This window comes from Methanosarcina sp. 1.H.A.2.2 (assembly GCF_000979975.1).
Taxonomy (GTDB): domain Archaea; phylum Halobacteriota; class Methanosarcinia; order Methanosarcinales; family Methanosarcinaceae; genus Methanosarcina.
Genome location: NZ_JJQL01000055.1, coordinates 1 through 57,671 on the forward strand (window position 1 = coordinate 1; position 57,671 = coordinate 57,671).

At 44.0% G+C, this 57,671-nt stretch carries 50 protein-coding genes and 1 pseudogene (1 of these 51 running past the window's edge); 34 read left to right on the forward strand and 17 right to left on the reverse strand.

Features of this window, described 5'->3' with window-relative positions; all coding sequences use genetic code 11:
- Positions 1-83: 83 nt before the first annotated feature.
- The 7 genes from EO93_RS07990 to EO93_RS08015 all read right to left on the reverse strand — a co-directional run bounded on the left by EO93_RS07990 (position 84) and on the right by EO93_RS08015 (position 5,919).
- A complete protein-coding gene (locus EO93_RS07990) occupies positions 84-773 on the reverse strand; it encodes a PIN domain-containing protein (protein WP_048161933.1) in 690 nt (229 codons plus the stop codon).
- 185 nt (positions 774-958) lie between these two features.
- Entirely contained in the window at positions 959-2,518 is a 1,560-nt protein-coding gene (locus tag EO93_RS07995) for a class I SAM-dependent DNA methyltransferase (RefSeq protein ID WP_048161934.1), read from the reverse strand.
- 314 nt (positions 2,519-2,832) lie between these two features.
- The gene (locus tag EO93_RS08000; protein WP_048161936.1) at positions 2,833-3,819 is read right to left on the reverse strand and encodes a hypothetical protein; all 987 of its coding nucleotides are present in this window, start codon (positions 3,817-3,819) and stop codon (positions 2,833-2,835) included.
- Complete coding sequence (locus EO93_RS08005; RefSeq protein WP_156161263.1) at positions 3,809-4,012, reverse strand: hypothetical protein; 204 nt, start codon at positions 4,010-4,012, stop codon at positions 3,809-3,811. Before EO93_RS08005 ends, EO93_RS08000 begins: the two co-directional genes overlap by 11 nt.
- A gap of 25 nt (positions 4,013-4,037) precedes the next feature.
- On the reverse strand, positions 4,038-4,460 hold the full coding sequence (locus EO93_RS08010; RefSeq protein WP_048161939.1) for an N-acetyltransferase: 423 nt from the start codon (positions 4,458-4,460) through the stop codon (positions 4,038-4,040).
- A 404-nt stretch (positions 4,461-4,864) separates the two neighbouring features.
- Positions 4,865-5,032, reverse strand: coding sequence for a hypothetical protein (locus tag EO93_RS17365; protein ID WP_156161264.1), 168 nt, complete (start codon positions 5,030-5,032; stop codon positions 4,865-4,867).
- 464 nt (positions 5,033-5,496) lie between these two features.
- Positions 5,497-5,919, reverse strand: a complete 423-nt coding sequence (locus EO93_RS08015) for a nucleoside 2-deoxyribosyltransferase (protein ID WP_048132437.1) — start codon at positions 5,917-5,919, stop codon at positions 5,497-5,499.
- 236 nt (positions 5,920-6,155) lie between these two features.
- Here EO93_RS08015 and EO93_RS08020 point away from each other — a divergent pair, with 236 nt between their 5' ends.
- The 7 genes from EO93_RS08020 (at position 6,156) to EO93_RS08050 (ending at position 13,846) form a co-directional block, all read left to right on the forward strand.
- Complete coding sequence (locus tag EO93_RS08020; protein WP_048161941.1) at positions 6,156-6,653, forward strand: type IV pilin; 498 nt, start codon at positions 6,156-6,158, stop codon at positions 6,651-6,653.
- 104 nt (positions 6,654-6,757) lie between these two features.
- Positions 6,758-7,771 carry an N-acetyl-gamma-glutamyl-phosphate reductase gene (argC, locus tag EO93_RS08025; protein WP_048161943.1) on the forward strand — a complete coding sequence of 338 codons (1,014 nt, stop codon included), beginning with the start codon at positions 6,758-6,760 and terminating at the stop codon, positions 7,769-7,771.
- Between the two features lie 74 nt (positions 7,772-7,845).
- Positions 7,846-8,310 carry a CBS domain-containing protein gene (locus EO93_RS08030; protein WP_048132432.1) on the forward strand — a complete coding sequence of 155 codons (465 nt, stop codon included), beginning with the start codon at positions 7,846-7,848 and terminating at the stop codon, positions 8,308-8,310.
- Positions 8,311-8,325: 15 nt separating this feature from the next.
- Positions 8,326-9,513 carry a bifunctional ornithine acetyltransferase/N-acetylglutamate synthase gene (gene argJ / locus EO93_RS08035; protein WP_048161945.1) on the forward strand — a complete coding sequence of 396 codons (1,188 nt, stop codon included), beginning with the start codon at positions 8,326-8,328 and terminating at the stop codon, positions 9,511-9,513.
- 292 nt (positions 9,514-9,805) lie between these two features.
- Complete coding sequence (gene pfkC, locus EO93_RS08040) at positions 9,806-11,281, forward strand: ADP-specific phosphofructokinase (RefSeq protein ID WP_048161946.1); 1,476 nt, start codon at positions 9,806-9,808, stop codon at positions 11,279-11,281.
- Between the two features lie 242 nt (positions 11,282-11,523).
- Positions 11,524-13,011 carry an ADP-dependent glucokinase/phosphofructokinase gene (locus EO93_RS08045; protein ID WP_048161947.1) on the forward strand — a complete coding sequence of 496 codons (1,488 nt, stop codon included), beginning with the start codon at positions 11,524-11,526 and terminating at the stop codon, positions 13,009-13,011.
- Positions 12,998-13,846 (forward strand): DNA-3-methyladenine glycosylase, encoded by an 849-nt coding sequence (locus EO93_RS08050; RefSeq protein WP_048161948.1) that lies wholly within the window; start codon positions 12,998-13,000, stop codon positions 13,844-13,846. The genes EO93_RS08045 and EO93_RS08050 overlap by 14 nt, the downstream gene beginning before the upstream one ends.
- 75 nt (positions 13,847-13,921) lie before the next feature.
- On the opposite strand, the gene cca is transcribed toward EO93_RS08050, so the two are convergent.
- Positions 13,922-15,286, reverse strand: coding sequence for a CCA tRNA nucleotidyltransferase (cca, locus tag EO93_RS08055; RefSeq protein WP_048161949.1), 1,365 nt, complete (start codon positions 15,284-15,286; stop codon positions 13,922-13,924).
- Positions 15,287-15,768: 482 nt separating this feature from the next.
- On the opposite strand from cca, the gene EO93_RS08060 reads away from it, so the two are divergent.
- From EO93_RS08060 to EO93_RS08090, 7 genes are all read left to right on the forward strand, one after another.
- Entirely contained in the window at positions 15,769-16,488 is a 720-nt protein-coding gene (locus EO93_RS08060) for a queuosine precursor transporter (RefSeq protein WP_048161950.1), read from the forward strand.
- 495 nt (positions 16,489-16,983) lie between these two features.
- Positions 16,984-19,566, forward strand: a complete 2,583-nt coding sequence (locus EO93_RS08065; protein ID WP_235284154.1) for an S-layer protein domain-containing protein — start codon at positions 16,984-16,986, stop codon at positions 19,564-19,566.
- Positions 19,567-19,796: 230 nt separating this feature from the next.
- A complete protein-coding gene (locus EO93_RS08070; RefSeq protein ID WP_048138314.1) occupies positions 19,797-20,258 on the forward strand; it encodes a YqaA family protein in 462 nt (153 codons plus the stop codon).
- 885 nt (positions 20,259-21,143) lie between these two features.
- On the forward strand, positions 21,144-21,851 hold the full coding sequence (locus EO93_RS08075) for an energy-coupling factor ABC transporter permease (RefSeq protein ID WP_048161953.1): 708 nt from the start codon (positions 21,144-21,146) through the stop codon (positions 21,849-21,851).
- Positions 21,848-22,189, forward strand: coding sequence for an energy-coupling factor ABC transporter substrate-binding protein (locus tag EO93_RS08080; protein WP_048132893.1), 342 nt, complete (start codon positions 21,848-21,850; stop codon positions 22,187-22,189). Before EO93_RS08075 ends, EO93_RS08080 begins: the two co-directional genes overlap by 4 nt.
- Before the next feature lie 116 nt (positions 22,190-22,305).
- Positions 22,306-23,088 carry a cobalt ECF transporter T component CbiQ gene (cbiQ, locus tag EO93_RS08085; protein ID WP_048161955.1) on the forward strand — a complete coding sequence of 261 codons (783 nt, stop codon included), beginning with the start codon at positions 22,306-22,308 and terminating at the stop codon, positions 23,086-23,088.
- Between the two features lie 11 nt (positions 23,089-23,099).
- Positions 23,100-24,461 (forward strand): energy-coupling factor ABC transporter ATP-binding protein, encoded by a 1,362-nt coding sequence (locus EO93_RS08090; RefSeq protein ID WP_048161957.1) that lies wholly within the window; start codon positions 23,100-23,102, stop codon positions 24,459-24,461.
- 102 nt (positions 24,462-24,563) lie between these two features.
- Here EO93_RS08090 and EO93_RS08095 read toward each other — a convergent pair whose 3' ends face one another.
- The 3 genes from EO93_RS08095 to EO93_RS08105 all read right to left on the reverse strand — a co-directional run bounded on the left by EO93_RS08095 (position 24,564) and on the right by EO93_RS08105 (position 26,426).
- Positions 24,564-25,397: a TIM barrel protein gene (locus EO93_RS08095; protein ID WP_048161959.1), complete on the reverse strand. Its 834-nt coding sequence runs from the start codon at positions 25,395-25,397 to the stop codon at positions 24,564-24,566.
- A 156-nt stretch (positions 25,398-25,553) separates the two neighbouring features.
- Positions 25,554-25,886: a hypothetical protein gene (locus EO93_RS08100; RefSeq protein ID WP_048132909.1), complete on the reverse strand. Its 333-nt coding sequence runs from the start codon at positions 25,884-25,886 to the stop codon at positions 25,554-25,556.
- A gap of 75 nt (positions 25,887-25,961) precedes the next feature.
- Positions 25,962-26,426, reverse strand: a complete 465-nt coding sequence (locus EO93_RS08105) for a phosphopantetheine adenylyltransferase (RefSeq protein WP_048132970.1) — start codon at positions 26,424-26,426, stop codon at positions 25,962-25,964.
- A gap of 275 nt (positions 26,427-26,701) precedes the next feature.
- Between EO93_RS08105 and radA the strand changes: the two genes are divergently transcribed.
- Together radA and EO93_RS08115 are read left to right on the forward strand one after the other, a co-directional pair.
- On the forward strand, positions 26,702-27,679 hold the full coding sequence (radA, locus tag EO93_RS08110) for a DNA repair and recombination protein RadA (protein WP_048132914.1): 978 nt from the start codon (positions 26,702-26,704) through the stop codon (positions 27,677-27,679).
- Positions 27,680-27,745: 66 nt separating this feature from the next.
- Positions 27,746-28,426 carry a phosphoglycolate phosphatase gene (locus EO93_RS08115; RefSeq protein WP_048161960.1) on the forward strand — a complete coding sequence of 227 codons (681 nt, stop codon included), beginning with the start codon at positions 27,746-27,748 and terminating at the stop codon, positions 28,424-28,426.
- A 26-nt stretch (positions 28,427-28,452) separates the two neighbouring features.
- Here EO93_RS08115 and EO93_RS18445 read toward each other — a convergent pair.
- A pseudogene (locus EO93_RS18445) lies at positions 28,453-28,974 on the reverse strand (transglutaminase family protein); the annotation flags it as partial.
- Between the two features lie 134 nt (positions 28,975-29,108).
- Here EO93_RS18445 and EO93_RS08125 point away from each other — a divergent pair.
- Positions 29,109-29,798, forward strand: a complete 690-nt coding sequence (locus tag EO93_RS08125) for a hypothetical protein (RefSeq protein ID WP_048161963.1) — start codon at positions 29,109-29,111, stop codon at positions 29,796-29,798.
- A 1,236-nt stretch (positions 29,799-31,034) separates the two neighbouring features.
- Here EO93_RS08125 and EO93_RS08130 read toward each other — a convergent pair.
- From EO93_RS08130 to EO93_RS08140, 3 genes are all read right to left on the reverse strand, one after another.
- Positions 31,035-31,757, reverse strand: a complete 723-nt coding sequence (locus EO93_RS08130; RefSeq protein ID WP_048161965.1) for a cyclopropane-fatty-acyl-phospholipid synthase family protein — start codon at positions 31,755-31,757, stop codon at positions 31,035-31,037.
- Between the two features lie 358 nt (positions 31,758-32,115).
- Positions 32,116-32,370 (reverse strand): PRC-barrel domain-containing protein, encoded by a 255-nt coding sequence (locus tag EO93_RS08135; RefSeq protein ID WP_048132927.1) that lies wholly within the window; start codon positions 32,368-32,370, stop codon positions 32,116-32,118.
- A 262-nt stretch (positions 32,371-32,632) separates the two neighbouring features.
- Entirely contained in the window at positions 32,633-35,038 is a 2,406-nt protein-coding gene (locus tag EO93_RS08140) for a CDC48 family AAA ATPase (protein ID WP_048132932.1), read from the reverse strand.
- 649 nt (positions 35,039-35,687) lie between these two features.
- Between EO93_RS08140 and EO93_RS08145 the strand changes: the two genes are divergently transcribed.
- The gene (locus tag EO93_RS08145) at positions 35,688-36,458 is read left to right on the forward strand and encodes an NAD+ synthase (RefSeq protein WP_048161967.1); all 771 of its coding nucleotides are present in this window, start codon (positions 35,688-35,690) and stop codon (positions 36,456-36,458) included.
- Positions 36,459-36,574: 116 nt separating this feature from the next.
- Here EO93_RS08145 and EO93_RS08150 read toward each other — a convergent pair whose 3' ends face one another.
- A complete protein-coding gene (locus EO93_RS08150; protein ID WP_048161969.1) occupies positions 36,575-37,861 on the reverse strand; it encodes a tRNA(Ile)(2)-agmatinylcytidine synthase in 1,287 nt (428 codons plus the stop codon).
- Between the two features lie 156 nt (positions 37,862-38,017).
- Between EO93_RS08150 and EO93_RS08155 the strand changes: the two genes are divergently transcribed.
- From EO93_RS08155 to EO93_RS08205, 12 genes are all read left to right on the forward strand, one after another.
- A complete protein-coding gene (locus tag EO93_RS08155; protein WP_048161970.1) occupies positions 38,018-39,004 on the forward strand; it encodes a transcriptional regulator in 987 nt (328 codons plus the stop codon).
- A 208-nt stretch (positions 39,005-39,212) separates the two neighbouring features.
- Positions 39,213-39,821: a phosphoribosylglycinamide formyltransferase gene (gene purN / locus EO93_RS08160; RefSeq protein ID WP_048132942.1), complete on the forward strand. Its 609-nt coding sequence runs from the start codon at positions 39,213-39,215 to the stop codon at positions 39,819-39,821.
- A gap of 671 nt (positions 39,822-40,492) precedes the next feature.
- A complete protein-coding gene (gene glyA, locus EO93_RS08165) occupies positions 40,493-41,731 on the forward strand; it encodes a bifunctional serine hydroxymethyltransferase/L-allo-threonine aldolase (protein WP_048161972.1) in 1,239 nt (412 codons plus the stop codon).
- A 25-nt stretch (positions 41,732-41,756) separates the two neighbouring features.
- A complete protein-coding gene (locus tag EO93_RS08170; protein ID WP_048132944.1) occupies positions 41,757-42,620 on the forward strand; it encodes a bifunctional methylenetetrahydrofolate dehydrogenase/methenyltetrahydrofolate cyclohydrolase in 864 nt (287 codons plus the stop codon).
- Between the two features lie 1,095 nt (positions 42,621-43,715).
- Positions 43,716-43,925 (forward strand): hypothetical protein, encoded by a 210-nt coding sequence (locus EO93_RS17375; RefSeq protein WP_156161265.1) that lies wholly within the window; start codon positions 43,716-43,718, stop codon positions 43,923-43,925.
- A gap of 79 nt (positions 43,926-44,004) precedes the next feature.
- Complete coding sequence (gene folP / locus EO93_RS08175; protein ID WP_048132949.1) at positions 44,005-45,231, forward strand: dihydropteroate synthase; 1,227 nt, start codon at positions 44,005-44,007, stop codon at positions 45,229-45,231.
- 2 nt (positions 45,232-45,233) lie between these two features.
- A complete protein-coding gene (locus tag EO93_RS08180; RefSeq protein ID WP_048161973.1) occupies positions 45,234-45,848 on the forward strand; it encodes a methylenetetrahydrofolate reductase C-terminal domain-containing protein in 615 nt (204 codons plus the stop codon).
- 24 nt (positions 45,849-45,872) lie between these two features.
- Positions 45,873-46,751: a methylenetetrahydrofolate reductase gene (locus EO93_RS08185; RefSeq protein ID WP_048161975.1), complete on the forward strand. Its 879-nt coding sequence runs from the start codon at positions 45,873-45,875 to the stop codon at positions 46,749-46,751.
- Between the two features lie 337 nt (positions 46,752-47,088).
- The gene (locus EO93_RS08190; protein WP_052733513.1) at positions 47,089-47,901 is read left to right on the forward strand and encodes a DUF1638 domain-containing protein; all 813 of its coding nucleotides are present in this window, start codon (positions 47,089-47,091) and stop codon (positions 47,899-47,901) included.
- A gap of 249 nt (positions 47,902-48,150) precedes the next feature.
- Positions 48,151-48,957: a coenzyme F420-0:L-glutamate ligase gene (cofE, locus tag EO93_RS08195; RefSeq protein WP_200895004.1), complete on the forward strand. Its 807-nt coding sequence runs from the start codon at positions 48,151-48,153 to the stop codon at positions 48,955-48,957.
- A gap of 273 nt (positions 48,958-49,230) precedes the next feature.
- Positions 49,231-49,497 carry a thioredoxin gene (gene trxA, locus EO93_RS08200; RefSeq protein ID WP_048132958.1) on the forward strand — a complete coding sequence of 89 codons (267 nt, stop codon included), beginning with the start codon at positions 49,231-49,233 and terminating at the stop codon, positions 49,495-49,497.
- Positions 49,498-50,065: 568 nt separating this feature from the next.
- Positions 50,066-50,473 carry a DUF1699 family protein gene (locus EO93_RS08205; RefSeq protein WP_048132966.1) on the forward strand — a complete coding sequence of 136 codons (408 nt, stop codon included), beginning with the start codon at positions 50,066-50,068 and terminating at the stop codon, positions 50,471-50,473.
- A gap of 106 nt (positions 50,474-50,579) precedes the next feature.
- Here the strand turns inward: EO93_RS08205 and EO93_RS08210 are convergent, their stop codons facing one another.
- Positions 50,580-51,491, reverse strand: a complete 912-nt coding sequence (locus EO93_RS08210) for a DUF1638 domain-containing protein (protein WP_342764197.1) — start codon at positions 51,489-51,491, stop codon at positions 50,580-50,582.
- Positions 51,492-51,778: 287 nt separating this feature from the next.
- Between EO93_RS08210 and EO93_RS08215 the strand changes: the two genes are divergently transcribed.
- The 4 genes from EO93_RS08215 to EO93_RS08230 form a co-directional block, all read left to right on the forward strand.
- The gene (locus tag EO93_RS08215) at positions 51,779-52,798 is read left to right on the forward strand and encodes an MBL fold metallo-hydrolase (protein WP_048136323.1); all 1,020 of its coding nucleotides are present in this window, start codon (positions 51,779-51,781) and stop codon (positions 52,796-52,798) included.
- A 336-nt stretch (positions 52,799-53,134) separates the two neighbouring features.
- The gene (locus tag EO93_RS08220) at positions 53,135-53,548 is read left to right on the forward strand and encodes a hypothetical protein (protein ID WP_048136326.1); all 414 of its coding nucleotides are present in this window, start codon (positions 53,135-53,137) and stop codon (positions 53,546-53,548) included.
- A 547-nt stretch (positions 53,549-54,095) separates the two neighbouring features.
- On the forward strand, positions 54,096-55,862 hold the full coding sequence (locus EO93_RS08225; RefSeq protein ID WP_048161978.1) for a ribosome biogenesis/translation initiation ATPase RLI: 1,767 nt from the start codon (positions 54,096-54,098) through the stop codon (positions 55,860-55,862).
- Positions 55,863-56,058: 196 nt separating this feature from the next.
- Positions 56,059-57,671, forward strand: partial view of an ATP-dependent DNA helicase gene (locus EO93_RS08230; RefSeq protein ID WP_048161979.1) — the 5' portion only. It continues 580 nt past the right edge of the window; the window shows 1,613 of its 2,193 coding nt (coding positions 1-1,613); its start codon is at positions 56,059-56,061; its stop codon lies beyond the right edge, outside the window.

Here is a 57,671-nt window from a genome sequence, read left to right on the forward strand (position 1 = left end):
CATGAAAATAAGATCAACTGGAAGTTTACGAGAAAAGTTGCTGATGAGAAAATGTCTAAATATTATGCACCATAATTAAGTTTCTAAGACACTAGTTCATTGAATTCACTTATACAATTGATAAAAACATTATCACCTGTTACAAAGATAACTTCATCATATGTTTTTATCCCATTATAATTTAAGAGTGATTCCCAAATTAAAACATCTTTGAATCCGGCATCTGAGAAATTCTTTCCATTTGAATTATATTTTTGGAAAGGATACTGTTTTCGAATGGCCCTTTTAATCATGCTGTCAAAAATAGTTGCTTTGATAGGCGTTTCCTCAGGAACTTTTACAATTTCAATTTCCTTTTTTGAAATATACTCTTTTGCCATTTCTGAAATTGCAGATGGGCAATCGAAAGAATAATCTTTGACTTTTAATTCAAATCCTTCAATATATTTTGATTGAGTTAACATCGAAATTTTTTCGTCCATTTCTTTAAGCTTCTCATATTTTGTTTTGACCGTTTCTTTAAGTTTATAATAATTTTCTTTGTCGGAATTATATTGATTTATTTTTTGTTCAATAAGTTCCATGAGTACAATTTCAGAAATTGCAAGTGTCACATTGTTTGAGAGAGACGTCCTTTTCAAGTAATTTTCTATTCGATAAAACCCATTGCTTAATTCAAATTTGTTGTAAACTACTTCTTTGTCAGATATTGACCTTAGATTATTTGTATCAAAATAAATGAATAATTTACATAAGTCGATAATTTTTTTCACTTCCCATCTACTTTTAATTCCAGGGTTTTTGTTAGTTAATTCAGTTATTTTTTAATGTGATTTTGGATTAATCCTTTTTTGTTTTCTTTTTTGCAGTGAGAAAGTTGTTTATAGAAATCTATGCTTTTGGAAATATCGGTATTATTCATTTCAGCTTAAGAATTTTAGATTCATTAGGCTTGAAATCAAAATTTATATCCAAGACCTTCCAGACTTTTCTTGATTTTCCTCTCCAATTCTTCCGACTTCCTAAACTGCTCCGAAAGTCCAGCAGTCAGATCTTTCATTTTCATTTCAAAGTTGTCTTCATCGTCTTCTTCAGCTTCTTCTAAACCCACATAACGGCCGGGTGTCAGGATATAATCGTGCTTTTTGATCTCTTCGAGGGTTGCAGCTTTACAGAAGCCGGGGACATCTTCGTATTTTCCACATTCTACTTTTTCCCCGCGCCAGGCATGGTAGGTGTCGGCAATCTTCCGGACTTCTTCATCTGTAAGTTCGCGGTGGGTGCGGTCCCGCAAAACTCCCATGTTCCGGGCGTCAATAAAGAGGACTTCTCCGCGCCGGTCGCGGAAACCGCTGTTCTTCTTGTCGCGAGCCAGGAACCAGAGGCAGGCTGGAATTGCGGTGTTGTAAAAGAGCTGGCCGGGAAGGGCTATCATACAGTCAACAAGGTCGGCTTCGATGATATTTTTCCGGATCTCGCCTTCACCGGAGGTATTTGAAGACATTGAGCCGTTCGCCAGGACGAAGCCTGCAATTCCGGTCGGGGAGGAGAGATGGTGAATGTAGTGCTGGACCCAGGCGAAGTTTGCGTTGCCTCTGGGTGGTAATCCGAATTTCCAGCGGGCGTCTTCAGCCAGGAGTTCGCCTTTCCAGTCGGAATCGTTGAAAGGTGGGTTTGAGAGGATGAAATCGGCTTTCAGGTCTTTGTGCAGGTCGTTATGGAAAGTGTCGCCCCATTTGATTCCGTCGTTGTCTATGCCGCGGATAGCGAGGTTCATTTTGCAGAGGCGCCAGGTGGTCTGGTTTGATTCCTGGCCGGAAACGGAGATGTTTTCAAGGCGTCCGTCGTGGGCTTCAATGAATTTCTCGCTCTGGACAAACATCCCCCCCGAGCCGCAGCAGGGGTCATAAATTCGGCCGCGATAGGGTTCTATCATCTCTACAAGGACCCGGACTATGCTCCTTGGGGTGTAGAACTGGCCGCCGCGCTTGCCTTCTGCATCTGCAAACATGCCGAGGAAATATTCGTAGACCCTGCCGAGCACGTCTTTACTGCGGCTCTCCTTATCCCCGAGGCCGATTGTGCCCACAAGGTCGATCAGCTCGCCCAGGCGCTGCTTGTCAAGCCCTTCCCGCGCGTAGTTCTTCGGAAGCACGCCTTTCAGGGTGTTATTGTCCCGCTCGATTGCGGTCATGGCGTCGTCCACAATTTTTCCTATGGTGGGTTGCTTTGCGCTTCTTTTCAGGTGGCTCCAGCGGGCCTCGGGAGGCACCCAGAAGATGTTTTCTGCAAGGTATTCTTCCGGGTCTTCCGGGTCAGCACCTTCCTCGACTTCCGAGAGTAGTTTTTCGTGCATCTCTTCAAAAGCATCCGAGATGTATTTCAGAAATATCAGGCCGAGTACGACGTGTTTGTACTCCGCTGCGTCCATGTTGTTTCTGAGCTTATCCGCTGTCTGCCAGAGTTTTTCTTCAAAACCGAGGTTTGCGCCGTTTGAGCTTGCTGTGTTTTTTGCCATTGATGATCAACACTGTAATGATGGCTTATGATGGCTTAGGATAATCCGTGAACTGTTATAATATTGCTGATTATGAGCAGTGTTTGGTGTAGCAATATTCTACGCTTTACAGAGTGCAATTTACAGAGTGTAGTGACCTATCAGTTACTTCTGCATTTTAAGACAAAATACTTCTTCTCAGGCAGTAAATAAAATCTTCTTGACGAAAAAGGTTTATCTGGCAGGTTTCCCTCATGAAAAGACCTTCGGATAAAAAAGCTGTCCGGCTTTTCACCTGTTTATATCCGGATCCTTATACCCAGCCCCGTTTGTAATCAATTTATTTTCTCGATCAGGGCGAGGAAGTTTGCTCTTAATCTTTCTTTTGTGGAGTCCGAAAGGTCATTGAGTTTATCGAGGGCTCTTAGTGCCTGTTCAAAATAGGATTTTGCAAGGGCAGGGTCCATTTCAAGGTAGGTTGCTCCCATGAAAACGTACAGGTAAATGAAGTCGTCGTATTTCTCAGTGAGTTTGGTGTAAAGTTCCTGAATCTTCCCAAATTCACCATTTTCTGACAGTTCGGAGATGTAAAGTCCTGTAAGTTCGTAAAACTCCGGGCCGTTTTCCAGCAGGAAATCGAATTTTTCAGGGTCTTCCATTGAAAGGAACCTGCTTTCTACTTCTGCCATCATCTCTTCTTCGGTCAGCTCTTCTCTTTCATCCCTTTCCTCTACTTCATTTTCTTCTCCATATTCCTCTACAAATTCGAAATAATCTTCCTCGTCCCCTTTCATGAGAATGAGTTCCGCGTGTTTATCGGACAAACCCAGTTTAGCAGCAAGCTGTTTTATGCTCTTCTCATACTCTTCATTCTCTTCTTCTGTGAATAGGTTCATGACGTAAGCTACCCACTTTATGTATGCCTGTTCATCTTCCATCCATGATCTGTTCTCGATAATCTCTAAAACGTAGTCTATTACCAGCTTCAATTCATGGTGGGCAACTGGTTTTTCTTTAAGGAGTTCTATCAGGTTTTTGACAATTTCTTTTTCAAGGTCCTGTTTAAAAAAAGAAACATCTTTGTTGTCGTTTTTTCTGATATTCTTTAATGCCGATACTGCATCCCTATCCTTTATTTTTCTGTCAGCCTCGCAAAAATGCCTGGCAATTGAATATTCTGTTATTCCTATATGCTCGGCGTATTCATACTCTATACCCTGCAGGCTTTTTATCTTCTTTACTTCCGGCGTATCGGGTGCAAGATGCCGGAAAAGTGAATCTTCTCCCCCTTTAATGGATCTATCTCCAGTTTCATGGTCCATCGCTTTTCTCTCCTTTACTCCTTGCCTTCCTTCCTTCCTTCCTTCCTTCTTTACTTTCTTTTTCTTTCTTCTTCTCTTTCTTTTTTCTTCCTTCTTCTCTTTCTTTTTTCTTCCTTCTTCTCTTTCGTGACACTCCATTGTGTTCAGTAAGTGCCCTTAAAACTGAACATGCATCAAAGCCTTCATACATCAAAGTCTTGAAGCCCCGGATTGGAACTTTATTCCCACTCCATCAAAATCTGGTAGCAGCCCGTATGCTCATCAACCTCTTCCCCGGCTGCTCTAAGCCCGCTCTTTTCATAAAAGAGGATAGCTTTTTTGTTATCCCTGTAGACCTTAAGGGAAAGCCTACCTTTCAGGGCTTTTGCGTACTCGAGAAGAGCTTTCCCTGTTCCTCTCCCCTGCGCTTCGGGAGCTACGAAGAGGGCACATACCCTCTCTCCGGCAAGCGAAATAAAGCCTGTAATCTTTCCTTCCTGTTCAAAAACATAATTTTCTGCAAGAGGCAGGTACTTTTCCTTCATTGCGGATTTATAAGAAGCCCAGAAAGAAGCTGGCATAAAGGGGTGGGCAATGATGGATGCATCGTACCAGATCCTTACCATCTCTTCAAGGTCTGTTTCCCTGTAAGTTCTGATCAATTTATCCGATTCCTCTCTTTTGTTAGGATTATTTTATTGATATAAAATTAAAATTATATCCTTATATCTTGGATGGTGGAATCTATTGGGCGATGTGTTAATTTCTCAGGCTACATCCTCATCTCCGGTTCAGAGGCTCCTGCTGGAAAAGTATCCGGTTAACAGATTCCACGTGGAAAGTTCAGTTTATTCAGTTTATTCAGTTTAATAAGTGCCAGACTGGAGAATTCAGGTTACAGGATGGTGTTGAAAAAAGGATCGGTACATTATGTGTCAGTTATGCAGAAAAGAATGAACCGAAAGTGGTTCGGCCGAAAAAGGGCTTTGAAGAAAATGGTCCGAGTCAAAAAGAAAAAGTCGGATAATTTATTTTCGGATAATTTCTTATCTTTGATTCTTATCTTTTAATCTGACTCGATCTGCCTGATCAAGTTACTTGCATATCTTTCGGATATTTTCACCTGCGGGTTGCAGGGTACAACCTTTACCAGTTTCCCAAACCGGGTCACGTACATCTCGGGCCCGTGTGATGTCTTCACCTTTGTGAAAGTGTATCCTTTTGGAAAGGTCATTTTCTTAACCTCCTATACATAATATGTCGGGCCTGCCATATATACATTTTTCAAATTAATAATCATTATATTTTATGGCTACGGACGTTGAATCTTTTTTAATAATTATCTCATTTGAGGGATAATATATATAAAATAAAAACGACTATTTGTGAGTTATCTGTAAACCTAAAGGTTATTTTTAAGACTCAGTTCACAGGCTTTATCCCTCTCTTTTTTTGCGAAATGATTTTAGAAAACGGCAAAGGGACTTACCTTTAATGGTAAACCGGGAAGACAAATTGGGAAACAAATGAGACAAATAAGATAAATGAGACAAATAAGATAAATGAGACAAATAAGATAAATGAGACAAATAAGATAAATGAGACAAATAAGATAAATGAGACAAATAAGATAAATGAGACAAATAAGACAACTCAGATGTGCACCCGGTTATAAACATACAATAAAAAAGAAATAAATTATCGGAATTTTTCCGTTACTTTCAGCAATTCTTCTTCATCTTTTGCCAGGGAAACGATGGCCATTTCCACCATCAGGTTCACGATTCCGTCCGAAAGCTCCCTGAAATCAGTCCTGAGTCCTATAACAGGTTTTCCTTTTGCATAGGCATAGCCTATCTCCCAGGCTGTCCCGGAGTCCACGTCCACCCCGTCAAGGATTGCGACAACAAGGTCTGAGGTATCCACACCTTCCACGCATTTCCTGAAGATACATTCCTGGTTCTGTCTTTCGCGCTCCTGTGCCGCATCTTCTGCATCTTCCTGGGGCAAAAAAACGGAAAAGCCATTGTTGAGCAGCATATCCTTCAATTTCAGGTTGTATTCGAGTTCGGCATGCGTGAAGAGTGGGCCTGCAAGGTATATTATCTTTTTTTTGCTCAAGTTTCTTTCCTCCTGTCACTCCGGAAGTCAGCACTTATAAGAATTTTCTTGCAGGAAATAAGGTTGATAAAGGTAAAATAGTTTGCCTTTTACTACAGGTTTTTCATATCTTTGCTCTTGATTGAAGCTGATATGAACCTGCCCGGAACTGTTTGGAATAAACTTATATATCTAGAAATTTAAACTACACTGTCTTAATATTATTTGTACGATTTTTCTATTCAGGGGGTAATATGATGACCAAAAATTTTTCCGTAGTCGCGTTTTCAGATGAAAAAGGAACCGCTCCTGTTATCGGGACGGCACTTTCAATTGCAATTGTTTTCATTCTAGCAGGCCTCGTTTCAGCAGTTATTTTTTCGGGATATGCGGATTCCTTCCACAAAGGGTCACCAGCAGCAAAACTTACTGTTTATTTTTCGGATGATGGCAGTTCACTTGAGTTCAAACATGATGGGGGAGATCATCTATTTTTCGACAGTTCTTCACTATCTGTTATTATGGATATTAATGGGACTTCATACCCGCTCAATGACTCTGCACTGGGCACCCTTGGAGTCGGTGAAATCAGAACTCTTGATCTGAATAAGAGTGAGGAGCTGCCTGCAATGAAACTGGAGCCTGGAGATAGGGTTTCTGTAAAAGTGGTTGATTACGAAAGCGGTGCCCTTATTGCAAAGCGTGAACTTGAGGTCAAAAGGCAGATGGTTATAAAGCCGGAATTACCTTTATGAGTGTATTCTTTTCCCCGGTCAACAGCCCTTAGAGCCATCTCTCTGGTTTTTTCGATAACAAGCTTAATTATCTTGTATTGACATTACACTGGCAGTGAGTACTTATGATTAAGGCAGGAATTATAGGAGCTTCCGGATATACAGGAGGAGAACTCCTCCGCTTACTGGTAAACCACCCCGATGTCAGGCTTGAGCTGGCAACTTCGCGGAGTCTTGCAGGAAAACCCGTAACAAGCACCCATAGGCACCTCGAAGGTTTTCTGGACTTAAAGTATGAAAATCCGGATCCCGAAGAAATCCGGGAGCGCTGTGATGTTGTGTTCGTGGCGGTGCCTCACGGGACTGCTATGAATTATGTGCCTGAACTGCTCGACGGCAGCACAAAGGTGATCGATCTCAGTGCAGACTACAGGCTTGATATCCCGGTATTTGAAAAAATTTATGGAATGGAGCACAAAGACCCCAGGAAAACAGTTTACGGACTGGTAGAACTTCACCCTGAAGCTGCAAAGGAAGAGCTTGTGGCAAATCCGGGCTGTTTTCCTACCGGAGCAACCCTTGCAGCAGCCCCTCTTGCGGCAGCAGGGTTAATCGATATTGCAGTCTTTGATTCCAAAACAGGGATTTCAGGGGCCGGGATTTCGCCTACGGCAACCTCTCATTATCCGAACCTCGCTGAAAACATTATTCCGTATAAGCTTACAGCCCACAGGCACAGGGCTGAGATTTTCCAGGAATTGACAAGACTGGACGGAAAGCTCAAGAACATCAGCTTCACTCCCCATGTGATCCCATCCGTCAGGGGGATCTTTACAACTGCTCATCTCTTTACGAAAGAGCCTCTTTCTACTGAAGATGTGCAGGGGATTTATGAGGAGTTTTACAGGGGCAAACCCTTTGTCCGGCTTCCGGGAGGAGTCCCTTCCCTTACTGCGGTCAGGGGATCTAACTTCTGTGACATAGGTTTTGAGGCAGATAAAGAAAATAACAGGGTTGTAGTGCTCTCGGCAATCGATAATCTTGTCAAAGGCGCATCAGGGCAGGCTATCCAGAACATGAACCTTATGTTCGGACTGGCTGAGACTCGCGGGCTCTGGCTACCTGCGGTAGCGCCGTAAAGGTAGAACAGGCGAGAACATATAACTGGTGACGGATTAAAATAAAGAATGGAATTTATCTCTGGGGTAGTCCGATGAAAGTAAAAGATGTCATGAATTCTGACGTTGTCTTCTGCAAGCCTGACAATACAGTCCGGGAAGCTGCAAAAGTCCTGAAGGAAAACAATATCAGTGGAGCTCCTGTCCTTGAAGATGGACAGCTTGTAGGGATAGTAAGTGAGGCTGACCTGCTCGAGCTACTCGTAATTCCAGAAAAAGGAAACCTCTGGCTTCCAAGCCCTTTTGAAGTCATAGAGGTCCCAATAAGGGAACTCCTTAGCTGGGAAGAAACTAAAAAAATGCTTTCTGATGTTGGTTCTACAAAGGTTGAAGAGATGATGACAAAGGACGTGCACACAATCTCTTCAGAAGCATCTGTTGAAGAAGCCTCCGAACTTATGGTCAGGCACAGGATCAACAGGCTTCCGGTCATGGAAAATGACCATGTGGTTGGAATTGTCACGCGCGGAGATATTATTGAAGGCCTTGCAAAGCTTTGAATGAGGAGTGTTTTCATGAAGCAAATCGAGGGTGGAATATGTGCAGTAAGGGGCGTAACTGCAAACGGGATAAAACCCGGAAAAATGGGAATTGCGGTCATCCTTGCGGAAGGCCCTGCAGCAGGTGTTTTTACAAAGAATAAGGTGGTTGCAGCTCCGGTTATTCTGAGCAAAAAACTGATCGAAACCGAGCAGAGGCTTTCGGCTATAATTGCAAATAGCGGGAATGCCAATGCTTTTACAGGCGATGATGGGTTCCTGGATGCTATAGAAATGGCTTCTACGCTCGCTGAAAAACTTGACCTCGATCCCGATACTGTTGCCGTTGCCTCAACTGGGGTGATTGGCAGAAAGCTTGACGTTTCCTGGATCAGGGAACATCTCCCTGAAGTCCTTGAGGGGCTTGGCAGTTCCCCTGAATGCAGCCGGGCAGCTGCAAAGGCGATTATGACCACTGATAAAACCTTAAAAGAGGCGGCTGTGGAACTCGACTGCGGGGTCAGGATAGGGGCAATTGCAAAAGGTTCGGGCATGATCGAGCCCAATATGGGGACCATGCTCTGCTTTGCATACACCGATGCAAAAGTGCCTGCAGATGTCCTTGATGCGGCTCTCAGGAAAGCTGTGGATAAAACCTTCAACATGGTTGTTGTCGACGGCGATACAAGCACGAATGATATGGCGCTTTTCACCTCCACCTGCAAGTCCGGAGTCAAGCCCTGTATGGAGTGCCTCGACGAGTTTGAGGATGGGCTGATTTACGTGTTCACGGACCTTGCAAAAAAGATGGCAAAGGATGGGGAAGGAGCCACGAAACTTATCGAAGCCAGGGTCATAGGCGCAAAAACTTATGAAGACGCCAGGCTTGCTGCAAAATCTATTGTACGCTCACCTCTGGTCAAGTCCGCAATCTTCGGGAAGGACCCCAACTGGGGCAGGGTTGTAGCTGCTGCCGGATACTCGGGTGCCGAACTTGAGCAGGAAAGGCTTTCCCTATCTTTCTCAGGAGGGGGAGAAGAAGTCGAACTTGTGAAGTCCGGAGAAATTTCCAGGGCTTCAGATCTTGCGCTCCTGAAAAAGATAATGGCAAATGAGGAAATTATCATTACCCTTGACTTTGGAATGGGAGTGGAGTCCGCAACTGCCTGGGGCTGCGACCTGACTTACGACTATGTAAGGATTAATGCAGAATATACTACATGATGCTGAATTCAGATCAGCCTTTCCAGATTATGTAAAACATACAGCACGATTTCGAATTCATATCAACCTGACCTGCCCTCAGGTCTCCAATCTGCACAAAGTTAAATAAAATAAACGTAAAATGGGAAATAGGGAAAATATAAGCAGGATAATCCCGGGTACTCAAAAACCCTGATTTACTTTCCTTTATTTTCCTTTATTTTGATTCATTTCCCTTTATTTTCCTTTATTCAAGGTCAATTAAACTTCTTAATTCCGGATACTTTGTTTTATTCCCAGGGGGTTTACGTAAGTGGACATAGAAGAATGGGAACAGCGTCACAAAGAAGCGTTTTACGATGCAAAAGAAGCACTTCCTTATCTGGACGGGATGTTTGTAGCTTATAACAGCAATATCGATGCTATCAGGCACCTGACTGAAGAAGACCTGTCAAAGCTTGTCGGGCTTTTTGATGAGGCTGAAATTCAGGACAGGGTTGCGGTATACCCTAGAGAGATTGCAGAACCTCTGGACTTTGTTGCCCGCTTGCTCATTTCCATGCGGGAAGGGAAAGCCGCAGAAGTGCCTGCATATACCGCAGATACTCATGAATGGCTGAAGGAGCACCTGGGTTTTGACTATGCCCGCATGGGCGGCCAGGCAGGGATTATTTCAAATCTCCTTGCCCGGTTAGAGCTGAAAAAGGTGGTAGCTTATGTTCCCTGGCTTTCTGAGGAACAGGCAGAATACTTTGCAGCTACGGGTAATCTCCTGCACCCTATGGTGGAAAATGGAAAAGTCTTCCTGAAGCCCCCGGGAGAGGCCTTCAAGCCCGGGACCGGCTCAAAGGTTAACTGGATCTTTGAATATTCCAAAGACCTGAATGTGACCTGCGCCGGGAGCACTTTCAAGGTACCGAGGGATAACCGCCTGATCATTTCCTCCCGCCCAAAATGGCTCCGCCTGGATATGGATAAACAGATTTACGAACACCTTGACTCCCTCCTCCCGGTTGACGGGGCAATGCTTTCCGGGTATCAGATGATAAAAGAAGAATATGAGGACGGGTCCACCTATAAAGATTATGTTGAACATTCCGTAAAGGTTATTGAAAAGCTGAAGTCCCTGAACCCCGAACTCCGCATTCATGTGGAACTTACATCCATCCAGAACCGGCTGATAAGAAAAGCCATCCTTACGGAAATTGTTGCCAGGCATGTCCATTCCCTGGGCCTTGACACCGTGGAGGTGGCAAATGCCCTGAACGTGCTGGGATATGAGGAACTATCATATTCCGTGATCAAGAAAGGAGAAAACGGGATTATGTCCCTCTACCAGGGGGCTGTCCAGCTCATGAAGGACCTGGACCTTGAGAGAGTCCATGTGCACTCTCTTGGCTTTTACATCTGCATCCTGGCAAAAGGCCACCCTCTAACCCTGAAAGAACAGAGGGACGCCCTGCTCTTTTCCTCGGTTCTGGCAGCTGCCCAGGCCCTCAATGGAAATATCGAGAACCTTACGGAAGCCGAAGCCGGGCTGGAAGTGCCTGTCTCAGTTAAAGGGTTAGAAGATCTCGAAAACTTCAAGCTTTACTGCACAGGAAGAAAGCTCTGCAGTTCGGATGAGTTTGAGTACGGATATATCTACGGGCCGGACCATGATGCTATTCTTATCCCTTCCAAGGTAGTAGACAGGCCTAAAGCTACGGTAGGGATAGGAGATACGATTTCAGCAGGCGCTTTTGCTGCCATGCTTGCGAAGATGAAACAAAAACAGGCAGGAAAATAAATTCTCTGAAAGTTCTCTAAACAAAACTCTCTAAAAATAAATTCCCTAAAAATAAATTCCCTAAAAATAAATTCCCTAAAAATAAATTCTCTATACAAAATTCTCTACAAATAAATTCTCTAAAATAAGCCTCATGAGGCAGATTTTCTATCTGCCTCGTCTTGTAATGGATCGAAAAATTCCCAATCTGAATGCCTGAAAAAGAGGCTGCTTTTCCATTTGAATCTACAGGAACCGGTTAGATGAACATACTTTGCGGTTATAATGTAAACATAGATTCCGTATACCGGATAAGCGGAGCCGAAATCTCGGAGCTGCTGAGTACTTTTGAAAGGACCGAAATCCTTGAAAAAATAGAAAATCCTCCCGGAAAAATCCTTTCGGAAGCCGATTTTGCGGCAGGGCTCGCCTATTGTATGAAAAACGGGTGCGGAGCCGAATGGCTTGTTTTTGAGCAGGCTGTATTTGAGTTTCTGAAGAACCGTTATTTTGATAAATCCCTTGTAAGGATGGGCGGAAACGCCGGGATAATGGCAAATGCCCTTTCCGAACTCGGGGCTTCGAGAGTAGTCCCGAATGTTGCAGTTCCTTCAAAGACCCAGCTTTCTCTATTCTCCGAAAAAGCAGTATATTTCCCGGATGCCCACCTGCAAACAGATGAAAAACCGGATGCCGGGCCTGGAAATTACATCTCTTCCTCTTTTTCTCCTTCTTCTTTCAGCAACCAGGACCCCATACATTTTGTTTTTGATTTCTCCGAAGGCGAAACCTTTTCCCTTTACGGCACTGAGGTCAGGGCTCCGAGGGAAAACCGTTTCATAGCAACCTGCGACCACTTAAATTTCAGGCTCTTTACCAGTCCTGCCTTTGAGAGCTATGCCCTGAAGCATGCCGGAGAGATGGACGGAGCACTGATTTCAGGTTTTCACCTTCTGCTTGAGACCTATCCTGACGGCAGCACCTACAAAGAGGTCCTTGATAATTCTTTTTCCCGGCTCAAGGCCTGGAAGGCAAAGAACGATAAGCTCAGGGTCCACGTAGAATTCGGGCATTTTGCAAGCAGGGAAATTGCAAATGCTGTCTTTCTAAAGTTTGCCGGGACATCAGACAGCATCGGAATGAACGAGGACGAGCTTGCAATGCTTCACAACCTGCACGGAATTCCGGCTGAAGAGATTTTGCGTATGGAAGCCGAAGCTGTAGGAATGGCAGCCTGTAAACTTGCTTCCCGACATGGGCTCGGCAAACTTTTCATTCACACAAGGGAGTTTGTCCTGGCTGCCTTTAAGCCGAATTCCGGAAACTCTGGTGGTTCCGGAATTTCCGGGGAGTCCGGGAGTTCTGAAGAGCCCTGGATTTCAGGAAAATGGGAAGATAAAGAAAGCTCTTCCCTGTTAAAAGCAGCCGAAAAAAATCTTGAAGCCATAGGCTTCGGGCTCAGGTGTGCTGGAGCATATGCGGCTTCAGGCAAGCTCGAAGGGCGGGAATTTGTAGAAAAGGAAGCTTCAAAACTTCAGGAGAGCCTGTTTGGAAGGCAGCAGGTGCGGCTTTTCCTTGAAGCATTCGGCGGAGAACCCTGTGGGCAGGGCGCTTTTGCTCTAATGGAAGGCTACATAATCTGCATACTCCCTACACTGCTCTGCAAATCTCCTCTAACTACCGTGGGGCTCGGGGACACGCTAACTGCAGGAACTTTTCTAAGGGGGCTTGAACTGGATGTACAGGCTTAAGCCCGAAATCTTTAACCTGAACTATACCCTCGATTGCGGACAGGTTTTCCGCTGGAAACAGGATGGGGACTGGTGGACAGGAGTTGTCGGAGACCAGGTTATCCGGCTTTCTCAGGAGGAAGACAGCGGGGAACTGCTTGTCAATTCCAAACTTCCGCCAGAATTTTTATCTCATTATTTCCGGCTGGATGACAACCTGCCTTCGATCTATGAAAGCATAAACAAAGACCTTTTGATAAACAGGGCGATCAGCAAATACAGAGGTCTGCATCTTATCAGACAGGACCCCTGGGAATGCCTGATTTCTTACATGCTCGCAACAGCTTCAAGCATCCCCACAATTCAGAAAAGGATCTGCCTTCTGAGCCAGTTTTTCGGACAGGAGCTCGAAGAAGGATATTTCAGTTTTCCGGATCCCGAAGCTCTTGCAAATGCAGATCTGTCCCTGCTTGACAAATGCAAGCTCGGCTTCAGGGCTGAGCGCATAAAAGAGGCAGCCAGAGAAGTGGCTTCAGGCGAACTTGACCTTAACGTCCTCTACCGTCTGGAGTACAGGTATGCGCGGGAACGCCTCATGAGGATTCGCGGCATAGGGGAAAAGGTTGCTGACTGCGTCCTTCTTTTCGCCTTCGAGAAAATGGAAGCCTTTCCCGTAGATACCCATATCAGGCAGATCATTCAGCACTACCACATCGATGACAATTTCTTTGAAAATTGCACGAACATGAGCAGAATGGGAGACTGGGGACGGGAATATTTCGGCCCCTATTGCGGATATGCTCAGCAGTACCTCTTTTACCAGAAAAGGGTGGAGGGTTTTGTTCCGCTGTATTAATTTCTCTTTACTACCTCTTTTTTATTAATTTCTTTTTAAGCATTTTCCTTAGAATCTGATGAATAAAAATTCTTTTTACACCCATTTCCTCAAGAAAACCCTGAAATCCGGGTCTTTTATCCTGCAAATCGCTGCATCTTCAAGGACCTCAAAGCCCTCACTCACGCTGCTGTGTACATGTTTTCCAAGGGAGCAGTTTACAAGCTGTTCTTCAAGGAGCCCTTTCGCAGTCGGGTATTTGCGCTGGATTTCAAAGACGTACTTTCCTCCTTCGATATAGCCTCCGAAAACATTTTCAGCCCCTTCGTACTTGGCTTTGAACTTATCAGCGTGTTCTCTGACCCAGACCGGAGGCCCTATTCTTTTCTTGACGTTGGGTAGGGTGCCTGAGATAAGTTCGAGCATGATTACGGTTTCGGGGTTCCCTGACCAGACCCCGGTTTTGATCACTGAAAAATCGTATTCATTCAGGAGGGCAGCTGTAGCCTGTTCCATTTTATAGAGCTGCGGATAGAGCACGTCTTCGACCACTTCCGGGGTTTTGAAGACAACTGCAAGCTGTGAACTTTTCCGGCTTTCCAGCTTCTCAAGAAGTTCTTTGTCTTCAAGCGGCAGGAGCGGGGCAGGGAAAAATAATTCGAGTTCAGGGTTTGCCAGAAACTCCCTGCAGTGGTCTATAAACATACAGAATTTGTCAAGGGAGAGGGCTGCTGCAACATTCCGCTTCGGGTCGGTCGGGTCTACTATAACAAGAGGCTCGTTATGTCCCATTTCCGAGTGCTGCATAATGTCTATTTTCTGTCCGGGTTTCCAGGTACAGGCTGCTTTTACGGCATTTTCGAAAGAGCCATAGTGAATTATCAGGAGTTCGGTCAGGTAGCCTGAAAAGCCCTGCGTCCTCAACTCCGAGCCGTAGACTCCGCCTCCGCGCATGAACTGCTTCATAAGCAGGACCTCGTCTTCCCGCCCTTTTATGTGGGTTTTTACGAATTCATTGTGGAAAGGCGTCCTGTCAACTGCGGATTTGAGCTGGCATGCCGAAGCAACCCGGAAGCAGGGGACAAGGTCCACGTCAAAGCCTTTGAAAATAATGTTCAGGTAAGGATGTTCGGCATGGCGGTCTTCGGCATGTTCGGCGTGTTTTGCCACTTCCCTTGCAATTTCCATGCCACTGATTTCCAGATCTCTTCTCTGTGTTTCTTCAGGAAAGCTGATAAAAACATCAATATCATGGGTACCTGAGAGCCAGGTGCCTCTTGCAGCAGAACCGACCATTTTTACTAAAATATCCGATACACAAAGTTTCTCTGCTGCCGCTATTACCTCTGCGGCAAGTTCCTCCTGAACTGCTGTTAGTTTTTTTCTTTCGGCTTCCGTGGGTTTAACCTTTTCAAGTACGGCAAGCTTCAGGTCTTCTGGAATGCTGGTGTACGTTTCCATGCCCGGGACGGCTCCATATATTATTTCTTGATTCTGCAGGATTCTGCAGTTCAGTTATTGACGATTCTGAGATTATTGATGATTCTGAGATTATTGATGATTCTGAGATTAGTAATGGTTATGGAGTTAATTCGTGATTCTGAAATTAATTTGTGATTCTACAGGTCAGAAATCTTCTCTTTTAACTTATAATTTATGGATCTCCGGGTAGAATTTTAAAAAGGATGGCTATTTCCCAGATTGGAGGGCTGAGGAACCTCTCGAGCGGGATGAATTCTCGGGTATAAAGGTATTCTCCGGAGACTCCGGGGGTACGAATATATACACACTTTAAATAAAATGGGCAGTATTTCTATTTCCCGAATCTTGCAGGTTTGCAGATTTACCTTCTCTTAATTTTTAGCTCATTTCATGTCCTTATCATTCTATTTCAAGTCTCATCGGTTCATTCCAAGCTCTATAAAACCCGGTTGTGTTAAAAAATGTTCGTATGGCTGTACTGGATTATCACTCTAACAATTGCTACCTATGCGTCTGTTTATGTTATCAAAAAAATGCCCGAAAACGGTTTTACCGTGCTCACTGCTTTCTATGTGGTTTATCTGGCGGCTTCCCAGGTCCTTGCCACGCGCATTATTGTATTTGACCTTGGTTTTTACTCTTTCTATGCTCCCGCGGCAGTTTTCATCTATCCTTTTATTGCTCAGGTCGTGGATATGATCAATGAGGTCTATGGGGAGCGGAGAACACATATCTCTATTTTCATAGCTTTTGCGACTCAGGTATTATTCGTGCTCTTCATAGGCATGGTCTCAAATCTCAGCCCTGCTCCTTTCTTTGAGCTGGAAGATGCCTGGAAGAGCCTCTTTGGGCTGAGCATCAGGATTACAATTGCAAGCTGGGTCTCTTTTATGGTCTGTTCAAACCTTGACGCCTGGGTCTTTGCAGCCCTTAAAAAACGCTTTTTTGAAAAAGAAAAGAACTTCAAGCACGATACCCTGATAAATCCTTACATCTGGCTCCGTTCAAGTGCAAGTGACATTGTAAATCTCACTCTGGATTCTCTGATCTTTGTTTTTATTGCTTTTTATGGAGTTATGCCAGTTCTCCCTCTGTTTATAGGGCAGCTTATCAGTAAGAATATAATCGGTTTTCTGGATAATCCCTGGTTTGTGCTCTACAAAAAAATGCTTGAAAAGTAAAATATAATGCTTAACGGGAAAAATGTAATATACATTTTATATCCCTCCCAATTTTACTTTTTTAAGCTCTTTTAGCTCACAATTTTTCTTTTTAAACAATTTTGTCACTATATTTTACTTTTTAATCTCTTTTATGTCCTTATTTCTCTTTTATGTCCTTATTTCTTTTTTATGTCCTTATTTCTCTTTTATGTCCTTATTTCTCTTTTTCCGCTATTCTCCTGCCTTTTCCATTATTTCTTATTTCGTTTTTCATTTAATGCTTACAATTACCCAAAAATCTTTATCTTATCCATACAATATCTTTAACTGTATACAGTTAAATATTTTAATATTTTTAAAAGTAAACGGGGGCATCAGGATTCAGGAAAACTTCCAGGGAGTGTTCAGGAAACTTTTTTTGTTTCTATTTTTCTCTCAGGCTTCCGGACGGCTGCACCCCTGCTTCATTATATCAAAAGGAGGGCTAATTTGGGGATTAAAAATTATATAAAAATGTTATGTCTAATTATAGTGCTCGGATTGTTGTGTGAAACGGCAGCTGCACAGGTTTCAAGTTCAGAAGGCAACCGTATATGGGACGAAAACTCAAACCAGAACTTTACTTACACCTGGACGCCCCAGACGTACTCGGGTTTTTACTATGACCTGGATACCGGAGTAGGCTCCGAGAATATGACGATCCAGCTTACTGCAGGCAGCCGGAATATCCCGAAAAATGAATTGCAATATGAGACAAGACCCATTAAAACGGAATTCGAATTTGGGGACTGGGACTCTTATCAGGTTATAGGGTTCATGGCTGAGAAGTATTTTGCGGGGTACACAGAAAATTCCAGCTTTGTAAAGGACGATATAAGTGTTATTTCGGAAGGACAGCTTTCGAAGATCCTGACTGATAGTGATGACAGGAAATCCCTGTACACGGGCTCTTCTCTCATACTCGAAGAAGGTTATTCCCTGAACATTGTGGAAGTGGACATTAATGGGGATACCGTATGGGTACAGCTCGAAAAGGACGGAGATGTGGTGGATGAAGACTTCCTCTCTTCCAACAGTGACTATGTTTATGAAACCAAGCTTGGGGCTGCAGAAGATGTACCTCTCATTGCAGTCCATTTAGCTCAGATCTTCAGTGGTAGAGAGACAAATGCGGTTTTTGTAGAAGGTATTTTCCAGATCTCGGATGAATACGTCCAGATTGAGAATGGGGACAGATTCGGGAAAATGGAAATAAGTTCCACTTCGAGTTCCGGGATCACAATGAAAAACCGTGATTCTATTACCCTTAGCAAGGGAGATACTATCGACATAATGGGAAAACTTAGCTTTGTTGTGGCTGATGCCAATGAACTCCGCTTTGCTCCCATAGTCGAGACTTCCGAACCCGGAACCTATGAATTAAGAGGAACGGTCTACGATGAAGTGTTTAAGACAACTGTCTGGACACCTTTCAACTTTGAAGGATTCTATTACAGCATCGATGAAAATGTCTCCACCGAAAGCCTGACCCTCAAAGAAGGAATCAGTGGAAGGTCAATTAATGACGAAGCGCTTGTTTATTCCACCAGCCCGGCACTTGTGAAATTTGAGCAGGAAAGCTGGGGAAGCTATGAGGTTATCGGGTTCATGGCTGAGAAGTATTTTGCGGGCTATCCTGCGAATACCTTTGGAAATTCAAAGAGCGTGAGTGTGCTTTCGGACAATATCCTCGCAAAAGTCCTGATTGACGACGATAACAGAAAGTCGATGTTTACGGGCTCTTCAATAGTTCTCGAGAACGGCTACTCACTCAAGGCTTCAGAAGTCGATATTAACGGAAAAAGTGTGCTTTTTGAGCTGTATAAAGATGGGAAGCTGCTGGATTCGGGAATAGTTTCCCAGAATGGGGACTACATCTACGAAGCCGACATCGGAGGAGCTGAAGAAGTCCCGATGATCGCAGTTCACGTAAGCACTGTCTTCCGGTCGCGGGAAACGGATGCTGTGTTTATAGAAGGGGTCTTCCAGATCTCAGACGAGTACAGTGAGCTTTCCCAGGGTGATTCTTTCGACAGGATGGAAATAAGCACTATTTCCAGCTCAGGAATCACAATGAAAAACGAGGATTCAATTTCCCTTTCAAAGGGCAATACCATTGACCTGATGGGCAACGTTAAGTTCAAGGTGGCTGATTCGTCTGTCCTGCGCTTCTATCCCTTTGTTGAAGTCGAGAGCGCTGCCCAGGACCAGCTGGAAATTGAAGCTCCAGATGTCCTTGTGGTCGGGCAGGCGGCAGAAATCCAGGTCATGGCAAGAAACGTTTCAGTCAGCGATGTTGAAATCTTCCTTGAAGATGAGAGTATCGGAACCACAGGAGACGATGGAACTCTTACGTACACCCCAGGCAAGGAAGGCAAATTCACATTATCTGCAAACAAGGCAGGATATATCCCCGGAAATAAGGATGTGGATGTTGTCGGAGCAGGTGTCCTGAAGCTGTTGCTCTCAATCTCTCCGGAAACCGTCAGGGTAGGAGACCAGATCAGTATAAAGGTTACCGACTCTGTAGAAAAGAAACCTGTCTCCGGGGCAGATGTCTTCTTCGGAGGACAGAACGTTGAAGGACAGACGGGTACAGATGGCACTGTGTCTTACTGGGTAACTGCTCCAGGTACATATACGGTAAATGCTACAAAGGCAGGTTATGAGGAAGGAGAAACGGTTATTGAGGTTTCTGAAGACAAAGCCAATTTTGAATATTCGGACTTCTCAATTGAGCCTGCTTCTGTTAAGGGCGGAGACGCAATTGCAATCAAGGTGAACGTTACAAACACCGGCAATATTGCAGGAGAAACCGAAGTGGAACTGCTGGTCAACAATGAATCCGTTGATTCCAAACCCGTGAGTTTGGAAGCTGGTGCAAGTACCGTGGTCGAATTCTCCCATACCGAGGAAGAGGCAGGGACATATACGGTTGAGGTAGGAGGCCTGAGCGGAAGTTATGACGTAACGAAGTCAACTCCTTTCTTCAGCGGCACTGCAACTCTTGGAATACTCGCCACGGCATTTATACTGCTCCGGAAAAGAAGGAACTAAACAGGTTTGATACTTCTTCTGCAGCAGGGGCCGGAAATTAATTTTTGATTCCGGTCTTTTTCTTCTTTTTTCTTCGCATCTTTCAACCTGATAGCTTTCCGGATCTTAATTTGATAGTTCTCTGGATATCTTAACCGAACACTTTCCTTGATCTTTTACTGGAGGCTTCCTCACGCAGGCATAAAATAATATAATAGAATAGTAAGCAGGAATGTAAGAGAAGGAGTACTATGCTTGAAACCCTGAGTGCCTTTATTACTGACTACGGTTATCTGAACCTTTTTATCCTGAGTTTTCTGGCTTCTACAGTCTTGCCTTTCGGGTCGGAGGCTCTGGTAATCGCTCTAGTTTACCAGGGGTTTAGCCCTTTTACTGTCGTTATGGTAGCCACCACCGGCAACTTTCTCGGGTCATGCACCACTTACTACCTCGGTTTAAAAGGGAGGCATGTGCTTGAAAAGTATCTTTCTCCTTCCCCGGAAAAGCTCGAAAAAAGTGAAAGGCTTTTTAATAAATATGGAGTCTATACCCTTCTTTTCACCTGGGTGCCAGGTATAGGGGATGTGATTACCATGGTTGCAGGGCTTATGCAACTTTCTTTCAGGTCTTTTTCAATCCTGGTCTTTCTGGGGAAATTCGCGCGTTATTTCGTACTTGCTTATTCGGTAGTGTTTTTTAATGGCGGATTTTAAGATCTGCCAATTGGCAAAATGAATCCGGACTTATCCCAGGTAAAATGGGATTCGAGGCTTACAAATAGTATACGTAAAAAGAGTTTTAAGACCCATCAGCTTCAATAGATTCGATTCACGGTTTTTGTTGCGGGCAGGTTTGATTTTTTCAAACCCGGTTTATTCAGGTTTTGCATTTTGCATTTTGCTTTTTGTTTTTTTTTGCTTTTTGTTTTTTGCTTTTTCGACTGTATTTTCTTTCATTTTCAAACGAATTTTCCTTATTTCGGTAGCTTCTCCTTTTAAATCTTCTTATTTTTCTTCCACAGTACACCCTTTCTGACGATCTTGTTTCAAGACTTTTTCTCTAAACGAACCAAATGGATATACTTATATATCTCAGGGTACAATACTTTTTTGCTAAAGCAATTTTAGTTGATTTTTGTTTGCTTTGCTTGCCATTCTGACCTGTCTTCCGGGTCCTCAAAACGGAGCATATGCTCGATTATAACCTCCATTTTTATTTTTTTATTTTTTTTACTTTTTATTTTATTATTCATATTTATACGCAATTTTGTTTTATATTACATACTTTCCTGATTTATTGGCAATGAATTTCATCGTCTTTTTCTTCGGTTCTTTTCATGGACTCCTGCGGGTATGGATTTCCGTCGTGTTCATAATCTATTCTGTATTATGTATTTCCTTAATTATATTTTATATTGATTCAAGTTTGCTTGTTTTGTTTTTGTGTTCTCCGTTTTGAGAACATTATTACCTCTAAACTAATTTTTATAGGCTCTCACGCATCTGCTTCTCTCTCACCGTAACCTTTATGTATTCATTAACTCAATTTAACTTGTCTTATTCACAATAATATTTACTTGATATCCTTACGGTGATCCTATGCATATAATGGAAGGTTTTTTACCGAGCCCCTGGTGGCAGGCCTGGTTTGCAGTGTCAATTCCGGTGATAATGTACGGCATCTATAAAATGAATAAGCTGGTGAACGAAAAACGTGAGATCTTGCCTCTCCTTGCTGTCGCAGGTGCATTTGTTTTCGTGCTATCTTCCCTTAAACTGCCTTCGGTAACCGGGAGCTGTTCCCACCCCACAGGAACAGGGGTCGCAGCAATTATATTCGGTCCGGCAATCTCCGCAGTCCTCGGAACCATCGTGCTTCTCTATCAGGCACTTTTCCTTGCACACGGAGGACTTACAACTCTTGGAGCAAATGTCTTTTCCATGGGCATCGTTGGTCCTGTGGTGGCATACCTGGTCTATAAGGCAGGTATGAAAGCTAATCTCAATTTCTATATTGTGGTTTTCCTTGCTACAGCCTTCGGGGACTGGGCAACTTATGTGACCACATCTGTGGAACTTGCTCTGGCATATCCTGCAGGAGGAGTACTCACCGTTGCAGGTTTTATGAGTTCATTCGGCAAATTTGCCACTGTCTTTGCAGTTACCCAGTTGCCTCTTGCAATCATGGAAGGCGCTATCAGTGCCCTGCTCTTCAAGTATGTGGTCAACGTCAAGAGCGATATCCTGATTGAAATGAAAGTCATTGAAGCTGCAGTCGTGAAAAAACTGAGAGGGATTTCCGCATGAGCAGAAAACTGGAAATTATTGTGCTTGCAATTGTTCTTATCTTCGCAGTTCAGTTTGTTCATATGTCGTCCACAACGGACGCTGAGTATGGGGGAGCTGACGGCGAAGCTGAAAATGTGATTAACGAGATCACTGGCGGAACCTACGAACCAATTGCAGAACCTTTCTGGGAGCCTCCAAGCGGGGAAATCGAAAGCCTCCTCTTTGGTCTTCAGGCAGCTATCGGTGCAGGGGTTATTGGCTACTTCCTTGGCTATTACAATGCTAAAAAAAACTATGAAAACGAGCTTGGATACAAAGGAAAGAATAAGCCTGATAGCGACAGGCAATCTTTATAATTTCTTCTTCTACTCTTTTACTTATCCTTCCCACGGGGGAGGAAAGTTTTTATCTTTTGCCTTTTATTTTTAACCCTTGATTTTTGCTTTCATCTACCTATCTGCAGGTTCCCCACATGACCAATATCCTTGATGATTATGCCCTTATGAGCCCTCTAAGGCACCGAAACAACTGGTTGAAGCTGGCAATAGTTCTTTTCGGGCTGCTTGTAGGAGTTTCATCCACATCCCCTATAACTCCTCTTTTCATAGCCCTTTGCATGAGCTTTACAACAGTTGCTCTCGGCAGGGCTCCCCTTAAATTATACCTGAAACTCCTGCTCGCCCCTGTAGGCTTTGCACTAACAGGTGTGGTTATCATTGCTTTTTTCTCCGGATCGGGGCAGGAGCTTCTGTCCTTCAACCTTGCAGGTTATCTTCTCTCGGTAAGGGCAGATGGGCTTGAGCTTGCTCTCCTGGTGCTTTCAAGGTCCTTAAGCGGGATGTGCTGCCTTTACTTCCTTTCGCTTACAACTCCTATGATAGAACTCTTTGCCGTGCTCAAGGCTACCAGGCTTCCGGAATCCCTCATCGAGCTTTCCATGCTGATTTACCGGTACATCTTTGTTTTCCTGGACATGGCCCTTTCCATAAAGTATGCCCAGACTGTGAGGTTAGGCTACTCGAACTTCAGGCGCTCCCTTAATTCAATGGGTATGCTTGGAAGTACACTTTTTATAAGGTCCTGGGAGCAGGGAGATAAGCTCTTTCTTGCCATGAATTCCAGGTGTTATGACGGAAAAATGACTCTCTTTGAAGTGCACAGGCCTGTAAGGGCAATAGAACTACTGCTGACCTCTGTTTACTTCCTTTCAGCTCTTGCACTTTTTTATTTTACAAAAAACATATCCATCATTTGAGGTAACAGATCATGATCATTCTTGAGACCAGGGGCCTTAAATACACATACCCGGACGGGACTGCAGCTGTCCAGGATATAAACATCGAGATCAAAAAAGGAAAAAAGATTGCCTTTGTAGGGCAGAACGGCTCCGGAAAGTCCACGCTTTTCCTGCTTCTGAATGGGACCTTAAAGCCAAACGAGGGTGAAATCCTCTTCCATGGAGCCCCTATTAAGTACGATTCAAAGTCCCTCCGGGAAATCCGGAAATCCGTAGGAATAGTTTTTCAGAATTCCGATGACCAGATCTTTGCTCCCACAGTGTATCAGGATATAGCTTTCGGGCCTGCAAACCTGGGGTACTCAAAAGAAAGGGTCGATGCCTGCGTACAGCAAGCAATTGAACAGGTAGGGCTCTCCCGCCTGAAGGACAAGCCCCCCCATCATCTCAGCGGAGGACAGAAAAAGAGGGTTGCAATTGCAGGGGTTATGGCTATGGAGCCTGAAGTGATTATCCTTGATGAGCCTCTTTCAAATCTTGATCCGGTGGGTGCGGATGAAATAATGGATCTGCTCAACGAATTTAACCAATTCGGAAGCACTATCATCATCTCCACGCATGATGTGGACCTGGCTTACCGCTGGTCTGACTATGTGTACCTCATGTCAAACAGCAAACTTATAGGGCAGGGGACACCTGTGGAGGTCTTCAAAGAGCAGGAGCTTCTTAAAAAAACAGGTCTGCGCCAGCCCACTACCCTTGAAATTTATCATGAAATTGAGAGGAGGGGGCTTGCATACGGCAAAAACTCCCCTAAAAGCATACCTGACCTTGTCAACACTTTAAAGCCGCTTGATCTTATGTGGGTTGAGGTCCCTCCCGGAGTCCGGGAAGGCGACAACCTGAATCTCGGGGTTATGTATGGGGAATATGCGACCCATTCTCCTTATGAAGCGGTTAATGCCACGGTTCTGCACATCCACCCTGACGGCAGGGCTATTGTTGAGCTGAAGCGCAAAGGGATCAAAGCTGGTGGGGTGCTGCTGTATGATACTGATAGCTATTCCCTGCCAGAAATCAGGCAGATCCTGAAAGATGGAGAAATTGCCTTTGTGGGGGCAATGGGCAAGAAAAGCAAGACTCTTGCCGAACAGGACGGAATCCGCCTGGACGTTACCTCAGGCGTTATAGACAAGTCGATCCTGATGGCGCTCTGTGGAAAACGCTGCCTTATCCTCACAACAGGCGGAATGGTGGATCATGCTCTGAAAAGAACCCGGGAGTATGTGGAAAAAAGCGGGATAGAATTTACTGTTGGCGTGGTTAACAGGGAAGACGGATGCAAATTGACTGAAGAAACGGATAGTAACCCTGAGGCTTTTAAGGTCTGATTTTTTCCTTTTTTCATCTTTCTTTTTCATCTTTCTTTTTCATCTTTCTTTTTTGTCCTTCTTTTTTGTCCTTCTTTTTCATCCTTTTTTTCTTCCCTTTCCTTATATTTCTTTATAAGTCGTTTTGAGTAGAAGCGCATCTTCTTCCAGGATAGGGCTTTCGCAAATGATCCATCCCCGAACTTCGAATTCTTTTAGGGCTTTTAAAAGTTCAGGATAATTAAAGTCCGATTCTTTAAGGGCCAGGTGTCTCTTTTCCCCGTTCCTGTTATATTCTATTCCCGAAACATGCATGTGCATGTTTGCAAGCCCTTCTTTTCCAAGGACATTTTCTACTTTCGAGAGGATTGCCGTAAATTCGGGATAGGAGTTTTCCTTTCCTTCTCTTGCGTGCATGTGGGAAAAGTCCAGGCAGGGCATAACCCCTTCGATTTCTTCGCTTAAGGCAAGCACTTCTTCAAGGGTTCCAAACTGGGTACGTTTGCCCATGGTCTCAGGACGAAGGACTGCAGGTATCCCTTCATCCCGGAGCTGTTCTGTGAGTTCTCTGAGGGCTTTTGAGACATTCTCATAGACGGCTTGCTTGCTGCTCTTCTGGTAAAAGGCTGCGTGCAGTACGATTGACTCTGCTCCGCAGAGGCTGCCTATCTTTGAAGCCCTGTAAATCCTTTCCATGCTGGCTTTTAATTTCTCTTTTTCCGGGGAGTTCAGGTTGATATAATAAGGTGCATGTACGCTCAGGGCTATGTTTTCTTTTCCGGCTGTTTCCAGAACATTTCCTGCCCCTTTTTCGCTCATGCGTACTCCCTGCACGAACTCCAGTTCCATGCAGTCGAGACCCAGTTCCCTGACACGCTCAATTCCTGCAGTACTATTGCTGGCTTTTGTGCTTCTGGGAACCCCTGCAGTCCCAAATAAAAGTTTTTCAGATGACATGTTTTTCAAAATTTCCCTTTTCAGGATACTTCTTTCCAGAATATTTTTTTCCAGAATACTTTTTTCCAGAATACTTTTTTCCAGAATACTTTTTTCCAGAATACTTCTTTTCAGGATCTTTTTTTCCAGAATCCCCCTTTAGAATATTTCTCCTGTTTAGAAAATTCCCACAAAGTCCTTTAACTGCTTTGCCCTTTCCGGAGATACCTTTTCCTCGACTACCGCCACCAGTTCCTCAAGGTCTTCGTCCAGGGACTGGACATCTTCCTTTCCTTCAAGGGCAAGTCCCACAAGGTAGTCAAGTTCTTCCGCGTTCAGCCTCTCTAGCCTTTCTCTGAAGTCTTCCGGAGATTCGGCAAACTTGTGTGATATCGGGCGCAGGATGAATGGAAAATGGTGCCCCGCTTCCCTTGATATCTGATTTCCTCCTGCTTCGGGGGCAAGCTTGTTAAAAATCTCAATGTCTTTTTGTGTAAATTCTCTGGACATGTTATCACTTTATGATTCGGTCTTGATTTATACCTTTTTAAGGGGGTATGCCTGAAAGATGCAGCTATTCAGACCTTAAGCCTCTTTTTTTAGCCTGCCGTGCCTGTCAATCTCCCCTTTTGCAATCCTCGTGGATGAAATCGGGGTCCCATCTTCAGCCATCACATATTCAACGTACACAATTTCAAGAAGTTTTTTCCCCTTTTCCTTTCTGATGCCGTTAATTTTCAGGGCAACCGGATAGGTCTCAGGGGAGACTACTATGTAGTCGAAGTCCTCTTCCAGAGTCGGGCCGTAGGGATCGTTCAGCCTCGTAACCTCATATTTTTCTTTCGGAACCCCCATTTTTTCTATGTATTCCAGCAGCCGCCCCCTTCTGTTTTCATACATATCGACGCTGTGGTTTTTTTGTAACATTTCGTCCGAAGTGAGTCCTATGTGGACTTTTCCGCCCCCGGCTATCTCAAACGCTTTTTCAATTAATCTGGCGTGTCCGTCATGAAGATACTGAAACGTACCGCCTAAGGCGACCTTTGGCATGATGGGTGATAATCTACTAAAGTAAAAAGAAGTTTTGGTTTTTTTCTGTTTTCGGGAAGATTTCTTTATTTTTCTCTTTTCTTTTGTAAGTGTAACTGTCAGAAAAATACCTCTTATTTTCCTCCTTTTTGCCAGGTTTTGCAGCATTATAACTGCGTTTTACAGGGCCTTCTAAATACTTTCACCCCGCTTACTCTAGTTATATATACCTGCAAACCATAGTGAAGCAACTGTCATGCACCTTATACAAACATGTGCATCTAGGAGAATCTGTAATGAGCGAAATAGCACTTGAAGACCTGCCAGGAGTTGGCCCTGCAACTGCAGAAAAACTCAAAGAAGCCGGATTTAACACAATTGAAGCAGTGGCCGTAGCCTCTCCTTCTGAACTTGCAACTACAGCCGAAATAGGGGAATCGACTGCCGCAAAAATCATCAATGCTGCAAGGCAGGCTGCTGATATCGGGGGATTTGAAACCGGGGATATTGTGCTTGAAAGAAGGAAACTTGTAGGCAAGCTGACTACCGGTTGTACGGAATTTGATGAAATGATGGGCGGGGGCATAGAAACCCAGGCTATTACCGAACTTTACGGAGAATTCGGTTCAGGAAAGACCCAGGTGGCTCACCAGCTCGCAGTGAATGTCCAGATGGACCGGGAACACGGAGGTCTCGGCGGGTCCGTCATTATAATCGATACTGAAAATACCTTCAGGCCGGAAAGGATCACCCAGATGGTAAAGGGGCTTTCCGAGAAGTACGGAATGGAACTTAATCCTGAAGAATTCCTGCAGAACATCCATGTTGCCAGGGCATACAATTCCAATCACCAGATACTTCTTGTAGACTCTGCAACAGACCTGGCAAACGAGCTCAAGGAAATGGGAAAACCCGTTCGCCTCATGATCGTTGACTCTCTTATGGCTCACTTCAGAGCTGAATATGTAGGAAGGGGAACCCTTGCAGACAGGCAGCAAAAGCTAAACAAGCATATGCACGGCTTGCTCCGCTTCGGAGACCTGTTCAATGCCTGCGTGGTTGTTACAAATCAGGTCATGGCAAAACCCGATGCCTTCTTTGGTGACCCCACAAGGCCTGTCGGAGGACATATTGTAGGGCACACGGCAACCTTCAGACTCTACCTGCGGAAGTCCAAAGGGGAAAAGAGAATTATCCGCCTGGTAGACTCCCCCAACCTGCCCGAAGGGGAAGCTGTCGTTGCAGTCACCACAGCCGGAATTACTGACCAGTGAAGGTTGAAATCAATTAATAACTATGAATGGGGAAACATTTTATCTCCCCGTTCCCATCTCTTTTTAATGAAATTCAAAGCTATTGTCGTTGACATTGACGGGACAATTACCTGCGAAAACAGGGAACTACATCTGGGAGCCGTCAAAAAAATCCGTTCCCTTAAAGTTCCGGTAGTCCTTGCCACAGGCAACATCCTATGTTATGCCAGGACAACATCAAAGCTTATAGGCCTGGACGGGGCTGTGATCGCCGAAAACGGAGGCGCTATTACTGTCCGCTATGATCTGAATGGCACTTTTGAAGAAAGCCTGGAAGAGTGTGAAAATGCCTTCTCTTTCCTCTCCGAACATTTCAAGCTCACCAAACTCGATCCCATGTACCGAAAAACCGAGATTGCTCTTCGACGGAACTTTGACCTTGAAAAAGCCAGAGCTCTTCTGGAAACTCAAAACTTTGATGTCGAAATGGTTGACACCAAGTACGCAGTCCACATCAAAAGTACCAGAATCAACAAAGGAGTAGGCCTCCAGAAGCTTGCAGGAATGATGGGGCTTGAGGCTACGGATTTTGTGGCAATAGGGGATTCTGCAAACGATGTTGAGCTGTTTGAGGCGGCAGGTTTCGGAATTGCTGTTGCAAACGGGGACGAAAGAATAAAGGAAACTGCAGATTACGTAACTAAAGCCTCTTTTGGAGAAGGAGCAGTAGAAGCCTTCGAGTATCTTGAATCGAAAGGCTGGATTTAAAAAACCGCAACTGCACAACTCTCAAATTAACTCCCTGTGCCAAATAAGTCACTCAGCCCAAGTTCCCACTGCGCCCAGAGTTCTTTCCTGTTATTACTTCTTTTTAATACTTCAACTACAGTCGGATTTGGCTCTATGAATATTACTTGATGATCCTCTTCCCCACGCTCTTTGTTAACCGGCCAGGCAATCTTTTCTTTCTCTATGGAAAACTGAGCATCCACACCCGGCTTATTGCCTCTTGCATCCAGCCTTATCCATCTGTTTAAGTCTTTTAGATATACAGCGTTCAACCCGTGCAGGACTTTCCTGTTAACCCCCTCCTGACCTGAACAAAGTTTCTGATAACAGATCCCGGTTGGTATCCCACAAAATCTCAGCATGGCTGCAAGCAGGTGAGATTTAGCACAGCAGATCCCATGCCCGAACTCCAGAACTTCCGATGCCTTAAAGGTGACATCCTGTGCACCTATATCCCCTGAATGATGAATATCATCCCTGACAAATTCATAGATTTTCTTGATCAGGCTGATTTCGTCTTCCTTGCCTTTTTCTAATTCACGGCACTAGCCAGCAAGCTTACTGATGGCAGAAGAGTTTTTCCTTGAACTTTAAAACGAATTGACAACCACTGATTAAAAATTACAAAAATATATTATGTTGTTGGACAGTAACAATACATATGAGTTCAGAAAAATACTTAAGTTTCAACCAGATAACTGAAGAATGTAAAAAGTTCTATGAGGTTTATGAATCTTTCTCTAATTTTACAGACTGGAATAAAGAACGGTTCTTCAAAGATAACTTTGCTATTTTTTCAAAGTACGTAGATCTATATTCTAAATCTAATTTTGAAAGAATTCATGATATGACAATTGAGTACTCTTTGATAGGAATATCTTTCGAACTTTTCATCAAATTGTGTGCGCTTAAAATAGATTGGAATAATTGTTCAAATATGTACGGATCAAAAAATAAAAAAGATAAATCTTTTGGATTCGCTAAAAAATGCGTATTTGAAGATTTGGAGAAAAGAATTGATGGCAATCAGTTTACAAGGTGTAAAGAAGTTATTGATTATATCCATGTTCAAAGAAACAATTTTGTACATAGTTCTTTTAAAGGACAAAATCACTATGCTGTCTGGAAGCAGATGTTTTTAGTAATGGCACTTTTGATAGATACCTATTCATTCGAACCGAAAAATGATTTAGTTAACCATATAGTAGAGAACATTGAAAAGAATACAGTCATTTCTGGACTTGACTTTGAAGATGTAGGATTAATAGATTATGTCAACCGCCTAAAAGGAAAACTTTCAGTGAGTTGTGATCCAGAAATAGAAGTTGAAAGCAAACCAATAGACTGGTAATGTGGTATAAATTTCTAAATTGTTCGTCTTTCCTGTAGGGTTTTACATAAATTCCGAAGTAATTTCATCAGAAGTTATAGATTTATATACCGTTACATTGGTCATCGGTTAAGGAATTTTCTTGCTCGAAAGCTATTGATTTTGCACCAGAAGCCTGCCTTAAGTTTTGGCCGATTTACATGAAATCGATAACTTGTTCCAGCCTACAATAAGATCAAATATTTGACAACTGTTATGGAGATGGAGGCAATTTATCACGATTCTTCACTTAACCGAAGACGCATGTATACCGTTATATTTTAAGAATTAAGGTTGTCCAAACTTAGATCCTATCCGAAAAGTGGTCACCTACTGTAACTTTTACAATATGCGATATGTAAAACCGAAACTGATACTCTGATATTATATATCTATTGTGACTTTTCAACATGCATTACTGACTTTTCGGATAGGCTCTTAGTAGCTGTGATTGAAACCAGATTAAAGTAATTTCCACCCTCGGCTTTCATCATTCTGGTATCTCTGCGGGCAAATTCATTATTACACGAAAGCCAATCCTGCCATGCTTCTTCCAAACATTTCAATTCCTTATGAGGGACTGAAACTGATATTTCCTATAGCACTTCTTACACAAAAAACCAATAACTCATTATAAATTGAAAAATACCGAAAATGCTAAAAAGGATGTTACTATCACCTAATATTCAATATCACGGGAAAATCAATAGGAGCAAGTAAAACGTCACCGCTAGAAGTACAAATGTCAGTAAGTGTATTATTTTTTTCGTCCATATGTGTAATAGTGTTATTCATCGCCCACAAGGTTTTTGCCTGGCAGAGTTCAAAATATCATCAGGTGAATCCTTTTGTGAATACCTTGAAGAGGATTAAGATAATGAAGATTTCACGGTAAAGAGGGAACATCGTGAAATTTATAAGTAATTTTCATGGAGGGATGAAAGAAAGGAAATAGTTTTTGGTTTTCTGGCTCAGTTAGTTAAAGCATTTGAATCACATTTGAAATATAGGTGCTTTGAGTCCATAATCAAACACTTATCTAAAAAAGTTAAAAAAATCGTGTTGCTCAAAATTAATAAAAACAGCAAAAATGCTGTTCACTTTAGAGCCTATCCGAAAAGTGGTAACCTACTGTAACTTTTACAATATGCAATTATGTAAAACCGAAATGGATAATCTGATATTATAGACTTATTGTGACTTTTCAACATGCATTACTTACTTTTCGGATAGGCTCTTAGTAGCTACGATTGAAACCAGATTAAAGTAATTCCCACCCTCGGCTTTCATCATTCCAATATCTCTGCGGGCATAGTCATTGTCGCACGAAAGCCAATCCTGCCAGGCCTCTTCTAAACACTTTAATTCCTTACATTCTTCTATGCGGACCGAATCTGAATTTTTCCATAACTTATACCACCAGTCGCATGAGTGTAGGGTTAAATTCATATCCTCAAACCAGTAGGGCAATAATTCTGCCGGAACTCCATCCGTAAACTCCTTTTTTAACCCTGGAACTGCAACTGCTATTTGTCCTCCTTTTTTTACAAGAGGGGCAAAATGGTTTGTTAAATAATCTTCTTCAATTCCAAAATAGTGATAGGCATCTACACTTATAGCAACATCAAAAAATTCCTGTGCAAATGGCAAATCGTGTGCCTCTGCATGTATTGGAATTATTTTGTCCTCCAGGCCCATTGATTTGATTCTTTCATAGTTCTCTGTTGCACTGATCCAGAGGTCAGTCGCAAAAACAGTAACTCCATATTCTTTTGCCAGGAAGATTGAAGTTAATCCTTTCCCGCAGCCAAGGTCAAGTACTCGCATGTCCTTTTCAAGATTTAAAGACTCTGCCAATTCCTCAATGATCTTCATTGAGTTTGGTCCCATCATATTCTCTTTAACAAAAGCAGTATCATATTTACTGGATTTTGTAAACATAATTTTGACCCTCTTTCGTTTATCTATTCCCTAGTTCCTGGAGTTTGGTTTTTTTATTCAAAGAACCTTTTTGTAATTCATAAACAATGAAGAATTCAATCTTACAATTCATATGCCGCGAAGAATTCAGTCGAAACCTCAAATGGGGATGGAATCACTTTTGATCAGTCCTGAGCAAAAAAGTTCATGAGTTAAAAGAAAAGTTCCATAGAGATAAATAGGCTGGATTAGAAAGGCGCTTCCAGAGATAGAATCTCAAGAATTAAAAGAAGAGTCCCTCTGGGTTGAATTAAATGTATAATGAAAATGAAAACAGGATCTGAAAGGAAAGGAGATTTCTTTCTTTCCCTTTTCCAATTCATGCCCTTGCTTTCATTTTGTCTATTATAATATAGTCCTTGATGGCGCTTACGGATTCGAAAGGAATCAGGATATAATTATCTTCTTTTTTGTATCTTGAAATATCAAATGTGGGATTGGGGCTGACCACAAGGTCAATGACCTTTCCTCCTTTGATTTCAACTACAATGTTACTCAGCGTTCCTATCTCCGTTCCGTCGGTAGCCATCACCTGCTTGTTGAAGAGGAGGTTTCTTGCAAATACTTTAGACATTATTATCTTGTCTCCGTGCTCAGTGTTATGCGGAATTTGGGTAAAGTTGGCTTTTCAGTTTAAATACTTTTACTTTAAATATTTTATTCAATTTGAAACTCTCTTCTTTATAAACTCTTCCCTTTTATGAGTTAATTCATAAAACCTCAGCAGGAACCCCCTGAGTCTTTAGCTCAGGGGATGAATGCATCAACTTCCCCGTCCTGCTCTGTTCAATTAGTTTTTTATTAATGTAATGTTCAGGGGTAGTTGACTTAAATTCTTACCTGTATCCCACAAGTCCAGCTGTCTCGACCGGTTTCTGACCTCCCTTAAACTGCTCCTCTATCTTCTCATAGAACTGAGCAATGTTTTCGTTAATTGTGGGTTTTACTTTTTTAAGGGCTTCTCTGAAGTGCCTCATCTCAATCTCTTCGATGTTGAAGTTCTCCCTCAGGGCAATCATTACAGCCTCTCTACATACCGCTTCTATGTCAGCGCCCACATATCCCTCTGTTACACTGGCAAGGTTCTCAAGGTCCACGTCCTCTGCAAGAGGCGTATTCTTTGTGTGGATCTTAAAGATTCTCATCCTGCCCTTACGGTCAGGTGCCCCAACGTAAACCAGCCTGTCAAAACGCCCAGGTCGGATGATCGCAGGGTCAAGCAGGTTAGGGCGGTTAGTTGCGGCAATTATGACCACGTCTTTGAGAGTCTCAAGCCCGTCCATTTCTGTAAGCAGCTGGTTGAGTACCCTTTCCGAAGTCCGGCTGTCCGTATCCATACCCTGCATCGCAGCAATGGAATCGATCTCATCAAAGAAGACAACACAGGGAGCAACCTGCCTTGCTTTCTTGAAGGTTTCCCGAATTGCCTTTTCCGACTCTCCAAGCCACTTCGAAAACATCTCCGGCCCTTTGACGCTTATGAAATTGGCGTTTGACTCTTTGGCAACAGCCTGCGCTATCAGGGTCTTTCCAGTCCCGGGCGGGCCGTAAAGCAGAATTCCCTTTGGAGCTTTTATGCCCATCTGGACAAACTTTTCCGGGTTTTTAATAGGCCACTCGACAGCTTCAACAATCGAATGCTTTGCTTCATCCAGGCCTCCCACATCTTCCCAGCTAACCGAAGGCATCTCAACAAAGATCTCTCTCAGAGCTGAGGGTTCGGCTTCCATCAGGGCATCTTCGAAGTTCTTTTTAGTTACAACAATCTTTTCCAGCCGTTCAGGAGGAATTGTTTCTTTTTCGAGGTCAAGGTCAGGCAGGCTTTCCCTGAGGCAGCGCATTGCTGCTTCCTGCACGAGAGCCAGAAGATCTGCACCCACAAAGCCCTGCGTCTTATCAGCCAGGTACTTAAGGTACAGGTTTGTCTCCTCTTTCTTTTGTCTCTCTATGGCAGCTTCATCAATTTCGATTTCAGCTTCGGTTTCTGCTTCGATTTCAGTTCCGGCCTCAATTTTGGCTTCAATTCCAGTTTCAGCTTCAATTTTGGCTTCAGCTTTGGGCTCTGTTATCCCGGATTCTTTGTCTTTCTCAATTGGCATGCCCCTTGTGTGAATCTGCAGGATCTCATACCTGTCTTTGGTATCCGGCACTCCAATATGAATTTCCCTATCAAAGCGGCCGGGTCTCCTGAGTGCGGGGTCAATTGCATCCACACGGTTAGTAGCCCCTATAACCACGACCTGCCCTCTTTCCTCCATCCCGTCAAGAAGGGTCAGGAGCTGAGCAACTACTCGCCTTTCCACTTCCCCTGTTACGTTTTCCCTTTTAGGGGCAATGGAATCAATTTCATCAATGAAAATAACTGAAGGCGCGTCCTGGGTTGCATCTTCAAAGATCTTCCTTAACCTTTCCTCGCTTTCTCCGTAGAACTTTCCCACAATTTCGGGACCTGCAATGTAATGGAAGCTTGCCCCCGATTCGTTTGCCACGGCTTTTGCAATCAGGGTCTTTCCGGTTCCGGGTGGGCCGTAGAGGATAACTCCCTTTGGAGGCTCTATATTAAGGTGGGCAAAGAGCTCCGGGTGTTTCATCGGCATTTCTATTATTTCCCGGACGCGCATAATCTCCTGTCCCAGCCCTCCTATATCTTCATAGGTGGTGACACCCCTGGTCGCTTTTTCGTAGCCCTGTACCGGCTTTTTCCGAAGCTCAATAATTGTTGTTTCCGTAATCAGGACAATGGTGTTTGTAGGGTCTGTTTCAACGGCAACCAGAGGAATTACCTGGCTTGTTGTCAGGGATTCAGTCATTGGCTGAGACATTGAGTTTATAATTGGAATTATGTCTCCCCTGAACACAGGCCTTTTCAGGATATGCCGCTTTATGATCTCATTTGCATGTTCCCCAAACTGCATTTCAGGGCCACCCTGGGTCATGCTTTCCGGAAGTGCCAGAATAATCTTTTTTGCTTCCGGGGCTTCGACCTTTTTAATGGTCACCTTCTCCCCTATGGAAACTCCGGCGTTTTGCCGGATGAAATTATCAATGCGCACGATTCCCTGTTCCCAATCCTGCCGGTCTGCTCTCCATACCTTTGCTGTGGTCTTTTTCTTCCCCCTTATCTCCACAATGTCACCGGGAGAGAGCTGAAGTTTCAGTAGCGCTGTAGGGTCAAGCCGGATAATTCCTCTTCCAAGGTCAATAGGATATGCCTTTTCAACCTTCAACTGTATTTCTTCCATGGGTCATCCCGAAAATAGTTTCTTTTTGATTGTAATTTTATCTGGTAATGAAATAAAATGAACTGATACCGGGTTTTTCCCGAATTTTCCGGATCGTGTTATTCTGGAATATCTACTTTCTATATTAGATGCTCTTTTTATTTTAATGCCTGTCATCCGGGAAAATTTGCCCCGTATACGCATTCACTCTGGACCATTACGGGCATTTAATCAGTGTCCGAAAGTTCTCGCCTGGCAATGTCCAGCTATTTTTGTTTTTGCACTCCAGGAAAATATACTTTCGCTAGCTTAAGGCACCTTTAGCACCCTGATGCCAGGATACTCAAGTAATGGGCAATTACTGAATACTTTTATTTCTGAATACTTTTATTTCTGAATACTTTTAATACTCAAGTATTTCTATTATTATGTTCGGATGATAAACCTTCTATATCCTCTATTTATTAAATAAGTTTACCCTTAACTCTGTTTTCTCTGGAAGATTAATATATTTACAGCTTCTGTGTATCAAACTGTTTAATACAATCTGAATAAGCCTTTCAGATACTATATTATTCAGGCCTTCCGATGAACTAGAGTTTTAATTATATTTTTAACTTCGAGATAGCCGGATTTCATATGATTCACAAAATTCCAGGAATTTGAAAGCATGGACCTTGAAAAAGCACAGAACAGGATTATTGATTTTATCCGGAATGAGACTGGCAAAGCAGGTGTAAACGGGGCAGTTGTAGGAATTAGCGGGGGAATTGATTCCGCCCTTTCCGCAACTCTTGCTGTAAAAGCTCTTGGTAAAGACCGGGTTCTTGGCATCCATATGCCCGAAAGCGGCCTCACTCCTGCTGCTGAGAGCGAAGATGCGAAAACCCTTGCCGACTGGTTAGGGATTGAGTATCGGACAATTGACATCTCAGGCATTGTCTCGGCTTTCATGGCTGCTGTTCCTGAGAGCGAATCTGCAGACAGGCTCACCAGAGGCAACCTGAAGGCAAGAACCCGGATGTCTCTTCTGTACTTCCACGCAAACCAGCTGAACCGCATGGTCCTCGGGACAGGAAACAAAACCGAGATCCTTCTTGGCTACTACACGAAGTACGGGGATGGAGGCGTTGACCTTGAACCTATAGGCGGGCTTTACAAGACTGAGGTATGGGAGCTTTCCCGCAGGCTTGGAATCCCGGAACCTCTCATTACCAAAAAACCGTCTGCGGGGTTATGGGCAGGTCAGACCGATGAAGCAGAACTTGGTATTTCTTACGTGAAGGTCGATGAGGTGCTCAGAATGCTTGAAGAAGGCTTGGGGCCCGAAAAAATTCTGAAGACTTCCGGGGTTTCTGCTGAGCAGCTCAGCTCCGTTACCAGACGCATTGAAAGAAACGAGCATAAAAGAAAAGTTCCGCCTGTGCCGGAACTGTACTGAGTTCCTCAGGTGAGGGAAAGACAGGTACAGGCGTAAAGATCTGAACAATTTAAGTTTGTAGTATTTTAGCAATTTAAGTTGTAACACCTGAGCAATTTAAGGTTGCAGCTTTCCCTTCACCGGGCAGGATGAAGCCTTATATCCTGGCGTTTTTCTCTTGCCAGCGGCTTTGCGAGGTGTCTCCTGGCACAGGGAGGTACTTCATAGAGCCCTGGTTCAAGGTCTCTCTCGGTCTCATATTTGACTTTTGAAAGGGAGAGCGTCCCGCACTTTTTGCAGCGGAATCCCTGCCCCTGACCTGCAGATTTCATGTGTTTCCCGCACTCCGGGCACTTCGGGTTCTCTTCCTTGTAAATAGGGGTAGGAGTTTTAACTTCTATTTTTTCAATGTTCAGGGTTCCGGAAGTGACACTTCCTGAAAGGATGACCTGGTCTCCGGGCACCAATTTTCGGATAAGCGACCTGAAATTCTTTGTTGGTTCGAAGGCTGCACAGTCGATTTCGTCTCCTTCCCGGTCCCGGACAGCAAAGATAACGTGTCCTCCTTCAATGGTTTTCGGGGCTGTCGAGACCGTACCTTCAAGCCTGTAAGAATGCATGTCCCTGATTTCAGCGATATTCTGTGCGGGCAGGAGGTGCATGTCCGTTCCCTGGTTTGTCCTGTACACGGCAAAGCGCTCAACAGGCTCTGCCCGGATCAGGGCTGCAGCTTTATTAACGATCTCAGGACTTTCTCCTCTGATCCCGAATAATACAGGGTCTCCTGAACGAGGCACGCAGACTACGAGCCGGTTTGTAAGATCTACAGTATCCCAGGTCCCGGGGTATGTCTGCCTGTCAGCTTCAAAAAAACTTTCCTTATCAACATCACGCAGAGTTCCCCATCTTGCCTTCTGCCTGTATGCCAGATGTTCGAAAGTGCAGTCCCACTCCTCAGGGTTCAGCATTGCCCCGCAGGCTGCAAGAGCACCTATAAGTCCCCTTCCGTTTTTGAAGCTTTTCGAGGCAATCCCGAGCTCCGAAATAAGGTCCTTTGCTTTTTTGATTTCGATTACTTCTTTTACAGCCTCTTCCAGAAAACTCATGAGGACAGGTTTGAGGTTTTCGTAATCTTTCTCCAGAATAAATACGGTTCCAGGATTGGTTTTTTCGCACTCCATGCGTGCAAGTTCCCCTATTCTGGCTGTTACATGCGCAATTACTTTTTCAGGACAGTCAGTTTTAAGTTTCAGGGCTACTGCTGCGTTACCTCTTGTTTTATAAGGAATGGTAGGGTTCAGGCGCACAAGGAGGGGCAGGGCTTCTACAGTCCCGTATTCCTGTAGTTCTGCAAGCAGCAGGGCTCCCAGATATGTGGTGCACATACCTTCATTTGAGTCTGTATCGTCAATTCCAATGATCATTTTTTTTCCGTATCCATTTTTATCCCTTAATATTTATGCAATTCCGGAGCGGGGATGCCTTAGTTTTCGGGATTCTCCGGCTTGTTTTCTCCCTGTAAACATTCTCCATGTCGGAGAAATATATATATAGATGTTCAAACAGAGATTGATACTGGAATGACAAAAGAAGTCCTCATACATCAAATTATTGATGTATTATCGCGTGCGGGTTTTGCACTCTCTGACCGATGTAATATACGTCCCAGGAGCTTTGATGTTGCCGCGCGGAAATATGAAACACTATTACTTTGCAAGGTTTTATTTAACATTGACGGCCTGAACGAAGAAACAGCCCGGGAGATGAAATATCTTGCCGAGTATCTCGGAGGTTCCGCTATCGTTGTTGGAGCCAAAACAAGGGACCAGATGCTTGAAGACAGTGTTGTCTACATGCGCTATGATATCCTTGCCCTAAATGTTCAGACCCTCCATGACTACTTTGTCGAAAATATCCCGCCTCTGGTTTCAGCAGCACCCGGAGGGCTTTATGTTGCAATAGAAGGAGATCTCCTGAGGAAGTCAAGGACGGATCAGTCCATGTCCCTGGGGACCCTGGCTTCCATGGTAGGAGTTTCAAGAAGGACTATCAGCAAATATGAAGAAGAAGGGATGGACGCGTCCATTGATGTCGTGCTCCAGCTTGAAGATATTTTCGGGATCGAACTGGCAAGGCCCATAGATATCCTGAAATCCTGCGGGAGCAGAAAGCCAAGGAAGAAGGCAGAGCCTGAAAAGGAAGAACCACAGGTAAAACATAATGTGCTTTTGCCGGAAGACCTGATCCTCAATACGATTTCAATGCTCGGATATGATGTCCTTCCTACGGCGCAGGCACCTTTCAAGGCTATCTCACGGGATAAGTCTTCAGTTATCCTTACAGGTGTCAGCGAGTTTAACACAACAGTAATCAAACGGGCTCATCTGATGAGCAGCATTTCTTGCATTACGGAAACCCAGTCCGTGTTCATCATTAACGGGCATTCCAAACTGAAGTCAGTCGAAAATACGGTACTGATCGAAAAGAAAGAACTTGACAAGATAAGTGATTCTCAGGAACTCCTTGAGTTCATAGAAGAGCGTAAGGAACCCCAGAGTGAAGGGTAAACTGCTCTTGTCTTCCCTTCTGGCTAACCGGTAGACTAAAAAACGTTTTCTTTTTTCCTCTGAGCCTCTTCTTCTTCTTCTTCTTCTAGCTAATGATACCTTCTTCTTGAACTCTCTAACTATTTGATGGGTATTTGCTCTCAGTTTGTCACGGATGCCCCAAAGATGCAAAAACCTAATATATCACTGTTTCAATCTAAACGCTTCAATGACGGTAAAGATTGCAGTGCTGGTTTCCGGACGGGGTTCAAATCTCCAGGCGATCATAGACAGCATTGAAAAGGGCTACATAAAAAATGCGGCAGTTAATGTGGTTATCTCCAACAAGGCCGATGCTTATGCGCTCGAACGTGCAGGAAAACACGGAATAAGTGCTGTTTTTCTTGATCCCGAAGGGCATGACAGAGCCGGATACGATAGGGAAATCCTGAATGTCCTCAAACAGTATGATACGGATCTTCTTCTGCTTGCAGGCTATTTCAGGATCTTAGGAAGCGAGATCATTGAGGCATACAGGCACAGGGTTCTGAACATACATCCTTCTCTTCTTCCGGCTTTCAAAGGGCTTCATGCCCAGAAACAGGCTTTTGAGTACGGAGTAAAAGTTGCAGGCTGCACCGTACATTTTGTAGATGAAGGACTCGACTCCGGGCCTATTATCCTCCAGAAGTGCGTGCCTGTGCTTCCGGAAGATACCGACGAAACTCTCACTGCCAGGATTCTCGAGCAGGAGCATATTATCTATCCCGAAGCTGTCAGGCTCTTTGTCGAGGGTAAACTTAAAGTTGAGGGTAGAAATGTAATAGCCCTTAAGTAATACCCTTAAGTAATGGCCCTTAAATAATCAGGAACTCTGCAGAAGTCCCGGAATTGCATTACTCTGGGTTGCATTAGTTTCATCAGGCAGGTCTAAGCAGATAAGGCAGAAGTCCGGATCGAAAGATAAAGTATTAATATTGGGCAACTTCCGGTGGGATAGGTTTTGAGAACTTGCTCAAAAATCGAATGTAGTCCCAAACCGGAATAGATTTTACCCATTAGTATACTCATTAATACTCTGACGGTTATAAGTACTTGAATTATATTACTCACACGAAACTATACTGGCCAACTGAAGACCTTCCATATTCCAGAATCTCCTGAGTCCTTAAAATGCTCTGGATATTTTTCCTGGGATCTTAACCTCAGTATTATAACTCCTTTCAATTAGAGTTCTCTTCAATTAGAGTTCTCTTCAATTAGAGCTACTTTCAATCCGGAAGGTTGTAAAACTGTTTGATAATTCCCGGTTATCGAGGACTGTTCGGACGGTTGAGAACCTTCAGCCCTTCCGGCTTTCCAGTTTGTCAGGCAGTTCTTACAGCTTTCAACACATTGATGTAAGTAAATACCAGAATCGTAAGCATATTAACAGTTAATCAATTCACGCTAACGAGAAACCCTTGATTTCGAATAAGTTTTAAATGCATGGATTACGAGGTGACAGTAATGTCTTATATTGAAAAAATTGATCCGGAATTGTTCGAGGCTATTGAAAAGGAAGCCGAACGTCAGGAATTCAAACTGAACCTGATTGCGTCAGAAAATTATGCGAGCAAGGCTGTTATGGAAGCCCAGGGCTCAATCATGACCAATAAGTATGCCGAAGGATATTCCGGCAAGCGCTATTACGGTGGCTGTGATTTCGTTGATGTTGCCGAAAACCTTGCGATTTCCAGGGCAAAGGAAATATTCGGGGCAAAGTACGTAAATGTCCAGCCTCACTCAGGTTCAGGCTCCAACATGGCTGTCTACTTCTCTGTACTGCAGCCTGGAGACACAATCATGTCCATGGACCTTTCTCACGGCGGACACCTTTCTCACGGCAGCCCTGTAAGTTTTTCCGGGAAGCTCTATAACATCGTGCCCTATGGGGTCAGCAAAGAGACAGAAGCCCTGGACTATGACGCACTCCTGAAATTGGCAAAAGAATGCAAACCGAAAATGATCGTATGCGGAGCTTCAGCCTACCCCCGCGAGATCGATTTCAAGAAGTTCAGGGAAATTGCAGATGAAGTCGGAGCTTACCTTCTTGCAGATATTGCCCACATTGCAGGGCTTGTAGTTGCAGGCGTGCATCCGAGCCCTGTGCCTTATGCAGACTTTGTCACCACCACAACCCACAAGACCCTCCGGGGACCGAGGGGCGGAATGATTATCTCCAGGACCGAAGAGCTTGCAATGGGGGTAAACAAAGCAGTTTTCCCGGGCATTCAGGGCGGTCCCCTCATGCATATCATAGCTGCAAAGGCAGTCGCCTTTAAGGAAGCCATGAGCGAACAGTTCAGGCAGGACCAGGCTCAGACCGTAAAGAATGCAAAGGTTCTTTGTTCCTGTTTGAAGCAGAAGGGTTTTGATATTGTTTCTGGCGGCACTGATAACCACCTTATGCTCGTAAATCTTAATAATATGAACATTACAGGCAAGGATGCGGAAGCTGCAATGAGCAAAGCCGGAATCATTGCCAACAAAAACACAGTTCCTTTCGAGACTCGCAGCCCCTTTGTAACCAGCGGGGTAAGGCTTGGAACCCCTGCCTGTACCACAAGGGGTATGAAAGAAAAAGAAATGGAACTGATTGCCGACTACATCGAGACAGCAATCAAGAATGCAGGAAATGATGCTCTGCTGTCAGAAGTCAATGGTAAGGTAAGGGAACTCTGTTCAAGGTTCCCGATTTACAGCTAATTGAGGAGATAGGGGGTTTTACCAGTTGTCAGATGAAAGCTATGAGTCACGGATCATAGATGGAAAAGTCCTTGCACAGCAGGTTGAAGAAGAAGTGAGGTCAGGAGTAGAGGACCTCGAAAGCAACCGGGGAGTTACCCCCGGGCTTGCTACAATCCTTGTAGGTGACGACCCTGCATCAAAGATGTACGTCCGCCTTAAGCACAGAGCCTGCGAGCGTGTGGGTATCAAAGCAGAAGATTACCTTCTTCCGGCAGAAGCCACCCAGGAAGAACTTCTTGCCCTTATTGATTCCCTTAACAAAAACAGGGATGTGCACGCAATTCTGCTTCAACTTCCGCTGCCGAAGCATTTCTCTCCGCAGGAAGCAATGGAAGCCATATCTCCTGCAAAGGATGCAGATGGTTTTCACCCCTATAACATGGGAAAACTCATGATCGGGGATGAAGGTCTTGTCCCCTGCACCCCTCACGGGATAATCAGGGCACTTGATGAGTACAATGTGCCTGTTAAGGGTAAAAATGCGGTTATTGTCGGGCACAGCAATGTTGTGGGTAAACCCATGGCAGCAATGCTTCTGAACAGAAACGCAACCGTTTCGGTCTGCCATATCTTTACCGATGACCTGAAGAAGTACACCCTTGGTGCCGATCTCATAGTGGTTGCGGTAGGGGTTAAGCACCTTATCAAAGCAGACATGGTTAAAGAAGGGGCTGTAATCTTTGACGTGGGAATCACCAAAGAAGAAGACGGTGTGTACGGGGATGTTGACTTTGAAAACGTAATCAAAAAAGCTTCTCTTGTAACTCCTGTCCCCGGCGGCGTAGGTCCCATGACAATTGCCATGCTCATGAAGCATGTGCTCAGGTGTGCAGAGAAAAGCCTTTAAATCTCTATTTTAACATAAGGCTGGAAGTCCCCTTCCTCGATATTTCGGATTTGTCCGAGCTGGCAGGCGGGGGATGAAAGCCGTCAATTTTCATAAACTTGAGCCATCGGGCTAAAGTTTTAGGTAGTGGTAGTTCACAGCTTTTTCTCATTTTATTTTTTATTTGTGCTCCCTGATTAATTGGTAGGTATTATTCCTGAATGACCGCAAATGGCATCTCTTATTCTTTCTTTCCACGCGCCGCGCAAAGCTTGAGCCCGCCTGCGTACCGTAGATAATTACGAGATCAATAGCCTTGCTGGAGCTTTCATACCAAAATATCAGCCATGTAGCAGGGGACTACCAAATTTTTTACTCGAATTTTTTAAAACTTTTGCCGGGTCTTTTATTCTGATGCTTCCGGGTCTTTTATTCTGATGCTTCTTTAATTGTGGATTAGGCACAAAATAATCTTCTCAATCTTTTAGTATCAGGACAAGTAAATTTGTTTTTTTATTGCATCCTATTTGGTGATTTTACTCTGTTTTCTTTCGCATGTCAATTTGGGATATCACATTTGATTCTTATATATACTTTTTATTAATCCTCAGTAAAGTTTGCCTAATTGTGGTAACAGAATTCTACACATCAATATTTTTATGTATCATTGAAGCCTATTTTACTATAATCCTGTCTGCCATCAATAAATAATAAAAATGGTTTATGAAGTCTTAATTAAATAGTCAGGTTTTCATAAAATATCCGGGCGCTAAAATGAGTTATTTGTAATCTCTAAACAAATCTACCTGATATACGTTGATGGCATTGAGTTCCAGTGATACTCCGCCCGTTTTCCATAATTGCATATATTCAGTTAGATAACACATTATCCGGAATTCTGATTGTAATTATCCATTATCGATAATTACAGTGGAAAAATCACTCCAGTTAAAAACGTATTTCCCATAACCTTAAACTCTATCCCCTTCCATATATAAGGTCTCAGGAGGCCTGAACTCCTGAAGCTCTTAAACTTAACCGGACTTGCATCCCCCAGTTCCTTTTCAAGTCCTCCAGTGTTCAGCTTCGCAGCCGGAAAAATTGTTTTGTTTTTTCTTGCCTGCAGGAAGCCTTTCAGGTGATGGGGCAGAAAAGGCTTTTTCAGGGAATGTTAGCGGATGGTTGAATGAACAGCGCTTGCAGTTACGATCCAACGAAATGCTGCTGAGGGTATTTCTTTACGGAAATAAAGACATCTGCAGATCGGTTCCAAATTTCATGCTTCAAATTCCATTATTGTTTAAAAATACGGTAGTTGTTGTTTGAGTAAATTGTTTGCTTACTCATATTTATCAAGCGCTGTTGCGCCAACTGAGTTAAAAGCGATATAGCCTGGTTGTCAAAAATGGTAGTTAATACTGATATCTGTGGTATAAAAGTGGGAGATCAATATCCTGCACATGTAATGGGCATTATTAACGTGAGCCCTGAGTCTTTTTACAAAGGTTCGATTTCAAGCCCGGAATCTGCACTTGGGGTCGCTCGGAAAATGGTTGAGGACGGAGCAACTTTCCTGGATCTGGGTGCTCGGTCAACGTGGCTCTTTGCAGAACCTATCAGCAGAAAAGAAGAACTTGAGCGTTTAATTCCTGTACTTGAAGCACTGGAAGGCAATGTGGATGCGGTAATTTCCGTTGATACGATGTTTTCTGAAATCGCAGAAGAGGCTCTCAAAAGAGGGGCAGATGTCATAAACGATGTTTCCGGTTTTACAGCAGACCCTCGAATGATAGAAGTGGTGGCCGATCACGGCTGTCCGGCTGTGGTTATGGCTTCGAATAAAATTCCCGGAGACCCTCTGGGAATGGATTCCATTATTGAAGCACTTGACTCCATTATACAGGCTGCAGAGGCTGGAGGTATAGTGCCTGAAAGCCTTATCCTTGACCCTGCAATAGGCAGGTGGACAGAAGAAAAGCTGTCTATGTATGATTTTGAAACCCTGGATGATTTCGAGCGCCTGAATATTTTTGAAAAACCTTTGCTTGCAGCCCTTTCAAGGAAGTCCTTCATAGGAGACGTGCTTGGAAAACCTGCGGCTGAAAGGCTCTACGGCAGTCTGGCTGCAGCAGCAATTGCGGTTTACAAGGGTGCACATATTATCCGTACACATGATGTACCCGAGACTTCTGACGTTATTAAGCTTTCAGGAGCCCTGCGAAGCCGGACAAGTGTTGTAAAGGAGGGCAGGTATGAGGTTTCGGTGCTTGATGTAAAAACCCCTCAGGACGCATGTATTGCAATGAGGAATATCGGAGCTACACGAGTCGGTTCGCAGGTAATGCAGGGAAAATGCATCCACCTTATGTTAAAGATCAGGAACCTTACAACCACGGAAGCTCTGATTATAAAACAGGAGATGCTTGCAAGGGGAGGAGATGCAGCCCTTGCAAGAGACGCAGTTTCCCATGAAACGGAAACTACTGACGTGCTTGTGATGGGTACCCTGCTGCAATTTGAACGCCTTGCCAGAAAACTGGATGGGCAGGCCCGTTCCCTCCCAGTTATTGCAGAAATGATCCGCGAATGTATTTCAAATCGGACTAATCTGGAATACCGATATTTGAGGTAATTATGATCATAACTTCAGCAAAACCCTTTGAAGAAATCCTTTACCTGTTAAAAGATGAGGACGATATCTTTGTTGTCGGATGCAACGTATGTGCTGCAAAACTGAAGACTGGAGGAGAACCTGAAGTCCTTGAGATGTGCAGGCGGCTTGAAGAGAGCGGAAAGCACGTGGTAGGTTGGGCTCTTCCAACTGCAGCCTGCAGTATCCGGTCCTTTGAATCTCTGGCTGAGAAAAACGAGAAAATAAAGGAAGCGCGTTGTATTCTTGTTATGGGGTGTGGCAGTGGAGTTTCTGCTGTTGCCAGTGTTGTTGATTTGCCTATATACGGTTCGAACAACACTCTTTCACTTGGCGGCTCCAGCGGAGGCAAGCTTCTTTTCAACCAGTGTGTTATGTGCGGGGACTGTACCATAAGTGAATATGGTGGTCTCTGCCCGAAATCTCAATGCCCGAAAGCTCTTCTTAATGGGCCCTGCGGAGGGGCAGTGGAAGGAATGTGTGAGGTCAACAGGGAGATGAATTGTGTATGGGCTCTTATCTATGAACGTTTGAAAAGGATCAACAGGCTTGACCTTCTTTACGTTATCCATGCCCCCAAGGAGCATGGTTTTAAATAATTTCATTCCTAATATTCTTATTTAATGCTTTTTAATTTTCGTGAAAAACTGAACTCCAGGAAATTTCTGGTTACTGTTGAAGTCTCTCCCCCCAAGGGGACCAGGTTTTCAGCTCCCCTGGAAGATGCCTGCCAGTTAAAAGGTGTTGCAGACGCTCTGAACGTTACTGATAATCAGTGTTCAATTATGCACATGAGTTCACTGGCTTTCAGCAAGCTTTTGCTCGATCAGGGACATGAACCTATCATGCAGCTTACCTGTCGGGACAGGAACAGAATCGGGCTTCAATCCGATCTTCTGGGAGCATACGCTCTGGGAATCCGGAACATCTGCTTGATGACCGGGGATCATCCTACCTGTGGAGACCATCCGGGCTCAAAACCCGTTTATGACCTTGACTCCGTACAGCTCATTGAACTCGTCAGGAAGCTTGATTCAGGCATTGATTTTGCAGGAAAAAGTCTGGATGGAGGCACTTCTTTTTGTGCAGGCGCAGTCTCAGGCATAGATCCTAAAAATACCTTGCAGCTAATAAAGCTTGAAAAAAAGGTCAAGTGCGGAGCCGATTTTATCCAGACGCAGGCTGTGTATGATGTGGGCATGTTCGAGGAGTTTATTGAAGCAGTAAACCATCTTGAGGTACCTGTAATTGCAGGTTTGATTCCTCTCAAATCCCTGAGTATGGCTGAATATATGAATAAAAACATCTCAGGAATTCATGTGCCTGAAGAAATCATGCTTCGGATGAAAGATGCATCTTCCCCTATAGAAGAAGGTCTTTCGATAGCTTCCGATACTATAAAAGAACTGACGAAACTTTCCCGAGGGGTTCACATTATGCCAATCGGATCTCACAAAAACACTCCGAGATTGCTTTCAATGGCAGGAATTTCAGGAAAATAAAGGAATCCCAAAAATTCCCTTTAAACGGGAGGTTTCTTCTCTTTTTCTTCCAGTGCTAAGGCTTCCTATTCTGTGTATTTTGTGCCGCTGTCTTCTTTTTTTATAAAAAATTTCTTTGTATACTTCTTTTTTGTATACTTCTTACATCGTTCTATTTACCTACTTTTAAATACTCACAGGAAATACATTATAATCGACACTGCCCTTAATTTATTGTATCTGGTGTGGGTTTTTTGGGGTGTTGGTGATGGGTGTTTTTCTGTTTCTTTCTGGAATCTGGATTTGCTGGTGAATTTAGAGTTTTTCCAGAGCCAGGGGACCAGATAAGGAGGTCACAATGAGGATAATGGGTATCATATCATGCAAAATCTTTGAGGATGAAATTGTTCATCTCGTGGAGCATGATGAAGAGGTGGATGAAGTTCTAATACTGAAAAACGGGAGTTCGGAGGACATTGTACGGAAGTTTGGTGAAATTGGCTGTCCCTGCCGGGAATTGACTCTCAATAATGTCGAGGCGCACAGGTGCCTTAAGGATGTGAAGCATGTGGACGGCGAGGGCCTCATGCTTGTGCTCAACATCCTTGAAGTCGTTGGCATGGGAAAAAAGCGTACTATGCTGAAAACGAACGTATATGATGCGATTCTGAGGATGTCGCTCTTCTCAGACGGGATGCTTTTGTTCTATGGGCTTTGCGGTAACTTGCTCAAAGATATTGAGGACGATTTCAAGTATCTTGAATGTCCTCTCGCATTGCTCAGGGACCCCGAAGGAAACATCGTTGATGACTGCATCTGTGCGACCCTGGGGGGCAAAAGAGCTTTCGTGGAAAAAATAAAGGGTTTCGGGGGCGAAAGGGTTTTCATGATTACTCCCATGTGGGCTGCCAACTGGGAAAAAATGGTCGTAGCTAATGGGTTTGCCCGGAGCCTGGAAAATCTTGAAGAGTCAAAGCTGGTATTTCGGGCTGCCAGATATACTCAAGTAGCAAAGATTAATACCGGCTTAAACTATCAGCAGAATTTCGATTCCAGGGCAAGGGAATTTGCAGCTTTCTATGGGTTTGGAATTACAGAAATCGAAACTGATCAGGCTATCTTCGAAATGTGTTACAGTGAACTGAAGCATTCGCTTACGGCAACTGTCTGAATATAGCCCCTCTGGAAAAAGTTATTTCAGGTCCGATTTTGAGCTATCGTTAAGTCCCTTTTAGTTTATCAGGTTAATTTTTCCAGGGGGGATTTCCTCATTTCAAAGTTTTTCATCCTGCCGTAGGGGTTTTCCGGAGCCTTTGGATACATTTATCAATACCTTTCGGTATTTTACGGTTTGATTCTGTCCATATTGATTTTATGTTTCTGAATATCGAGATTAATCACAGTTTTTAAAGGCATTAAAATGAGTCCAGAAATCACTTCCATCCAGATGTTCGGGATTAAGACCCCTATCATCAGAGCAGGGGACGATATCGTGCAGACCCTTGAAGCTTCGCTGCAGGACGCTGGCATTATTCCAGTTGACGGGGATGTTATTGTGCTGGCTGAATCTGCTGTTGCCACAGCGGAAAATAGAATTGTCGAGCTTGCCAGCGTCATGCCAGGAGAAAGGGCATTATCTCTCGGGGAAAAATATGGGATAGACCCGAGGGAAATGGAGCTTGTGCTTCAGGAATGTGATGAGCTTTTCGGTGGCGTTCCCGGAGCCGCACTTACTATCACAAAAGGTATCCTCTCTCCCAATGCTGGAATAGATGCTTCAAACGCTCCTGACGGCCACGTAGTCCTGCTCCCGAAGGACCCGAGAAGAAGTTCCGAGAACATCCGGAAAAGGCTTGAGCAGCGTTACTCCTGCAGGCTGGGAGTGATTATAGGGGACAGCAGGACTCAGCCCCTGCGGTTAGGCTGCACAGGGATTGCACTCGGAGTTTCAGGCTTTGTGCCTGTGGAGGATGCAAGGGGCACTTTTGACATTTATGATAAGCCCCTCCTCCTGACTCACAAAGCAGCGGCAGACAACCTGGTTTCCGCAGCTGAACTCCTTATGGGGGAAGCCGGAGAAAGGGTTCCCTGCGTGCTTATCCGGGGCGCTCCGGTAAAAATGGTTGATGAGTCTTCGGAGATGCCAACAATCTCAATGGAAGGGTGCATGTATTTCGGCAACATTATTAAAGGCCGGAAAGAATATCCGGAAAAAGAGAATCAGTAGAAAGCTTGCCTGAACTTCCTTTTCGAAATATGTTTTAAAGCGAGCTCGCAGGACTGAGATAAGCGTTATATATCCTCGGCGATAATATATACAATAAATTGAGTCCCGATCCTGTATCTGGTAATTCCATCTTCAGGTCATTTATCGTTCTGGGTTGGGTTCTGGCATCTGTGCCGTACGGACGCATATGTACGATTCCTTTGCACGTTTACCAGAGTAGATCAACTAAAAACTGAAAAAGTCTCAGACGTTTCAAGTATTGCAGGTGATTTTATGAAACCTATGTTATTGGACTTTTCCGCAACATGGTGTGGACCTTGTAGGATGCAAAAACCTATTCTTGAAGAGCTCGAAAAAAAATACGGAGATAAGGTTGAATTCAAGGTTGTCGACGTGGATGAAAACCAGGAGCTTGCCTCAAAGTACAGCATACACGCTGTCCCGACCCTGATCATTGAAAAGGACGGGACTGAAGTAAAGCGCTATATGGGTGTAACCCAGGGCAGTGTACTGGCATCTGAACTCGATAAACTTCTCTGATCCCTGTATTTTTCTGAAAACAGCCGCCCGGGGTTCAGGGAACCTGAGGGCGCACAACTTTTTAACCGAGTTCTTTTTACAAGACTTCTTTTACAGCTCACTCAGCCGAAGGTTTTTATTCCTGAAATGTTTCTCCCAATATTTCTCCCAATATTTATCCTGAAGTTCTTTCTTTTTGATGCACTGAACCCAACAGATTTTTACCAATTCTAATCGGAGCTTAATTTTTCCTTCTTTCTATAAAATCTCAGTTAAGCTTCAAGTTGAATATAATATATCAGGAGCTCAAATCAGAATAATTCAAGTAGTATCCAAAAATATTTTTAGCATGAAAAATGGCAAAAACTGACGTAAAATCAAAAAATCTACCTGCAAAAAGCGGTTTTAATCTTTTTTAAGGCTTTTTAAGGCTATTTCCCAGGGGCTTAATCTAAGTAGACAACTAATATACTATCTAAATAATGTTAGTGCAATAAGATAACTATTTATAATAAGTATAAGTACTTTCTAATATAGTAAAAACATAAAACAACTTAAAACATAAAACAACCTATAGTGGGGGAAAAACATGAGAATAAGAGTAGTTAGCTCAAGAGAAGAAATCTTTACACTTAATCCGAATGAACGTATCGTACACCTGGCTTTCAGGCCTTCTAACAAGGACATCTTTGGATTGGTTGAAACCTGCCCGAAGATTGAGGTAATACAGTTACCGAAATCTTACATGCGTACAGTCTCAAAGTCCATAGAAATGTTCCTTCAGATGCAGAGAATCCAGCTTCTCGAAGGAGATGTCTGGGGGCACAGGAAGGATATAAACGAATACTACAGCATTCCAACCTCAGTTATTGAAAAGATTAAAGAAATGAAAATCGAAGGTAAATCCACTGAGGAGATTGAGAAAAAGGTTTCAAGGGAAAGCAAGCTGAACCCTGAAATGGTTGGTTATATCCTGAATAAGGAAGCTACTGCCTGATTTCCCCTTGGGGCATACCCTTAAAACTTTGCTGGAGATTAGATTGTAAAGCTAATCGATTCCACATTTCGTATTTAGTATCTAATCTCCAGGTTAAATCTTCTTTTTAAGGCGAATTGGAACCTTTTTTGCAGATATTGTTCCTGGCATTCAGGTAGGATTTCCTTGCAATTTCCATACTGCCTTTCTTTTCAACAATGCTCATATCAAAAGTCCGGGCAAAATTTAAGACATTTTTGTCGAATTCTTCTCCTCTGGAGATTTCATTACTGATTTTGACAACTTTTTTATACAAAGGATTTTTCAAAAAACTTTCATCGACGTCAGAAGTACCGCCTGATTCATTTTTCATCTCTTTCCAGCCGGAGGCCCACATCGGGGTCAGGTAGAACATACCTGTGCCGTTTCCACTCTGCATAACTTCAGCATAGGCATCGTTGCCTCCAAGAGCTACACTGATACAGTCATCCACAATGTCTCCCTTTTCATCTTCGAGAAAATAGAGGGGGCAATTAAAATCTTTGAAATTAGCTTCCAGGCTCCTTAACGAGCGCCCGCAGTTCCCATAAAAAATAAGAATACCATCTGAAAAATCTGCCATTTCCTTCATATTTCGGTAGATTTCAGACTTTAAAAGGTCACAATCTGCATGCAGGCCAAGCTTCAGAATGTTTACCACTACGGTGATTGTTTCTCTGGTTTTTGCCTTCACTCTGTTCTTTTCCTTCATATTCTCATGTATTTCTCCAAAAAATGGAACCTTCAATAGAAAATTCGGAATTTTCATGGATACGGGACTATGCATCTGTTTTATGAAAAAAGATATCCGGTCCGGAGGAAAAAGCCTGACCTGGCAATTTCTGGATTTAAGCTTTCGAACAAACCTGAAACATTGCCTGTTTTCTACTATGATCAACCGTACGGCATTCTGATCTTTAGAGAGGACATAAACAAGTTCATCTTCAAGCATTTTACAGGCAATTATGCTCAGTACAGGCATCGGTGAACCATCTCTCATGTTATGTTACTTTTGATAAGTTACAAATGCGGTGCTTCCTGGTTAATTGGTTGGTATTGCACAAAAATAACCAAAATGGCCTCTTCAGTTATGACCTCTTCAGCTATGACCTCTTTAGTTATGACCTCTTCAGCTATTTCTTGCCATGCTCCCGGTTCAGCTTGAGCCCACCTGTATTAAAAGTGTACTTACTTCGTGAGTTTATTATAGTAAAATAATACGTCACTAATCTACACGCCTTTTACCTAAACTTAAATACCTTAAGTATTATCTCCTCAAAGATTGGCGTGATTTCTAAAAAGTTAATTGACCTTGGTGTGCTCGCACTCAGGCAGCGTAACTCCCGAGGAACCTTTAAACCCCATGTCTCAATCCGTTTCAGGGGCAATGAGGGAGATTTACGTACCTTTTCTATTGATACTACCCGGACTCCAGGAAAGTACCCCCAGCCCGATGCATATCTTATTACACATGCCCATTCCGATCATCACGGAAAATCAGCTATGCTCTCTCCGCGGGCAGTCTGTACGGAAAAGACAGCAGCTGCTCTTGAAATCAGGCACGACAAAAAATATTCGGGCAGCATGTGCAGGCTCGGGGATGAAATTGACATTGAGGGGGTCAGGGTAAGGACTTGCCCTACGGAACACACTGTTGGCGCCACGGCTTTTTACTGGGAAAACGATGTAGGGACAAGAATCCTGGTCACAGGGGATGTCAAGGATGCCAGCAAGCTTCCTCCCTGCGATGTCCTTATTACTGAAGCCAACTATGGGGATCCTGAAGACCCTTCCTGTCATTTTGCGGATGACCTTGACAGCATGAAATGCGCCCTTTTTGAGAGCGGCCCTGTTGCCTTCGGGGCATATGAGTTTGGAAAAGCCCAGCGTGCAGTTGAATTAATGAGAGGTTTCGGGTATGACGGCGCAATCCGGATGGAAGCAAGGACCAGGGCGCTTACGCGGAGCATGCTTGAGGATGCAGGAGAACTTGCAGGACTTGACTCCGGGGGCGAGGATGATGTTTTTGTGGTGGCTCCCTGGGACCTTAACAAGCTTCCGTGGAATGTAAAAAAGTACGTGCTGAGCTGCCGTGCTGATTATCCATATCCCATTATCAAAATAAGTGACCACCTCGATGCGTGCGGGCTTGAGGATATGGTCAGAAAACTCAACCCCGAGGTTACTATTGTTTACCACCCGGGAGGACACAGGCCTTCAAAATTTTCAAAACATTTAAATTCAATAGGGATCGATTCGATATCCATAGATCAGATAGGTAATGTTTTAAGCAATGAATTTATTTAAATCCCTTAAATTCAGTCCTAATAATTTAATTCTAAAAATTTAAATATGATGATCTAAATCTGGTACTTTAATCTTATAACTCCGGTCTGACAAGTTTCAATTCAAATTTCAGACTCCAGTCTGCTAATCCAGTCTGCTAATCCAGCCTAATAATTTAAGTTCCAATCTAATAATTTAAGTCTACAGGGTCAAATTTAACTCTTATTTAACTATTAACTAATATCACCGAATCAAATATGATTATTGAAATCTATAATTCCATTTTTAATCATTTTAAACTTTTAATTAATACTACATTCCCAGGAAAGATAATTGCCGTTCAGGAGAGAATGCAGGTTGAGTAAACAAACCCCAAAGTCAAAGTCCAGAAAGGAACTCGTAAATGTTACCGAGGCTTCCGTAGAAAGTGTTCCAGCAAGTGTTGAGACTCCAGAAAAAAAGATTCTTGCCAAGCAAAAGACCCCTGAAGAAAAGCAGAAAGCTCACAGGGACGGAATTATAAAAACAATTGTTGCCTCAATACTTGGAATAATCGCCGGGGTTGTAATGTTCAGCCAGTATGGGGCGGGAGAAGACCGGATCTGGTATGCCATACTCATGATCATTATCGGAATCTCATATTATGTCCAGAAGCTTATTTATCCCTCGCTTCAGATAGATGTCAAGGAATTCAAGGCTAAGGACTGGTTTTACGTCGAGTTTATAGTTGTAGACTTCTTCCTTGTGACCTGGACGCTGCTCCTGAATTGAAATAACTCTTTTCCTGGGCTTCAAAAAAGGCTTTTCCCTTAAAAGAGAGCCTTTTTACCCCGGCTCTTTTGCTATCGGTTTTTACCTTCATTTTTAATTATGCTCTTTACCACAATGGCATTTCTTACCACGATGGTATTTCATGCCTGCAGCATTCCAACGGTTCATATACCAGAGCAGGCATTTCATAACCGATAACTGCTGTATATGCTTGATTGCTTTATATGCGTTATAACCTCGATCATAATTATCGTTACTGATTTGTGTGATTACTGAGTTATTGCGACAATTAAGATGAAAAATTGCGGAAATGAACTTAAAACGAATTCAGAATGCCTGATGCCTGTCTGCTCTGGTTGTAGAAGGCGTCTCAGTATCGCGCTTGAATAACAAAGACAACTCACAAAACTGAATTCAGATAATAACTTAAATCAGATAACTATACCACATTACTGAATTCATACAATCGGGTTTACACGAATGAACCCATATTACTAAATTCATTTATACTTCAACCAATCAAAAAACGGAATTTCCGGGGACTATTATGAGAATAGCTATACTTAACAAAGATAGATGCCAGCCCAGAAGGTGCAGCAAGGAGTGCGAAAAGTACTGTCCCAGAGTCAGGACAGGAGACGAGACCATTGTTTTTGAGGCAGACGGAAAGCCGGTCATCTCCGAGGAACTCTGTGTGGGCTGCGGAATATGCATTAACAAATGTCCTTTCGATGCCATCATGATTATAGGGCTTCCTGAAGCCCTGAAGGAACCCACTCACAGGTACGGGACAAACGGTTTTGCCCTTTTCGGGCTTCCTGTGCCGAGGATAGGAAAGGTAACCGGTATTCTGGGTCCGAATGGGATAGGGAAGAGTACATCTGTCCAGATCCTTTCCGGAACCCTGATCCCCAATTTCGGGCAGGAAAAAGGAGATTGGGATACGGTACTCGAACACTATTCCGGTACGGCACTTCATGACTATTTCAAAGCCGTTGTGGACGGAAAGGTAAAGGTTTCCCAGAAGCCCCAGTACGTTGACCTGATCCCCAAAGCTTTCAAAGGCAAGACCTCCGAGCTGCTTGAGAAAACCGATGAAAGAGGGGTTATGGATGAGCTTGTCGATTATCTTGACCTGAGAGGCGTAGTCGAGCGAAAAATCTCGGAATTAAGCGGTGGGGAACTTCAGAGGGTTGCAATTGCAGCCTGTGCGGCAAGGGATGCCCAGTTCTATTTCTTTGACGAAATAAGCCCCTACCTCGATATCTACCAGAGGATTAACGTAGCCCGCCTTATCCAGGAAATTTCAAAGGATAGGGCAGTGCTTGTAGTCGAGCACGACCTTGCAGTCCTGGATATGCTCACAGACGTAATTCATATCGCCTATGGTGAACCTGCAGGGTTTGGTGTGATTACTCTTCCGAAAAGTGTGCGTGTAGGGATCAACCAGTACCTTAAAGGCTACCTTCCTGAAGAAAATATCAGGATCCGGCCGGAAGCTATCAAGTTCGAGGTCCATCCCCCAAGAGAGGACGCCCAGTTTAAGTCTGCGGTCTCCTTTTACAGCTTTTCAAAGAAGTACGGCGACGGCTTCTCTCTCAAAGCAACAGGCGGAAACCTGCGTGAAGGGGAAGTGCTAGGGATAGTTGGTCCTAACGGAATAGGAAAGTCAACTTTCGTAAAAGTCCTGGCAGGAGAAATCAAGCCAGAAGAAGGAGATCCCGGAATCGAGGTCAAAATCTCCTACAAGCCCCAGTACATTAAAGCAGATACTCCTGTGAGTGTTCAGGACTTCCTGAGAGGTATTTCTAAGCGGTTCGGGACCAGTTATTATGAGGTTGAGATCTCAAACCCACTCCAGCTTGAAAGGATCTATGACAGCCTGCTTACCGATCTCAGTGGTGGAGAACTGCAGAGGGTAGCGATTGCTGCCTGCCTATCCCAGGAAGCAGATCTCTATATCCTGGACGAGCCAAGTGCCCACCTTGATGTGGAGCAGCGTTCCATGGTCACCAGAGTCATAAACCGTTTTGCCGAAAACAACCAGAAGACAGCTATGGTCGTTGACCACGACATCTATATGATAGATCTGCTCAGCCAGCGCCTCCTTGTTTTTGAAGGCAAGCCCTCGGTCTATGGTGAGGCTCACGGCCCGTTCAGTATGGAAAGCGGCATGAACAGGTTCCTGAAAAACCTGAGCATTACCTTCCGCAGGGATGAAGAGACGAGGCGCCCCCGCGTAAACAACCTTGGCTCAAGGCTTGACCGGGAGCAGAAGGAAAGCGGAAACTATTATTATTCTGCAAAAGACTGATTCTGCAAAAGACTGATTCTGTAAAAGACTGAGTTTTTCCGGATTTTTCCACTGAATATTCTGAAAAGAATATCCTGAAAAACTCCGGGGTTCCCTTAAAAAGGGGGCCTCAACCTTTTGCAGGAAAGCAGTTTTTGGCACTGGTATCGTGGTTTCAAAATAGTTTTTTATCTTATGTGTGAGTTTCTGGTTTTCAATGAAGATAGAAAGTCTCGACCTGCCCGCTGAAGTAAAGCGCTTTTATGAAAACTCCGGGATTCTTGAACTATATCCTCCCCAGGCAGAGGCTGTTGAAAAGGGACTGCTTGAAGGGAAAAACCTGCTTGCTGCAATCCCTACGGCTTCGGGAAAGACTCTGCTTGCAGAGCTTGCAATGTTGAAGTCCGTGCTCGCAGGAGGAAAGGCACTCTATATCGTGCCCCTGAGAGCTCTGGCTTCCGAGAAGTTCAGGCGGTTTCAGGAGTTCTCAGAACTGGGAATCAGGGTCGGGATCTCAACAGGGGACTATGACCGGCGGGATGAAGGAATCGGCATTAACGACATCATTGTAGCCACATCGGAAAAAACCGATTCCCTGCTCAGGAACGAGACTGCCTGGATGCAGGAGATCTCGGTTGTTGTGGCAGACGAAGTCCATCTTATCGATTCTGCGGACAGGGGACCCACCCTTGAGGTCACTCTGGCAAAGCTTCGAAAAATGAACCCTTCCTGCCAGATCCTTGCACTTTCGGCAACAGTCGGGAATGCCGATGAACTTGCAGCCTGGCTTGATTCCGAACTTGTGGTAAGCGAATGGAGGCCCACCGAACTTATGGAAGGGGTACTGTTTAACGGGACTTTTTTCTGCAGGGACAGGGAAAAACCTGTTGAGCAGCCCACAAAAGATGAAGCCATAAACCTTGTGCTCGATACCCTAAAGGAAGGCGGGCAGTGCCTTGTTTTCGAAAGCAGCAGGAAAAACTGCATGGGCTTTGCAAAGAAAGCGACTTCTGCAGTTAAAAAGACTCTTTCCGCAGAAGACAGGGAAGCTCTTGCAGGGATTGCAGATGAGGTCCTGGAAAACAGTGAAACCGATACCTCATCAGTTCTTGCAGCCTGCATTCGTTCAGGGACGGCATTTCACCACGCAGGCCTTACCTCCCCTCTGAGGGAGCTTGTAGAAGCCGGCTTTCGGGAAGGGCTCATAAAGCTTATCTCAAGTACCCCAACCCTTGCAGCAGGGCTGAACCTGCCTGCCAGGCGTGTAGTTATAAGGAGTTATCGGCGTTATTCTTCCGAAGCAGGCATGCAGCCTATCCCGGTGCTCGAATACAAGCAGATGGCAGGAAGAGCAGGAAGGCCGAGGCTTGATCCCTATGGAGAAGCCGTATTGCTTGCAAAAACATCCGAGGAATTGGTTTTCCTTTTTGAGAAATATATTGAAGCCGGAGCCGAGGATATCTGGTCCAAGCTTGGGACGGAAAACGCGCTCAGGACGCACGTGCTTTCAACTATCTCGAACGGATTTGCCCGGACAAGGGAAGAACTTATGGATTTTCTGGAGGCGACTTTTTTCGCTTTCCAGTACTCAAATTTCGGGCTCTCCACGGTTGTGGATGAATGCCTGAACTTTTTACGTCAGGAGGGAATGCTTGAGAAGGATTCCGATTCCCTTATTTCCACGGGTTTCGGAAAACTTGTTTCCAGGCTCTATATTGACCCCCTTTCCGCATCCCTTATTGCAAAGGGCTTAAGAGAAGCCGGAACTCTGACCGAACTTACTCTCCTGCACCTGGTCTGCAGTACGCCTGATATGCGCCTGATGTATAT

What these genes read in the sequence shown, in the direction of transcription:
- EO93_RS07995 (WP_048161934.1), bottom strand. Translation starts at nt 2,518, where the DNA reads ATGGCAAAAAACACAGCAAGCTCAAACGGCGCAAACCTCGGTTTTGAA.
- EO93_RS08000 (WP_048161936.1), bottom strand. Translation starts at nt 3,819, where the DNA reads ATGGACCATGAAACTGGAGATAGATCCATTAAAGGGGGAGAAGATTCA.
- EO93_RS17365 (WP_156161264.1), bottom strand. Translation starts at nt 5,032, where the DNA reads ATGACCTTTCCAAAAGGATACACTTTCACAAAGGTGAAGACATCACAC.
- EO93_RS08020 (WP_048161941.1), top strand. Translation starts at nt 6,156, where the DNA reads ATGACCAAAAATTTTTCCGTAGTCGCGTTTTCAGATGAAAAAGGAACC.
- argC (WP_048161943.1), top strand. Translation starts at nt 6,758, where the DNA reads ATGATTAAGGCAGGAATTATAGGAGCTTCCGGATATACAGGAGGAGAA.
- EO93_RS08030 (WP_048132432.1), top strand. Translation starts at nt 7,846, where the DNA reads ATGAAAGTAAAAGATGTCATGAATTCTGACGTTGTCTTCTGCAAGCCT.
- argJ (WP_048161945.1), top strand. Translation starts at nt 8,326, where the DNA reads ATGAAGCAAATCGAGGGTGGAATATGTGCAGTAAGGGGCGTAACTGCA.
- EO93_RS08045 (WP_048161947.1), top strand. Translation starts at nt 11,524, where the DNA reads ATGAACATACTTTGCGGTTATAATGTAAACATAGATTCCGTATACCGG.
- EO93_RS08050 (WP_048161948.1), top strand. Translation starts at nt 12,998, where the DNA reads ATGTACAGGCTTAAGCCCGAAATCTTTAACCTGAACTATACCCTCGAT.
- cca (WP_048161949.1), bottom strand. Translation starts at nt 15,286, where the DNA reads ATGGAAACGTACACCAGCATTCCAGAAGACCTGAAGCTTGCCGTACTT.
- EO93_RS08060 (WP_048161950.1), top strand. Translation starts at nt 15,769, where the DNA reads ATGTTCGTATGGCTGTACTGGATTATCACTCTAACAATTGCTACCTAT.
- EO93_RS08065 (WP_235284154.1), top strand. Translation starts at nt 16,984, where the DNA reads ATGTTATGTCTAATTATAGTGCTCGGATTGTTGTGTGAAACGGCAGCT.
- EO93_RS08070 (WP_048138314.1), top strand. Translation starts at nt 19,797, where the DNA reads ATGCTTGAAACCCTGAGTGCCTTTATTACTGACTACGGTTATCTGAAC.
- EO93_RS08075 (WP_048161953.1), top strand. Translation starts at nt 21,144, where the DNA reads ATGCATATAATGGAAGGTTTTTTACCGAGCCCCTGGTGGCAGGCCTGG.
- EO93_RS08080 (WP_048132893.1), top strand. Translation starts at nt 21,848, where the DNA reads ATGAGCAGAAAACTGGAAATTATTGTGCTTGCAATTGTTCTTATCTTC.
- cbiQ (WP_048161955.1), top strand. Translation starts at nt 22,306, where the DNA reads ATGACCAATATCCTTGATGATTATGCCCTTATGAGCCCTCTAAGGCAC.
- EO93_RS08090 (WP_048161957.1), top strand. Translation starts at nt 23,100, where the DNA reads ATGATCATTCTTGAGACCAGGGGCCTTAAATACACATACCCGGACGGG.
- EO93_RS08095 (WP_048161959.1), bottom strand. Translation starts at nt 25,397, where the DNA reads ATGTCATCTGAAAAACTTTTATTTGGGACTGCAGGGGTTCCCAGAAGC.
- EO93_RS08100 (WP_048132909.1), bottom strand. Translation starts at nt 25,886, where the DNA reads ATGTCCAGAGAATTTACACAAAAAGACATTGAGATTTTTAACAAGCTT.
- EO93_RS08105 (WP_048132970.1), bottom strand. Translation starts at nt 26,426, where the DNA reads ATGCCAAAGGTCGCCTTAGGCGGTACGTTTCAGTATCTTCATGACGGA.
- radA (WP_048132914.1), top strand. Translation starts at nt 26,702, where the DNA reads ATGAGCGAAATAGCACTTGAAGACCTGCCAGGAGTTGGCCCTGCAACT.
- EO93_RS08115 (WP_048161960.1), top strand. Translation starts at nt 27,746, where the DNA reads ATGAAATTCAAAGCTATTGTCGTTGACATTGACGGGACAATTACCTGC.
- EO93_RS08125 (WP_048161963.1), top strand. Translation starts at nt 29,109, where the DNA reads ATGAGTTCAGAAAAATACTTAAGTTTCAACCAGATAACTGAAGAATGT.
- EO93_RS08130 (WP_048161965.1), bottom strand. Translation starts at nt 31,757, where the DNA reads ATGTTTACAAAATCCAGTAAATATGATACTGCTTTTGTTAAAGAGAAT.
- EO93_RS08135 (WP_048132927.1), bottom strand. Translation starts at nt 32,370, where the DNA reads ATGTCTAAAGTATTTGCAAGAAACCTCCTCTTCAACAAGCAGGTGATG.
- EO93_RS08140 (WP_048132932.1), bottom strand. Translation starts at nt 35,038, where the DNA reads ATGGAAGAAATACAGTTGAAGGTTGAAAAGGCATATCCTATTGACCTT.
- EO93_RS08145 (WP_048161967.1), top strand. Translation starts at nt 35,688, where the DNA reads ATGGACCTTGAAAAAGCACAGAACAGGATTATTGATTTTATCCGGAAT.
- EO93_RS08150 (WP_048161969.1), bottom strand. Translation starts at nt 37,861, where the DNA reads ATGATCATTGGAATTGACGATACAGACTCAAATGAAGGTATGTGCACC.
- EO93_RS08155 (WP_048161970.1), top strand. Translation starts at nt 38,018, where the DNA reads ATGACAAAAGAAGTCCTCATACATCAAATTATTGATGTATTATCGCGT.
- purN (WP_048132942.1), top strand. Translation starts at nt 39,213, where the DNA reads ATGACGGTAAAGATTGCAGTGCTGGTTTCCGGACGGGGTTCAAATCTC.
- glyA (WP_048161972.1), top strand. Translation starts at nt 40,493, where the DNA reads ATGTCTTATATTGAAAAAATTGATCCGGAATTGTTCGAGGCTATTGAA.
- folP (WP_048132949.1), top strand. Translation starts at nt 44,005, where the DNA reads ATGGTAGTTAATACTGATATCTGTGGTATAAAAGTGGGAGATCAATAT.
- EO93_RS08180 (WP_048161973.1), top strand. Translation starts at nt 45,234, where the DNA reads ATGATCATAACTTCAGCAAAACCCTTTGAAGAAATCCTTTACCTGTTA.
- EO93_RS08185 (WP_048161975.1), top strand. Translation starts at nt 45,873, where the DNA reads ATGCTTTTTAATTTTCGTGAAAAACTGAACTCCAGGAAATTTCTGGTT.
- EO93_RS08190 (WP_052733513.1), top strand. Translation starts at nt 47,089, where the DNA reads ATGAGGATAATGGGTATCATATCATGCAAAATCTTTGAGGATGAAATT.
- cofE (WP_200895004.1), top strand. Translation starts at nt 48,151, where the DNA reads ATGAGTCCAGAAATCACTTCCATCCAGATGTTCGGGATTAAGACCCCT.
- trxA (WP_048132958.1), top strand. Translation starts at nt 49,231, where the DNA reads ATGAAACCTATGTTATTGGACTTTTCCGCAACATGGTGTGGACCTTGT.
- EO93_RS08205 (WP_048132966.1), top strand. Translation starts at nt 50,066, where the DNA reads ATGAGAATAAGAGTAGTTAGCTCAAGAGAAGAAATCTTTACACTTAAT.
- EO93_RS08210 (WP_342764197.1), bottom strand. Translation starts at nt 51,491, where the DNA reads ATGAGAGATGGTTCACCGATGCCTGTACTGAGCATAATTGCCTGTAAA.
- EO93_RS08225 (WP_048161978.1), top strand. Translation starts at nt 54,096, where the DNA reads ATGAGAATAGCTATACTTAACAAAGATAGATGCCAGCCCAGAAGGTGC.